Origin of the sequence: Acidaminococcus intestini DSM 21505, assembly GCF_000425045.1 — a bacterium.
GTDB lineage: Bacteria > Bacillota > Negativicutes > Acidaminococcales > Acidaminococcaceae > Acidaminococcus > Acidaminococcus intestini.
In genome coordinates, this window is sequence record NZ_AULA01000011.1 from 1 (window position 1) to 57,671 (window position 57,671).

45 protein-coding genes and 1 tRNA gene (1 of these 46 running past the window's edge) are annotated in these 57,671 nt (G+C 50.8%); 33 read left to right on the plus strand and 13 right to left on the minus strand.

Annotated features, from left to right (window positions below; all coding sequences use genetic code 11):
- The 9 genes from H503_RS0104800 to H503_RS0104845 form a co-directional block, all read left to right on the plus strand.
- The coding region (locus H503_RS0104800) for a transposase (protein WP_162141331.1) at window positions 1-314 on the plus strand (314 nt) is incomplete at its 5' end.
- Between the two features lie 48 nt (window positions 315-362).
- Complete coding sequence (locus H503_RS0104805; protein ID WP_026385496.1) at window positions 363-773, plus strand: GntT/GntP/DsdX family permease; 411 nt, start codon at window positions 363-365, stop codon at window positions 771-773.
- Between the two features lie 103 nt (window positions 774-876).
- A complete protein-coding gene (locus H503_RS0104810; protein ID WP_016459888.1) occupies window positions 877-2,661 on the plus strand; it encodes a sigma-54 interaction domain-containing protein in 1,785 nt (594 codons plus the stop codon).
- Between the two features lie 1,839 nt (window positions 2,662-4,500).
- Entirely contained in the window at window positions 4,501-5,694 is a 1,194-nt protein-coding gene (gene dpaL / locus H503_RS0104820; protein ID WP_016459890.1) for a diaminopropionate ammonia-lyase, read from the plus strand.
- Window positions 5,695-5,733: 39 nt separating this feature from the next.
- A complete protein-coding gene (locus H503_RS0104825) occupies window positions 5,734-6,918 on the plus strand; it encodes a YgeY family selenium metabolism-linked hydrolase (RefSeq protein ID WP_026385499.1) in 1,185 nt (394 codons plus the stop codon).
- Between the two features lie 128 nt (window positions 6,919-7,046).
- Entirely contained in the window at window positions 7,047-8,522 is a 1,476-nt protein-coding gene (locus H503_RS0104830) for a sodium:solute symporter family protein (RefSeq protein WP_016459892.1), read from the plus strand.
- A 28-nt stretch (window positions 8,523-8,550) separates the two neighbouring features.
- Window positions 8,551-10,155 carry an N-acyl-D-amino-acid deacylase family protein gene (locus H503_RS0104835; protein WP_016459893.1) on the plus strand — a complete coding sequence of 535 codons (1,605 nt, stop codon included), beginning with the start codon at window positions 8,551-8,553 and terminating at the stop codon, window positions 10,153-10,155.
- Entirely contained in the window at window positions 10,155-10,538 is a 384-nt protein-coding gene (locus H503_RS0104840; RefSeq protein WP_016459894.1) for a RidA family protein, read from the plus strand. Before H503_RS0104835 ends, H503_RS0104840 begins: the two co-directional genes overlap by 1 nt.
- 149 nt (window positions 10,539-10,687) lie before the next feature.
- The gene (locus H503_RS0104845) at window positions 10,688-12,034 is read left to right on the plus strand and encodes an MATE family efflux transporter (RefSeq protein WP_016459895.1); all 1,347 of its coding nucleotides are present in this window, start codon (window positions 10,688-10,690) and stop codon (window positions 12,032-12,034) included.
- A 116-nt stretch (window positions 12,035-12,150) separates the two neighbouring features.
- On the opposite strand, the gene H503_RS12825 is transcribed toward H503_RS0104845, so the two are convergent.
- From H503_RS12825 to H503_RS0104875, 4 genes are all read right to left on the minus strand, one after another.
- Window positions 12,151-12,279 carry a hypothetical protein gene (locus tag H503_RS12825; protein ID WP_255345174.1) on the minus strand — a complete coding sequence of 43 codons (129 nt, stop codon included), beginning with the start codon at window positions 12,277-12,279 and terminating at the stop codon, window positions 12,151-12,153.
- A 434-nt stretch (window positions 12,280-12,713) separates the two neighbouring features.
- Window positions 12,714-14,273: a citrate lyase subunit alpha gene (citF, locus tag H503_RS0104855; protein ID WP_016459897.1), complete on the minus strand. Its 1,560-nt coding sequence runs from the start codon at window positions 14,271-14,273 to the stop codon at window positions 12,714-12,716.
- A 201-nt stretch (window positions 14,274-14,474) separates the two neighbouring features.
- Window positions 14,475-15,779, minus strand: coding sequence for a 2-hydroxycarboxylate transporter family protein (locus H503_RS0104865; protein ID WP_016459898.1), 1,305 nt, complete (start codon window positions 15,777-15,779; stop codon window positions 14,475-14,477).
- Between the two features lie 517 nt (window positions 15,780-16,296).
- Complete coding sequence (locus H503_RS0104875; protein WP_016459899.1) at window positions 16,297-17,352, minus strand: AbrB family transcriptional regulator; 1,056 nt, start codon at window positions 17,350-17,352, stop codon at window positions 16,297-16,299.
- Window positions 17,353-17,619: 267 nt separating this feature from the next.
- Between H503_RS0104875 and H503_RS0104880 the strand changes: the two genes are divergently transcribed.
- Entirely contained in the window at window positions 17,620-18,264 is a 645-nt protein-coding gene (locus H503_RS0104880; protein ID WP_009016320.1) for a cupin domain-containing protein, read from the plus strand.
- Window positions 18,265-18,467: 203 nt separating this feature from the next.
- On the opposite strand, the gene H503_RS0104885 is transcribed toward H503_RS0104880, so the two are convergent.
- Window positions 18,468-19,376 carry a M48 family metalloprotease gene (locus H503_RS0104885; RefSeq protein WP_016459901.1) on the minus strand — a complete coding sequence of 303 codons (909 nt, stop codon included), beginning with the start codon at window positions 19,374-19,376 and terminating at the stop codon, window positions 18,468-18,470.
- Window positions 19,377-19,897: 521 nt separating this feature from the next.
- Between H503_RS0104885 and H503_RS0104895 the strand changes: the two genes are divergently transcribed.
- From H503_RS0104895 to H503_RS0104950, 10 genes are all read left to right on the plus strand, one after another.
- On the plus strand, window positions 19,898-20,923 hold the full coding sequence (locus tag H503_RS0104895; protein WP_016459902.1) for a TRAP transporter substrate-binding protein: 1,026 nt from the start codon (window positions 19,898-19,900) through the stop codon (window positions 20,921-20,923).
- 20 nt (window positions 20,924-20,943) lie between these two features.
- Window positions 20,944-21,465 (plus strand): TRAP transporter small permease, encoded by a 522-nt coding sequence (locus H503_RS0104900; protein WP_009016317.1) that lies wholly within the window; start codon window positions 20,944-20,946, stop codon window positions 21,463-21,465.
- On the plus strand, window positions 21,462-22,739 hold the full coding sequence (locus H503_RS0104905) for a TRAP transporter large permease (RefSeq protein ID WP_009016316.1): 1,278 nt from the start codon (window positions 21,462-21,464) through the stop codon (window positions 22,737-22,739). The genes H503_RS0104900 and H503_RS0104905 overlap by 4 nt, the downstream gene beginning before the upstream one ends.
- Window positions 22,740-22,810: 71 nt before the next feature.
- Window positions 22,811-23,452, plus strand: coding sequence for a lactate utilization protein (locus tag H503_RS0104910; protein WP_016459903.1), 642 nt, complete (start codon window positions 22,811-22,813; stop codon window positions 23,450-23,452).
- 1,071 nt (window positions 23,453-24,523) lie between these two features.
- A complete protein-coding gene (locus H503_RS11835; protein WP_016459905.1) occupies window positions 24,524-25,723 on the plus strand; it encodes a CapA family protein in 1,200 nt (399 codons plus the stop codon).
- Between the two features lie 23 nt (window positions 25,724-25,746).
- Complete coding sequence (locus tag H503_RS0104930; protein ID WP_016459906.1) at window positions 25,747-27,111, plus strand: MATE family efflux transporter; 1,365 nt, start codon at window positions 25,747-25,749, stop codon at window positions 27,109-27,111.
- The gene (locus H503_RS0104935; RefSeq protein ID WP_009016312.1) at window positions 27,108-27,560 is read left to right on the plus strand and encodes a 2-thiouracil desulfurase family protein; all 453 of its coding nucleotides are present in this window, start codon (window positions 27,108-27,110) and stop codon (window positions 27,558-27,560) included. The genes H503_RS0104930 and H503_RS0104935 overlap by 4 nt, the downstream gene beginning before the upstream one ends.
- An 11-nt stretch (window positions 27,561-27,571) precedes the next feature.
- Window positions 27,572-28,117, plus strand: coding sequence for a zinc-ribbon domain-containing protein (locus H503_RS0104940; protein WP_009016311.1), 546 nt, complete (start codon window positions 27,572-27,574; stop codon window positions 28,115-28,117).
- Window positions 28,114-28,779: an N-acetylmuramoyl-L-alanine amidase gene (locus H503_RS0104945; protein ID WP_009016310.1), complete on the plus strand. Its 666-nt coding sequence runs from the start codon at window positions 28,114-28,116 to the stop codon at window positions 28,777-28,779. The genes H503_RS0104940 and H503_RS0104945 overlap by 4 nt, the downstream gene beginning before the upstream one ends.
- Window positions 28,776-29,630, plus strand: a complete 855-nt coding sequence (locus tag H503_RS0104950; protein WP_009016309.1) for a serine hydrolase — start codon at window positions 28,776-28,778, stop codon at window positions 29,628-29,630. Before H503_RS0104945 ends, H503_RS0104950 begins: the two co-directional genes overlap by 4 nt.
- A gap of 791 nt (window positions 29,631-30,421) precedes the next feature.
- On the opposite strand, the gene H503_RS0104960 is transcribed toward H503_RS0104950, so the two are convergent.
- The 6 genes from H503_RS0104960 to ilvD all read right to left on the minus strand — a co-directional run bounded on the left by H503_RS0104960 (window position 30,422) and on the right by ilvD (window position 39,173).
- A complete protein-coding gene (locus tag H503_RS0104960) occupies window positions 30,422-31,399 on the minus strand; it encodes an MBL fold metallo-hydrolase (RefSeq protein WP_009015158.1) in 978 nt (325 codons plus the stop codon).
- 14 nt (window positions 31,400-31,413) lie between these two features.
- Window positions 31,414-31,950 (minus strand): DUF805 domain-containing protein, encoded by a 537-nt coding sequence (locus H503_RS0104965; protein WP_014129104.1) that lies wholly within the window; start codon window positions 31,948-31,950, stop codon window positions 31,414-31,416.
- A 791-nt stretch (window positions 31,951-32,741) separates the two neighbouring features.
- Entirely contained in the window at window positions 32,742-33,389 is a 648-nt protein-coding gene (pcp, locus tag H503_RS0104975) for a pyroglutamyl-peptidase I (protein WP_009015160.1), read from the minus strand.
- A gap of 302 nt (window positions 33,390-33,691) precedes the next feature.
- Complete coding sequence (locus H503_RS0104980; RefSeq protein WP_014129102.1) at window positions 33,692-35,434, minus strand: [FeFe] hydrogenase, group A; 1,743 nt, start codon at window positions 35,432-35,434, stop codon at window positions 33,692-33,694.
- A complete protein-coding gene (locus tag H503_RS0104985; RefSeq protein WP_009015162.1) occupies window positions 35,428-37,263 on the minus strand; it encodes an NAD(P)-binding protein in 1,836 nt (611 codons plus the stop codon). Before H503_RS0104985 ends, H503_RS0104980 begins: the two co-directional genes overlap by 7 nt.
- Before the next feature lie 266 nt (window positions 37,264-37,529).
- The gene (gene ilvD / locus H503_RS0104990; protein WP_026385503.1) at window positions 37,530-39,173 is read right to left on the minus strand and encodes a dihydroxy-acid dehydratase; all 1,644 of its coding nucleotides are present in this window, start codon (window positions 39,171-39,173) and stop codon (window positions 37,530-37,532) included.
- A 136-nt stretch (window positions 39,174-39,309) separates the two neighbouring features.
- Between ilvD and H503_RS0104995 the strand changes: the two genes are divergently transcribed.
- The 8 genes from H503_RS0104995 (at window position 39,310) to H503_RS0105035 (ending at window position 47,821) form a co-directional block, all read left to right on the plus strand.
- Entirely contained in the window at window positions 39,310-40,269 is a 960-nt protein-coding gene (locus tag H503_RS0104995; protein ID WP_014129100.1) for a LysR family transcriptional regulator, read from the plus strand.
- A gap of 106 nt (window positions 40,270-40,375) precedes the next feature.
- The gene (locus tag H503_RS0105000) at window positions 40,376-40,801 is read left to right on the plus strand and encodes an RrF2 family transcriptional regulator (protein ID WP_009015165.1); all 426 of its coding nucleotides are present in this window, start codon (window positions 40,376-40,378) and stop codon (window positions 40,799-40,801) included.
- Window positions 40,802-42,288: 1,487 nt separating this feature from the next.
- A tRNA-Ala gene (locus H503_RS0105010) sits at window positions 42,289-42,364 on the plus strand.
- A gap of 60 nt (window positions 42,365-42,424) precedes the next feature.
- Window positions 42,425-43,384: a phosphatase domain-containing putative toxin gene (locus tag H503_RS0105015; protein ID WP_016459913.1), complete on the plus strand. Its 960-nt coding sequence runs from the start codon at window positions 42,425-42,427 to the stop codon at window positions 43,382-43,384.
- Window positions 43,385-43,595: 211 nt separating this feature from the next.
- Window positions 43,596-44,945 carry a Sapep family Mn(2+)-dependent dipeptidase gene (locus H503_RS0105020; RefSeq protein WP_009015167.1) on the plus strand — a complete coding sequence of 450 codons (1,350 nt, stop codon included), beginning with the start codon at window positions 43,596-43,598 and terminating at the stop codon, window positions 44,943-44,945.
- 48 nt (window positions 44,946-44,993) lie between these two features.
- Window positions 44,994-46,553: a YfcC family protein gene (locus tag H503_RS0105025; protein ID WP_009015168.1), complete on the plus strand. Its 1,560-nt coding sequence runs from the start codon at window positions 44,994-44,996 to the stop codon at window positions 46,551-46,553.
- Window positions 46,554-46,776: 223 nt separating this feature from the next.
- Window positions 46,777-47,145, plus strand: coding sequence for a CidA/LrgA family protein (locus tag H503_RS0105030; protein WP_009015169.1), 369 nt, complete (start codon window positions 46,777-46,779; stop codon window positions 47,143-47,145).
- On the plus strand, window positions 47,138-47,821 hold the full coding sequence (locus H503_RS0105035; RefSeq protein ID WP_009015170.1) for an LrgB family protein: 684 nt from the start codon (window positions 47,138-47,140) through the stop codon (window positions 47,819-47,821). The genes H503_RS0105030 and H503_RS0105035 overlap by 8 nt, the downstream gene beginning before the upstream one ends.
- An 898-nt stretch (window positions 47,822-48,719) precedes the next feature.
- Here H503_RS0105035 and H503_RS0105050 read toward each other — a convergent pair.
- A complete protein-coding gene (locus H503_RS0105050; protein WP_009015171.1) occupies window positions 48,720-49,664 on the minus strand; it encodes a LysR family transcriptional regulator in 945 nt (314 codons plus the stop codon).
- A 6-nt stretch (window positions 49,665-49,670) separates the two neighbouring features.
- On the minus strand, window positions 49,671-51,221 hold the full coding sequence (locus H503_RS0105055; RefSeq protein WP_009015172.1) for a Ppx/GppA phosphatase family protein: 1,551 nt from the start codon (window positions 51,219-51,221) through the stop codon (window positions 49,671-49,673).
- Window positions 51,222-51,422: 201 nt separating this feature from the next.
- Between H503_RS0105055 and H503_RS0105060 the strand changes: the two genes are divergently transcribed.
- The 5 genes from H503_RS0105060 to pepT form a co-directional block, all read left to right on the plus strand.
- Window positions 51,423-52,976 carry a Ppx/GppA phosphatase family protein gene (locus H503_RS0105060; protein WP_026385505.1) on the plus strand — a complete coding sequence of 518 codons (1,554 nt, stop codon included), beginning with the start codon at window positions 51,423-51,425 and terminating at the stop codon, window positions 52,974-52,976.
- Window positions 52,977-52,987: 11 nt separating this feature from the next.
- Window positions 52,988-55,090 (plus strand): RNA degradosome polyphosphate kinase, encoded by a 2,103-nt coding sequence (locus tag H503_RS0105065; RefSeq protein WP_014129093.1) that lies wholly within the window; start codon window positions 52,988-52,990, stop codon window positions 55,088-55,090.
- 147 nt (window positions 55,091-55,237) lie between these two features.
- The gene (locus H503_RS0105070; RefSeq protein ID WP_009015175.1) at window positions 55,238-55,546 is read left to right on the plus strand and encodes a hypothetical protein; all 309 of its coding nucleotides are present in this window, start codon (window positions 55,238-55,240) and stop codon (window positions 55,544-55,546) included.
- Window positions 55,547-56,019: 473 nt separating this feature from the next.
- Window positions 56,020-56,574 (plus strand): phosphoribosyltransferase family protein, encoded by a 555-nt coding sequence (locus H503_RS0105075; protein ID WP_009015176.1) that lies wholly within the window; start codon window positions 56,020-56,022, stop codon window positions 56,572-56,574.
- 71 nt (window positions 56,575-56,645) lie between these two features.
- A protein-coding gene (pepT, locus tag H503_RS0105080) for a peptidase T (protein WP_009015177.1) crosses the window boundary here: on the plus strand, window positions 56,646-57,671 show its 5' portion. It continues 192 nt past the right edge of the window; 1,026 of the gene's 1,218 nt are visible here — the first part of the coding sequence; its start codon is at window positions 56,646-56,648; its stop codon lies off the right edge, out of view.

Consider the following 57,671-nt stretch of genomic DNA (forward strand, 5'->3'; position numbering starts at 1 on the left):
GATTCAAGGATCATACCAACATTTCTTGGGCACTTTCAGCATGGATAGACCTGGTAAAAAGCGCTGATTTACCGGAAATGAACTCTCTGGTTAAGTCCTTTACCTATTGGTACGAAGAAATTAGGAGCGCCCTTATATATCCTTACTCCAACGGCTTTACTGAAGGCTGCAACAATAAAATCAAGGTGTTAAAACGTGTCTCATTTGGTCTGCGCAATTTTGAGCGCTTTCGTAATAGGATCTTGTACATTAACACACGCAACGAAAAAGGACACGCACTGTATTCAGTGCATGTCCTCTCCAGGAGTGCATAGACACTTTAGCACCCCAAAATTTGACAAAGAACCGATGCTGGGTCCATTGTGTTTATTACGGCAGCTGGCGGTGCTTTGGGTGCGGTTTTGAAACAGTCTCATGCAGGGGCAAGTCTTGCAAACCTTGTCATTAATACGGGGCTTCCATTTATTTTGATCCCCTTCGTTATTTCTGGTCTTCTGAAAATCGTTCAAGGTTCTGGTACGGTCGCTGTTGTTACGGCTGCTACCTTGTGTGCGCCGATTGCTTCCAAACTGGGTCTTAATCCTATTCTGATTTTCCTTGCTTCCGGTGCGGGCGCCCGCAGCTGCTGTCATGTCAATGACAGTTTCTTCTGGGTTTACACGAACTGCATGGGCTTTGATATGAAAACAGGGCTTCGCACGTTGTCCATCAGCAATGTCGCGATGGCTCTCGGAGGACTTTTTGCGACCTATATTGCAAGTCTTGTCCTATAATAGGATACTCATCTCGAGGGATCAAGCTTTCGTTGGGTCCCTCTTTCTTTTTTTCTCAAAATGAGATAGCATGATGGGGAAGAATGCAGTGTGGGAGGTCGTCATGGAAAAAGGTGCGCAGATAGTGACGGATCTATACGAGATCCAAGATGTGGTACAGCGTTATACGGACATTATTTCCATCATTGCCGATGTCGATGTTGAAGTTGTAGATGAGCATTTGGTCAGAATTGCCGGGACGGGGCTTTTTGCGGATGTGGTCAACAAGGATATGTCCGGTGAGGGCTATGTCTATCGAAAGGTTCTTGCGACGGGAGAACGGTCGGTTATTTACCAACCGGGCGAAGAAATTATTTGTCGGGATTGCCCTCATTTTATGAACTGTAAGGAAGAAATCGAAATTGCCATGCCGATTTTTGGCGGGGAGCCGCGGCGGGCCATTGGTGTCATTGGGCTTGTTGGCAGCTCGCGGGAACAAAAGATGACCATTCTTTCGAAGGAGGCGTCCTTCCTTGCTTTTGTGGAGCAGATTGCTGATTTCATTTCCGTAAAGAGTCAGGAAAGAAAGGAAAGTGCACGCCGAGAAGCGCTTTTGGGAACGCTCCATACGACCCTTGAAAATATCCAGCAGGGCACGCTTGTCATTGGAACAGACCATAGCATCACCATGACCAATCGCTCGGCCCAGGAGCAGCTTGAAGATGACAATCTTGTGGGGAAAAAGGTTCTTATTGAGGCGACGGGAGACACGCTGAATCGCTATGCTGAATACCGTGTGACTGTAGGGGAACGGGCATACCATCTCATGGGATCCTATATGAAGATTCCCCAAAAGATCCGCGATTATGAAGGTGTCCTCATTTTTTATCGGAGCCGGGAAATCAAGAACCAATATTTTGAGACGGCTTTTGTACCACATGGCGATAAGGACAGCATCTTGGGGTCAAGCCCTGCAACGCTGCATCTCAAGGAAGAAATCGAACGAGTTGCGCCTTCTTCTTCGACCGTCCTCATTACGGGCGAAAGTGGAACGGGAAAGGAAATGGTAGCAACGTCCATTTGGCGGGAAGGCAGCCGGAAGGAAGGCCGTTTTATCGCTTTGAACTGCGCCGCCATTCCTGAAAATCTTATGGAATCCGAGCTTTTTGGCTATGTCAAAGGGGCCTTTACGGGAGCGGATCCGAATGGGCGCATGGGGAAATTTGAACTTGCAAATGGTGGGGTCATCTTCCTTGATGAAATTGGCGATATGCCCTTATATCTGCAGTCCAAACTGCTGCGCGTCCTGCAGGAACGGCAGATTGTGCGTATCGGGTCAAACCAACTTGTCGATATTGATGTAAGGGTCATTGCTGCGACCAATAAGGACTTGAAGAAGATGGTCGAGGAAAAGCAGTTCCGTGAAGATCTCTACTATCGGCTCAATGTCATTCCCATCCATATCGAGCCGTTGCGCAATCGCAAGGAAGATATTGAAGAACTATCCGTTCATTATATAAGAAGGTTTTCATCGCTGCTCGGCAAATCAGAACCGCGGATTACAGAAGATTTGATGGAGACACTCAAGCGATATCCTTGGCCAGGTAATGTGCGGGAACTCGAAAACGTCATGGAGTATATGGTAAATCTAGCAGTTCCGGGAGGAGATCTTGATGTAGATCTTTTACCAAAGGAAATGCGAAAGACCCCAAATCAGGACGCTCACGTGGCAGCATCCGATTTGGGGATAGAGGCCCCCATTGTGCCCCTTGTAGAACTTGAAGAAGCGGCTATCCGCAGGGCTTTACTCCGTTATGGGCGCAGCGGAGAAGGAAAGCTCAAGGCTGCCCAAGCCTTGGGACTGAGTAAGGCGACGTTGTATCGTAAAATCAAAGAATATGGGGTGTAGTCGGAGCAAAAATCGCTCCGAGCAACAGGCTGGCAAGCTGTCACGAGTCTTTGGCTTTGACTGTCTCGCGGCCAAAGCTGCAGCTTTCGAGCTAAAGGCTTGCTGTGATGCTATATAGCTGAGGATGCCTTCGGCAGCTGGCTGAGGCGGAATGCATAGAAAAAAGAGCCTTCCTTGGCTAAGGCGCTCCGCTTGGCTAAAGGAGTGCAAACACTCCTGGCAAAAAGACCGGACGGGAAAAGACAGCAGCGCCGGACCCAAACCGTCCCTTTTTCGAAGTGTGGGGCCCGAATTAAATTCGCCCTCAAACATGTTTCTCGGACTTTCGCTATTGCTCCAAAAGCGTCTTTCGAAACTCCGGGCGAATATGCCTTTCTATCGCTCGAGAGGAAACGTCGCTGCGCTCCTCATCCACCACCAAAAAGACCTGCCTGCTGCAGCGCAGCATCAAGTGGCTTTTGGGCCCCCGCCTTGGTAAGACGGATCGATGCTGCGCATCGAGTTCTAAGGGAAAAGATCGGACGAAGGACGTTCCAGCAACTGCCATCGTGCTTTCTACGTTTCAAAAGGACCCGCTTCTTACAAAACTCGAATATAAGATAAGAGCCCAAAACCGAACCTATCTCTACGTTTGGTTTTGGACCTTTCTTATGTTCTTTTGCCTTGCAATCTTTTTCCTTATATTCTTTTCTTCCAATTGCTTTTTATGAATTCGGTTCAGATGGGTTCAGATACGAGGAGTCCCCGCTTCCACCGACGACGACGGACCTGAGACGTCAGCAATCCGCTAGCGCAGCGACGCGGGAGCTGTTGCGCGAAGGTTCTCTGAAGCGGCGCCACCAAAAATAAATCGGCGACGCGTGAGTTTCTTTGCGGCCAGAGGCCAGTACGTCTAGGAGGTTGAGGTCGCGGGCGACAAAGTAGATGGGCCCATATGGACTGAAGATTGCAAAAAGCTTCCGCGTTGATAAGCTGGGCGCTGGAAGTGACGACACATGGTTAGGAAAGGAAGCACCCAGACGTAAAAAATCAGCAAACGTGGGACGGTCCATCGTACGATAGGCCATGAGGCTATTATTTTCACAAAGTCTTTTTTAAGCAATGGCCTCACGTTCTTCATCAAATCAGCCCGATTTTTGGGCTGAGTAAAAATATATGCCCGACGTCTCCTTACGAGCCATCCACGATAGCCGCTTATAGGTTGTACCTTAAGATCCGTGATACGAGATAGTGTGGCTCTCGGCGAAACCATTAGCCTGTTGGTAACCAATCCACGTATAACAGAATAGGCCAAAGCCGGAGACGGAGGCTGTGAACCCCTAGCTCTTGCCATATGCTGCCAGGTACTATCTTTGGGTCAAGTATGAGGGAAAAGATTTTTGGAAACCGTCTTGACAAAGGTCACTTCATAACAGCGGCTAGCGAGGAGCATTTTTCGATGGTTCAAGACCGATAATCGCAAGACACCGTCGAAGCGATTCGGTTGCAGGCCCGTGTTATCGAAAAATTTATTCGGCGCCCTCCGGTCGGAACGCTTTGGCGTCGTGCCGTACGAACTCTCAAAGAATTCTAAGGCGTTTTTAAGGGGAGATACCATAAAGTAAGTTTGCGCCTTCTGGCCCTTCTTTTTTAATCTCAAAATGAGAAAAATCTCAAAATGAGAAGCTATATATTCTCATTTTGAGATTTTTTGTTTTCGTTCCCAGGTCTTCCTATTTGGCCAATAATCCTGACCACATGCTCCCATGCGATTTTAGGCTCTTTTATTTCACTTTTTCATTTTTGGCACGATAGTTGCTATATATAAAGTGAAAAGAATTTTTGAGAGGAGTTAGCGTCATGACAAAAGACTTTCAAATGGTTCATAAGACTCACGCCGACAAGAAGTGCAGCCTGGACTTTTTAAGCCGTTCTGTTGAGGAAAATGTGCGTGCCTATCATCGCAGTTTCCCTGTCTACAAGGAGACACCCCTCGCCTGTCTCAAGGAAACGGCAAAGGCCCTTGGCGTTTCTTCCATCTATGTAAAAGACGAGTCCTATCGTTTCGGTCTCAATGCGTTCAAGGTCCTAGGCGGGAGCTATGCCATGGGTCACTATCTTGCCGATAAGCTTGGCATCGATATGAAGGAGGTCACCTATGAGAAACTGACAAGCGAAGAAACGCGCAAGGCGCTCGGGGATATTACCTTTGTCACGGCAACCGATGGCAATCATGGCCGCGGCGTTGCTTGGACGGCAAACCAGCTCCGTCAGCATTCCGTGGTCTACATGCCGGAAGGTTCAGCTGAAGAACGACTTATGAATATTCGGGCTGAAGGTGCTGAGGCATCCATTACGGATCTTAACTATGATGATGCTGTTCGTCTTGCTAATCGCAATGCAGAGGAAAAAGGTTGGGTCATGGTCCAGGATACGGCATGGGAAGGCTATGAGGATATTCCTCGTTGGATCATGCAGGGATATGGTACCATGGGTCTTGAGGCCTATGAACAGCTGCCGGAAAAACCAACTCATATCTTCTTGCAGGCTGGGGTCGGATCCCTTGCGGGTGCGATTACGGGGCTATTCTCCTCCTTATATGGAGATGAAAAGCCCATCATCGGCATTGTGGAACCGGATCAGGCCGACTGTCTTTTCCGAACGGCAAAAGCCGACGACGGTAAACTTCACCCTGTAACAGGTCATATGCGGACCATCATGGCTGGTCTTGCCTGCGGTGAACCCTGCAGCATTGGCTGGCAGGTCCTGTCGGATTATGCGGACTTCTTCATTTCCTGTCCGGATTACGCAGCCGCACAAGGCATGCGAATTTTAGGGAATCCAATGGGAAAGGATCAGAAGGTTGTTTCTGGAGAGAGCGGTGCTGCTGCCTTTGGGGCCGTTAGCGAAATCCTGCGCAATCCTGAGCTTAAGGAGCTGAAGGAAGCTCTGAAACTTAATGAAAACTCCAGAATCCTCTTCTTCAGTACGGAAGGGGATACGGACAAAGAAAATTATCGCCGCATCGTTTGGGATGGGCTGTATGCGAAATAAAAATCAACTAAACAGGTAAAAATGAGGAGGCAAATTCAAATGATTAACCAAGAAGTCAAAGATCAAGCTATTGCATTGTGTCAAAAACTTGTTCAACAGCAGAGCTATTCCGGTCATGAAGATGGCGTTGCCAAAGTACTCGAAGAAACGTATAAGGCCAATGGGTTCGATTCTGTTCACATCGATAAGTACGGCAACATTATTGGATGCATCAAAGGAAAACGGCCGGGTAAGAAGATCCTTTTTGATGGACATATGGATACGGTTCCTGTAACGAATGAAAAGGAATGGATCCATCCTCCTTTTGCGGCTGAAATTCATGATGGCAAGATTTATGGTCGTGGTACGACAGACATGAAGGGTGCCATTGCAGCTTACACGACGGCAGCTATTGCATTCGCAAAAGATACGAATAAAGACTTTGCCGGAGAAATCTATGTTGATGGCGTTGTTCATGAAGAATGCTTTGAAGGTGTTGGTTCCCGCTCTATCAGCGCTTATGTAAAACCTGATATTGTTGTTATCGGTGAAGCTTCTCAGTGCAACCTGAAAGTAGGCCAGCGCGGACGTGCCGAAATCGTTGTGGAAACCTTCGGCAAACCCTGCCACAGCGCCAACCCTGAAAAAGGAATCAACGCTGTATATAAAATGGCTCGTGTTATTGAAGCCATTCGTACGATTGTTCCGCCAGAACATCCCGTTCTCGGGAAGGGTATCTTGGAATTGGTTGACGTGAAATCGGCTCCTTATCCTGGCGCCTCTGTTGTTCCTGAATATTGCCGCGCAACCTATGACCGTCGTTTGCTTGTCGGCGAAACCAAAGAAAGTGTATTGGCTCCGATTGTTGCCCTTATGGATAAACTGATGGCAGATGATCCGGAACTTAAGGTAAAAGTCTCCTATGCTGTAGGTAAGGAAAAATGTTACACCGGAGAAACTGTCGAAGGTGAACGTTTCTTCCCTGGCTGGCTCTTTGACAAGGATGCTGAATTTGTTCAAGCAGTCAAAAAAGAACTGAATGAACGCGGTTATGATCCTGAAATCACTCAATACAATTTCTGCACTAACGGCAGCCATTATGCTGGAGAAGCTGGCATTCAGACCTTTGGCCTTGGCCCTTCCCGTGAAAATTTGGCCCATACAGTCAGTGAATATGTTGAAGTGGACAGCTTGGCCAAAGTAACGGATTGCTATTATGGCGTTCTAAAAGCTTTGATGAAATAAGCAAAATAAAGAACGGGTGCTGTCTAGGTTTTCCACTGGGCTTAGACAGCAAATTCCTTATTTTATCCGATAAATAATCTGATAAAAGGGAATAATCGTATAAAAGTGGTGATGAGGAGATGAATAATATGAGTCAAAAGCAAATTACAGCTTTAATTATTATTTTTCTGTATATGATTGCTACAATTGCAATCGGATTAATTGTATCCAAGATGAAATCTAAGAAAAAAGCTTCTCAGAGCAATGAAGATTTTTTGATGGCCGGAAAATCTCTTGGCCCATTAACTTTGGCAGGTACGCTTTTTGCTGCCAATACAGGCGGGGCCAGTACTACAGGTATCGCAACCAATGTTTTCCAATACGGTCTTTCTGCAAGCTGGTACGTTATTGCTGGAGGTATCGGTTTCATCTTAGTATCTTTTATTGCTCCTTATTTTAGACGGGCGGCTGCTTCCACGGTTCCTCAAATCATTGGGAAACGTTACGGAAAACCGTCTCATATGGTAACGGCATTTACATCGATTGCAGCACTTTTTATGGCAACTGGGGCCCAGATCATTGCAACAGCATCCATTATTAACGTCGTAACGGGGATTAGTTTTCAAACAGCCGCTGTCATTACAACCGCTGTTGTTATCCTTTATACAATGGTTGGCGGTTTTGCCTCTGTTGCAGCGGCAAATATGATGCATGTTCTATTCATCACTATTGGTATGGCAGTTGCTATGTTTATTATGGCAGAAAATCCTGCTGTGGGCGGTTTTTCGGCACTATTCGCTAAAGCAGCAGCTATGAAGACGGCAACGGGTGCTGACATGAACATGCTCAGTATGACGAAAATTGGTGTTCCAACGGTTATTGGCTACATTGTTATGTATTGTATGACTTTCCCTACGGGGCAAGAAATTGTCCAGACATTCTGCTCTGCTAAAGATGGTAAATCCGCAAAGATTGGTTCTGTTCTTACCGGCATTCTTTCCGCAGTTTATGCAATTGTTCCTGCCATGATCGGTCTTATGGCATACACTTGTATTGATGGATATGCTGTAAGTCAACAGAAAAATGCATTGGCTGATGCAACGATGCAGTTTGCACCGTCTATTATTGCTGGCATTATCCTCGCTGCTGTTGTCGCAGCTACAATGAGTTCTGCTTCCGGTAACATGATTGGTACGGCAACAATGTTCACAAATGACGTATATCGGCCCTATATCCGTGGCGGTGTTCATGATGATAAGAAGGAAATTTTGGTTTCCCGCGTTGTTATGACCATTGTTGGGCTTGTTGGTCTTGGTGTAGCTCTTACTGCCTCGAACATTATCTCTGTTATGATGAGTGCTTTTGCCCTGAGAAGTGCGGGTCCGTTTGCAGCCTTTATTGGGGGGTTATTCTGCAAGAATGTAACGAAAGATGCCGGGTTCCTGTCTATCTTAAGCGGTACGGCTGTTGCGGCCTATTGGACCTATGCTCTTAAATCTCCCTTTGGACTTAGTGCTATGGTTCCTGGCGGCATTGTGGCATTTGCAGTGCTCTTCATTGTTTCTAAGTATCAAATTAGCCGTGGTGTAGAAGCAGCGGCTCCAATCGAACTGGATAAAGAATAACTTAATTAGAATAGAAGGAGGAAATAAAATGAAGACTTTGTTGAAAAATGGTGTCGTTGTCGATGGCTCTGGCTCCAACCGTTATCAAGCGGATGTTCTGATTGATGGCGATAAAATTGTAAAAATCGGTAAGATTGATGCGGCAGACGGCGCTGAAGTCATTGACGTGACTGGTCTCGTTGTTGCCCCTGGATTCATTGATACGCACAGCCACAGTGATCTCCAGATTCTTGTTGATCCTGAAGTTCGTCCTAAGGTCATGCAGGGAATCACGACGGAAATCTTGGGGCAAGATGGAATCTCCATGGCTCCACTGCCGGAAAAATATATCAGTCCTTGGAGAAAGAACCTGGCTGGTCTTGATGGTGACTCCGATCAGGTAAATTATCATTATCGTGATACAGCAGGGTATCTTAAGATGATTGATGATGTAAAACCAGGTCCTAACGAATGCTACCTCGTTCCTCATGGCAATGTCCGTATGGAAGCAATGGGCCTTGATAACCGCCAACCTACGGATGAGGAACTACAGAAGATGAAGGACATTGTCCGTCGGGAAATGGAAAATGGTGCTATCGGGCTTTCCACGGGGCTTATCTATATGCCCTGTGCTTATGGTCAAACCAAGGAAGTTGTTGAAATGTGCAAAGTTGTCGCTGAATATGATGGCCGTTTTGTCATTCATCAGCGCAGCGAAGCAGACACCATTCTTGATTCGATGAAAGAGGTTATCCAAATTGGTAAGGAGTCTGGCGTTAAGATCCATTATTCGCACTTCAAAGTCTGCGGTCGTAAGAACTGGGACAAAATTGATGGAATGATTCAGCTTCTTGAAGAAGCTGAAAAAGAAGGTATCGACGTCTCCTTTGATCAATATCCGTATGTAGCAGGCAGCACGATGCTGGGGGTCATCCTGCCGCCTTGGGTTCATGATGGCGGGACCAATAAGGTCATTGAACGTCTCAACGATCCGGAACTTCGCAAAAAAATGGTCTATGATATCGAACACGGTATCCCTGGATGGGATAACTTTGTTGATTTTGCTGGCCTCGATCAAATCTATGTAACAAGTGTCAAGACGGATAAGAATAAGGATGCTGTTGGTTTGTCACTGATTGAATTAGGTAAGCTAAGAGGGAAAGATCCCTATGATGCAACTTTCGATCTTCTCCGTGACGAAGAAAATGCTGTAGGCATGGTTGACTTCTATGGTACAGAAGACCATGTGAAACTCTTCATGAAACGCCCGGAAATGAACGTCTGCACGGATGGACTTTTGGGCGGAAAACCGCATCCTCGTGTTTATGGTGCTTTCCCGCGTGTTCTTGGTAAATATGTTCGTGAAGATAAGGCCCTGACCCTTGAACAAGCTGTATATAAGATGACAGGTAAACCAGCAGCTACCTTCAATATCAAAAATCGTGGCCAAATTAAGGAAGGAGCCTACGCTGATATTACTGTCTTCAACCCTGATACGGTCATTGACAAAGGCACATTTACAGACCCGACTCAATACCCGGAAGGAATCGAATACGTCATGGTAAATGGTGTATTTGAAGTTGCTGGTGGAAAATATACAGGCAGGAGAAATGGTACTGTTCTCAGAAAAAAAGGAAAAGAGGTTGTAAAATAATGAAAAAGCAAATTATCTCTACGAAAAATGCCCCTTCTGCTGTAGGGCCTTACGTCCAAGGCATCAAGGCCGGCAATACGGTTTATGTATCGGGCCAGCTTGGCATTGATGTAGCGCTTGGAAAACTGCCGGATACGCTGGAAGCCCAAGCCCACGCGTCCATGAAGAATCTTGGCGCAATCCTAAAGGAAGCGGGTGCTTCCTACGGAGATATTGTAAAAACGACGATCTTTCTTCAGGATATGAATGATTTTGGGAAGGTCAATGAAATCTATAAATCCTATTTTACGGATGGATTCCCAGCCCGCTCCTGCGTGGAAATCGGGAAGCTACCGCTGGGTGGTCTCGTCGAAGTGGAATGTGTTGCCGTCATCGATGACTGAATAAGAACAACCGTCCTCTCCAGTTGGGAGAGGGCGGTTTTTTGATTCTTCCTTAAGCCAAGTATCATTAAAATCGTAGTTGCACCGATTTCCCTTAGGTATATAATAGATAGGCACACTAGGAATTTTTGAGAATGTGGGTGGTTTAGATGAGCCGAGCGCAAATCAATATGCTGGAAGGATCCCTTGTGGGACCTATTTTTCAATTTGCAATCCCTGTTGCAATGATTGGTATCCTGCAGCAGATGTTCAATACTGCAGATATTATGGTCTTGGGCCGTTTTGTTGGGACGGAGGCCCTTGCCGCGGTGGGCAACAATGCACCTGTCATTGGGGTTCTCGTTAATCTTTTCCTGGGGATTTCCCTCGGCGCCAATGTGCTGATTGCCCGGAAACTTGGCGGAGGACGGCTGAAGGAAGCTTCTGAAGCGATTCATACAACGGTCCTTATGGCCGGACTCACGGGGCTTTTTATCCTTGTCGTGGGCGAAATCTTTGCGGGACCCCTCATGGGCTGGATGGGGGTTCCTCTTGAGGTGCGGGAGGCTTCGGAATTATATCTGCGCGTCTATCTATTGGGAATGCCAGGGATGACGCTCTATGACTTTTTATCGGCCATTTACCGCAGTCATGGCAATGTCAGGACGCCGCTTCTTTCCCTTGTAACGGCAAGTATCGTCAATATTGCAGGCAATTTGCTGGCTGTCTTTTTAGGGTTTGGCCTTGCCGGCGTTGTAACCGTGACCGCTATCGCAAACTATATCAGTTCGGGTCTTCTCCTGCGTCTTTTGCGTTATGAACATGGGGTGCTCCATTTTTATCCCGGTGCCATCCGCGTCCGCATGGAGGACATCAAGGAAATCCTTCGCGTTGGTGTGCCGGCAGGTATCCAGGGGATGGTCTTTAATTTTTCGAACCTTGTTATCCAGTCGGCCATCAACAGCGAAGGGTCTCTTGCCATGGCTGCTTCGGCAGCGGCCTATGTCCTTGAAATCAATACCTATCCTTTTATCAATGCTTTTGGGCAGGCGGTGACGACTTTTACCAGTCAGAACTTTGGTGCGGGCAATATCAAGCGTTGTTTGAACGTAGTGAAAAAAGGCCTGACGCTGAACTTTGGCTTTACCTGCTTTTTGACGGTGCTTGTCTTTTTGGCTGCGCGGCCCTTTTTGGAGGTCTTTGGCCTAGAACCTGATGCCATGGAACTTGGCATGATGCGTGTCCATATCATCATCGGCTTTTATTTTCTCTCGTCTATCTATGAAAGCCTTGCCGCATCCATGCGTGGCTTCGGAAACTCCCTTGCACCGGCTCTTGGCATGCTGGTCAGCATCGTCGGCACACGGATGCTATGGCTTGCAACGGTCTATGAGGCGGATCCGACTTTTCGGAATATCATGTGGTGCTATCCGCTTAGCTGGTTTGCCGCCGATGTACTGATTGGGGGACTCTTTGTGAGGGAGATGGGGAAGCAGAAGCGGTTAGCAAAAATTTGATGTAGAACGTGAGCCCCTTGCTTTCAGGAAAGATTACCTGAAGCAAGGGGCTCATGGCGTATCAGAGGAGGACCCGCCTCACGGTGGGGGATCGTGTAAAAGGCTGTCAAGCTGTCTTATTCGGGCAAGGCCCGAATGGCTTTCTCGCGGCCAAGGACGCGGCTATCAAGCCAAAAGACTTGGAGGGTAAAGACCGTGAGACCGGCGCCAAGTTTGTTGTCAAAGACACGTTTTCTGTCGTTCAAAAGCGATTTCTATGGTAAGGATTCACATAGTTCCAACCAGATCCAGCCCTGCCATGCGGTCTTTTCCCTTAGAACTCGATATAGCGCATCGATCCGCCTTTGCCAAGGCGGGGGTCGAAACCGGGAATTTTCCATAAGCATTGATTAACAAAATTTACCGGTTTTGGTGGTGGATGAGAAGCGCAGCGACGTTTCCTTGCAAGCGGTTAGCGAGTCAGATTCGCCCGAGTTTCGAAGGACGCTTTTAAAGCGTTAGCGAAAGTCCGAGAAACAGGTTCCCGGGCGAATCATTTTGGACCCGTTCCCCCATGAGGGGGCAGTTTGGGGCCGGCGGCGTTACATGTGCCAATGAGTACCTTAAAAGACCATAGCGTACGGCGCCATACCGGATCCTTCGGTTGTGGCGCTTTTTTAGTCAGCCCGAGTTTGACTGATTAACTCTTAGATTCACCGATCTCTCGTACGACATCGATGATCGATCCGTCCCGTGCTTCGATGATCCCTACGATGCGGTCCTTGAAGGTGACGGCATCGGGGACGCCGGCAATGGCATAGGCCCTGTCGCGCAGTTCTTCTATGGTACAGAAGGGAAGGTCGACACCTTTCATGGCGTCGATGAGGTCCTGACGCTTGGGATTGATGGCGATGCCAAAGTCCGTGATGACAACGTCCACTGTCTCGCCCGGCGTGGTAATGGTGGTGCATTCGGTCCTCACGGCAGGAATGCGGCCTTGCAGCAGCGGTACGATGACGATGGTGCATTGGGCCCCTGCCGCTGTATCTGGATGCCCGCCCTGGGCGCCTGTAACCATGCCGCTTGAGTCAACGACAACGTTGCAGTTGAAGTGGGTATCCACTTCTAAGGATGCGAGGATGACAAAGTCGAGATGATTGACGTAGGAAGCTTTGTTGAAGGGGTCTGCGTATTCACTGGTTGAGATCTCAATATGTCGGCCTGGATGATTCTTGATGCTTTCAATGGCCCCTGTATCAAAGACTTGGGCATCAACGATACGGTCAATCAGGCCTTCGTCCATCATGTCGCACATGGTCTTTGTGATGCCGCCGAGGGCAAGGCCCATATGGATGCCGTCCTTTCTCATATGTTCGGCAAGAATACCCGTCGAGGCAAGGGAAGCGCCGCCCGCACCTGTTTGGTATGAGAAGCCTTCTTTGTAGTAGGGGGTGTGGATGAGAAATTCTGTCGTATAGCGGGCCATGAGGAGCTTACGCATATCCGTTGTCGGTTTGGCTGGCCCTGTGGCAATCTTAACCGGGTCGCCAATGGCATCGACCACAACGACAGCATCCACGTCTGTCATGGAGATGGATGCCGGAATATTGGGAAAGGGGACCAGGGTGTCCGTAATGGCGACGACATAGTCTGCATACTGGGCATCGACCATGGAATAGCTCAGGACGCCGCAGTCACTTTTTCCGCCGACGGCACGGCAGTTTCCCATAGGGTCACAGGTGGGGGCGCCGATGAAGGCCATATCAATGTGTGTTTCCCCTGATTCGATGGCCCGGACACGGCCGCCGTGGCTGCGCATGATGGCGAGTTTCTTCAGTTTGCCTGTGGAAATGGCTTCGCCAATCTTGCCGCGTACACCGGAAGACTCAATGCCCGTGATCGTTCCGTCTTCAATATAGGGGACGATGGGATCATGAGCTTTTCCTAGGGAGCTGGCACAGATGGTGATGTCCTTGATGCCTATCTCATGGACAGCTTCCATGACGAGGTTCACGATATAGTCCCCTTCGCGGAAATGATGGTGGAAGCCAAAGGTCATGCCGTCATGAACCCCGCCGGCAATGAGGGCGTCCTTGATGGAGGAAAGGACCTTGCTGCGGGTTGGCACTATATGGGCGCGGGATTGATTGGCCGCGCGCCGATACACTTTTTGGTCGTTATGGAAACTGCCTTTAAAGACTTCTTTGCCGGTTCGTGCAAGGATTTCATCTGGAATTTCACGGCCGACTGCATTTTTCATAGAAAAACCTCCTTCGAGCGATGAATGGTCTTTATCTACAGCCTATTGGTTCAAGGATTGATGTGTCAAGGGGCCTTGACCTCCCCTAAAAAGGGGGACTGCTTTTTTTTATGGATTTTTGTAATCCGCGGTGTTATGGATCTGCTTTCCTTGAGAAAAAAACTTCCCGCCTCAAGGAAGCAGGAAGTTTTTGACAGGTTCTTATTTAATGAGGGCACCAAAGAGGATGGATCCGATGATCAGGACGATACCGCCGCCCAGACGGCTGGACAGCTGGGCATAGGCGATGAGGCCCATACGATGGGAAGCACCCAGTACAGCAAGGTCGCCGGAACCGCCGCGGTTTGCCATGCAAAGACCAGCGGTGATGGCAGAGTCGATGGGATAGAAGCCAACGAGCTGACCGACGATTGCGGAACCGATGATGGCGCCGACAACAATCAGGAAGGCGATGACGACGTTGCTGAGGTTGATGGCATCAATCAGCTGGTTCAGGTCCGTATCGGCACCAACGCCGACCATGATGATGAGAACGAGGCAGGAGCTCATGAAGGACTGCAGACGTTTAGCTGCTGCTTTTGTTGCGTTCGGGACAATCCCCGTCATGGCTGCAATGGTAACGATGATGATCATCCAAGCAAAGGGATGAATGGCAACACCGAAGACTTTCGGCAGGATGGCTTTACCCATGAGACGGCCGGCTGCATAGAAGCCAACGCCCATGAAGAAGGCACCGCCCATTTCCTTGATGGAAGGAATGGCATCGTTCTTTTCCGCTTCGATATCAAGGCCGGTACGGATCAGGGTGTTGCCGTCGCCGGTGAGCTGCGGATGTTTATGACCGATCTGGTTCAGGATAGCCGCCGTCAGGATGGCGAAGATGTTCGCAATGGTCAGGATCGTAATGGCGAAGGTGTAGTAGTTGGCTGCCTTGTCGCCCGTTACGGTCTCATAGATCTGGGAAAGCGGTACAGCACCGGCACCGTTGCCGCCGCCCATGATGGGAAGGACATAGTTCAGAAGGATCATATCCGGGGCAATGCCAAAGACGAGGCCGCCGGCAACTCCGAGCACGGCCGCGCCGATGAGGCCGCCAAAGATGGCAGGCAGATACCCAGCGAAGGATTTCAGCAGGAGTTTCTTTTCCAGACCAAGAATGGAACCACAGATCAGGAAGACAATGAAGAAGCTCAGGAAGTCAGCTTGATCCATGACCATGCCAACGGCTTTGGCATATTTGGCGGGAACCATCTTATTTGTAAACAGATAAGCCGAAACGAGGAAGGTCAGAACGAGACCGCCGCCGATATAGGAATTCCAGAAGGGGATGCGTTCACCGATTTCGTTGCAGATAATACCGAGGGCCAGCATGAAGGCAAAACCACCAGCAAGATCAGTGCTTAGGGAACCGGTCATAACACCTGCGGCCACAATGATGATGAAGCCGAGGCAGAGGGGCCAACTAAGGCCGAAGGGGGTGAAACTTTTCTTTTTTTCGTCGCTCATGATTGGACTCCTTTCGAAACTTGAATGGCTTTTGGGATGTGAAGGGGCAGGGGACAGCTGTCCATTTGTCACGCGCTTTCGTCAGGACCCGTAAAAAATAAAATGGCGGTCCGATGACAGTGGGCCCAAGGGAAAGGCGTGGCGCCGTTTCACATTCGCAAAAAGGGGCGCGGGCGACCCCGCAGCCAAGTGAAGGTGATACTGTTCTCAAATCCTTCACAATTGAATCCTATCATAGATTAGGTGGACTTTCAAATAACAAGTTTTAAATATAAATAATAAGAAAAACCCTATGAAATGGCTGAAATCCTTGTAATCATGCGGTATATGGACGACGACGGTAAAATTCAAATTTTACTGAAATTAAAATAGTTGTTTTAAATTATGGATACTTGATTTGATTTTTGAAAAGAAACGTTACGGTAATCAAGAAAAAAGAGCGGGAAAGGCGTTATTTTGTCTTTCACCGGTTCCCATATGCTTTTGTCCATTGGCAGCTTTTCACCAATCCTTCCGCTTACAGGCTTTCTTTGGGGAAAAAGCGTTTAATGGCAAAGGGCACGGCAAAGTTCAGCATGAGAACACGGATCAGCTGGTAGGTGAGGATCATGGCAACATCCTGGCTCATTTCCATGCCGGCTAGACACATTTCAGCAATACCACCGGGAGCTACGGCAAGGAAAGCGCCAATCGGAGAATAGCCGTAAGCTTTTCCGATGATGACGGCTACGACCGCGCTGGTTCCGACCATGAGCAGGGAGCCAACAAGGACATTGGGAACAAGGCGCTTGGTTCGCAGCAGTTTATCCCGGTCAAGCATGGTTCCAATATAGATGCCAATGCTCATTTGGGCAAAAGCCATGACGGCGGGGGGAACAGAAGGAATCGGACCCCAGAGTGTGGCATAAAAAGCGGTAAAGAGGATGGGCCCTAAAAGGTTCCCCGTGGGTAGCTGGACCTTGCGGGCAAAAAGCTGCCCCATTACGGCAAGGGGAAAAACGATGAGCCAGCCCGGGTGAAAGAGCTTCATCCCGTCTGTGACAAGGCCTGCCAAAAGGTCCGGCGCGGCGGTCTTGGTCAGGATCCCGCCAAATAGGTTGATGGCAAGGAAAGGAACGCTCACTTCAACGACGAAAAGGCGCAGGCATTGGGAAACGACGACGACGTTTTCGTCGGCATCATGGTATTCTTCCATAAGGAGCGTCATCTGCGTCAAGCCGCCAGGCAGGCAGCCCATGACACTGCTCAGCAGATTGGCAAAGGTGTGGCGGGCCATGTAGATGGCAACACAGACGGAAACAAAAAGCGTGCTGAGAGAGGCCCCCAGGACGCCGGGCAGTTCTGCGCCCATGCGCATGATGGTGCCTGATGTGCAGTGGGCCCCAATGCCGTACCCCGCTATGCCCAGCATGGCGTTGCGAAGGGAGAGGGACCCAGAAAATGTTGGTCTATAAAAGGTTTTACAGCAAAAGGCAGCAAGAATCCCGCCCAGCATGTAGGGAATTGGGATCTCAAGCTGGCGGAGCAGGAACCCGATGAGTGCAGCAGCAATAAAAACAAGATAGTTAAGCATAAGGCATCTCCTTTTCTGCGGCATCCTGCCCCTCAGGCTGCCGAATCATTCCTTTCCCTTATTGTACCGGAAAGTCAGGGGATGGGCAAATGGGGATTGGGAGCGATGCTGACCGTGTTGGGAGCGGTGAGGGACAAAGAACGGGGAATCTTGCCTGATGCCTCAAAGAGGGGACGAAAGGAGAACTTTCTTTATTTTTGTTGTTTTACCAACAGAATCACATGACCGTTTCCCCTATACTACAAGTAACGAAAGGAGGAACCGACTATGAAAGCCGTTCATACGCCTTTTTCCATTGTAAAAGAAAATGCTTATGTCCCAGGCTGCACGGTTTCGCAGCAGCTTCTTATGGGACCTTCAGCTGCCTTTCACGCGTTTTCCCTTGCGCCCCGTACGGATATCAGTCCAGAGACCTATGCCTATCCTAAGCTCCTGACGGTACTTGATGGGGCCATGACGGTCCAAGCGGGCCGCACCGCGTTTTTCCTTTCCCAAGGGAATAGTCTCATTGTTCCTCTTGGTGTTGCTTTTGGCGTCCACACAGAAAGCGGTGCGATTTATACCGAACTATCGACAAAGGAGGATCTCATCATGAATCTTGAGGCTGGTCAATTATTTGTATTCAAGGACCTTGTCCCGACAGAAGCGGGAAAGATTGTCAATCGTGACGTTGTTTCGTCGCCCCATATGAAACTGGCTCTCATGGGCTTTGGTGAAGGGACGGGCCTTACGGAACACGCGGCTCCCGGAAAGGCCCTTGTCATGGCCCTTGAAGGGAAAGCTGTCATCACCTATGAAGGAACGGACCATCTCATTTCTGCTGGTGAAAGCTTCGTTTTTGATAAAGGCGGCCGTCATGCGGTTACGGCACAGGGCCCTTTCAAGATGGCGCTGTTATTGGTGCTTGATTGAGAAAGCCTTTCGCCTTGCAGTGAGGAGGCGGTGCCGCTGTCATGAGCATGACCGGCATAGGCGGCCCGCTCATGACGGGAAACTCGTCCTGTGTGGGTTTCTTCAAAATGCAAAACACGGCCCAAGGAGTGCATGAATCGCGCTCCTTGGGCCGTGTTTTGCATTTTTTTATGGATTCGGTCTGGCGTGGCCGAGGGGCAGCCTTATTCCGCTTGCTCTGCGTCCCTGCCTTCTACCTGGGTCACAAGTTCCCTTAGTTTTTCGAGCCGCTTTCGTGTCACAGGGTGATCGGACCATAGGCGGCCAAAAAATCCGGAGTCGTCAGCACCGCCGCCCGATATGTCAAAGAGGGCGTTATGGAGCTCGACGCCGTAGCCGATTTCAAAGGCGTACCTGTCGGCGGCATATTCGTCCTGCCTTGCTTTGACAAGCCGGAGCAGGTGGAGCGGGAAATTCATGGTAAAGCTCAAGGCCTGGATCCACAAGTTGCAGAAAAAGACCATGAGGGAAATGAGTAGGCCCAAGATGGGGATGATGAGAAAGATGCGGAGCATAAAGACGATGGCCCGGTAGATGCCACTGACGAAGGTAATGGGAAGATTCATGCCGTAGCTTAAGAGCAGCCACTGCGTATGGTGATAATGGAGGTGACCCAATTCATGGGCGAGGACACCGCTCACCTCGTCCATGGGAAGCTGGTCAAGGAGCCCCTTAAAGACGACGATATGATGGTCGCCAAAAGCATAGGCGTTGAGCTCTGCCGTGTCTTGGATATAGAGCGTAAAGTCACTGCGCCGAAGGCCCGCTTTTTGGAGCACTGGGTCAAGGCAGGCTTCGATGTAGGCAAGATCATCGCCTTTGGCTCTGCGCGCGCCGTTTACATGGAGAAGGATGGACTGGAAAAAGGAAAAACGGCTCAAAAGGGCAGGAATGATGAGGCAGAGGGCAAGAAGCAAGGTCACATCCTGACTGGTGAGGCCACCTGTGTGCAGGGGGCGGAACCATGTGGAGGGCGTAAAAATGACAAGAGCCTGGATAATGAAATATAGATGCACGACGAGCATGACGTAGTCGATGGCAAACTGGATCAGGAAGAGGAGAAAACTGATCATGAAGGAACCCACTCCTATCGTGATGGATTTTTCCCATTATAGCATAGAAAGAGGGACCTTTTATCCTCTCGGAACCATTTTGCTTTTCTTTCGGGAATGTTCGTTTTAAAAAGACAAAATTAAGCTATGTTGTTAGTAAGTTTACAAAATGCTATCGGATAGAGAAAATATAAAATATTTTGTTGACACATTCCAATTCTGTGGTATACTTGCGTCAATACAATTTTTACAAGCAAAAGGTAATGATCAGGAATAGCATGAACGATGAAGCTAAGAGAGCTGCCGGGTGATGCGAGGCAGTGCGGATAGGGCATGCTTCTCACCTGTAAACCCCTTATCTGAAGGGCCGCGTCCCCTAGGGTAAGGCGCTATGGATGCGTTATAAGGCCAAGAGTACAATGGTAGGGTGGTACCGCGAACCAACGCCCCTGCTGGAGAAGATCCAGCAGGGGTTATTTTTATGTTGCAACTATGGATACAGTATACAGCGGCCTTGCCAGTGTGGAACAAGGAGGAAAACGATGAAAACGAGGAAGATGATGAAAGTGATGACGGCAGCCTGTCTGGCGGTCCTGATGACAGCCTTTGCGGGGTGCGGCAAAAAGGAAGCAGCCACAAGCGGTCAAGGCGGCAAGATCGAGTACAAGCTTGCCTATCATCTGCCAGCGGACCATCCCCTGGCAAAGGGTGTCGAATCCTTTATCCAGAAGGTGAAGGAAAAGACCCATGGCGAGGTGACGATTACGGCCTATCCGGCAGGGCAGCTCTATAACGACAAGAGCATGAACGATGCCATCATGACAGGCGGTGTCGATATGGGCCTTAATACGGTGGGTCGCTGGGCGACGGTGGTGCCTGCTATGGAAGTCTTTGATGTGCCCTTTGTATTTCCTAGCTACGAAAAAATCGATCAGGCCATCGATGGAGGCATGGGCAGGACCCTTGCTGATGAACTGGCGAAAAAGCATGTCAAGGTCGTCTATTGGGCGGACTACGGTTTCGTCCAGTTTGCCAATAACAAGAAGCCTATCCAAAAGCCGCAAGATTTTGAGGGCCTGAAGATCCGTGGTTACAGCGAAATTGCGTCGGAAACCATCAAGGCCCTCGGCGCATCGCCCGTGACCATGGGTTCTGCAGAAGTCTATATGGCTATGCAGCGTGGCACCATTGATGGACAAAGTTCCGGCACGAGCGCCATGCGGGACCGCAAAATCCACGAAGTGGCCAAGTATCTCACCGTGACGAACCATGCATCGCCGGAATTCATTCTCGCCATGAACGACCGCTCCTTTGCCAAGATGAGTAAGGAGCAGCAGGATGCCTTTATGGAAGCGGCGAAGGAAGTGCAGGAAGAGACCCGAAAAAATGCGAAGGCCATGGATGAAAAGGGACTGGCGGACCTCAAGGCCAAAGGCATGGAAATCTACGTAGTCCCTGAAGATGAACTGATTGCTTGGCGCAAGGCGACAAAGTCCGTTTGGGATACGTTCCTGAAGCATACGGGTTCGATTGGCAAAACGGTCCTTGATATGGCCGTAAAAGTCTAAGGAAGGGAGGGGCGAAGTCCATGCAATCTATCTTTGCTGTCTATAACAGGATCCTTGAAAAAGTGACAAATTTTACAGCCGTCCTTGCGGGCATCCTGCTCTTTGTCCCTGTTTTCTCGATTTTTTATGAAGTCGTATCTCGCGGGCTTTTCAATGAACCGACGGAATGGGCCACGGAGCTATCTACCTACTGCGTCCTCATGGCGGGATTTTTAGGCATGGGGGAAGCCCTGGCCCGGGGTCGCCATATCCATGTTGATATGATGATTTCCCATTTGCCTCAAAAGACAAATGAAGTCCTGCGCATGGCCGTCTCTATCATTTGCATGATTTTTACAGTCATTTTCTGCTATACATCGGCCCAAATGGTCTATACATCCTATGACCTTGACATGGTGGCGGCAAGTACGCTGCGCATGCCCTTGTGGATTCCCCAGCTGTCCATGCCCATTGGGATCGGGGTCCTGTTCCTGCAGTTTGTCCGCCTCTTTGGCGAATCCGTTCTGGCCTACCGTAACGAGAAAGGAGGAAAGGCCGCATGATTGTCATCTTTACCTTTGCCTTACTGGTGCTTCTTGCCATTGGCGTTCCTGTGGCCTTTTCCTTGGGTGCGTCGGGTCTTTTGGGCATGGTGCTTTTTATGCCCGGTGACGGCGCCCTGGAGCAAATTCCCATCCTGGCCTATAAGGCTCTCGATGATTTTGTCCTCTGCGCCGTGCCGCTTTACATCCTCATGAGCGCCATTTTGCTCAAGGGAAAGGTCGGGGAAGACCTTTTTGACCTGGGCAATAAGTGGCTGCGGCATCTGCCCGGCGGCCTTGGCATTGCGACGATTGTCGCCTGCGGCATCTTTGCCGCGATTACAGGTTCCAGTGTGGCCTGCGCGGTCACAGTCGGAGCCATTGCCATTCCGGAAATGCTGAAACGGGGCTATGACCGGTCCGTTGTACTGGGCGCCGTGGCCGGCGGCGGAACGCTGGGTATCCTCATTCCGCCGTCCATTCCCATGATCCTTTATGGGTCCATTACGGGTGAATCCATTGGCCAGCTTTTTATGAGTGGTGTCCTTCCCGGCGTGCTCATGACGGTCTTTTTCATTTTTATCGTCGTCTACCGCTCCCGTCATTTGAAGCTTGAAAAAAAGGCGCCCCTTTCCGAACGCTTTGCTGCCCTGAAAGGGTCCATTTGGGGACTGCTCCTTCCTGTCATCGTTGTGGGCGGCATCTATACGGGGGCTTTTACGCCGACGGAAGCAGCTGCTGTCGGTACGGTCTATGCCCTTTTCATCACCTTTGTGATTTACCGGACCCTTTCCGTAAAGGACCTGCCGGGCATTCTCATGGAGACGGTGGGAACGTCGGCCATGATCTTTGCCATTATGATCGGTGCGTCCCTCTTTGGCTTTGTTCTCACCATTTTGCAGGTGCCCCAAGCCCTTACGATGATGGTTGCCGAAGTGGAAGTGAGCCGCTGGGTCTTTTTCATTCTGATCAATCTGCTCCTGCTCTTTTTGGGCTGCATCCTTGAAACCGTCTCTATTATCTTTATCACGGTGCCCATCTTATACCCCATCATCAAACAGTTGGGTTTTGATCCCATTTGGTTCAATGTCGTGATGCAGATCAACATGGAAATGGCCCTTATCACGCCGCCCGTAGGCATGAACCTTTTTGTCCTCAAAGGCGTCAGTCCCGAGAGCCGCATGGAAGACATCATCCGCGGCGTCATTCCCTATATCGGTGTCATGGCGGTAGAAATCCTCTTCCTCTGCTTTGTTCCAGAACTTGCTACGTGGCTTCCAAGTGTCGTTAAATAATAGGCGCTGCCTTTTCTTCCGTGATATAATAAGAGGGAAAGAACAAGCACTCACAGAGGGGAGAGATGGTCATGCTGTCATTTGAAAAGGAACGGAACCGCAAAGTAGCGGAAAAAGTGATCAAGGGACTCCAAAGCCGCAATATGGAAGGCTATTTTGTAGAAACAAAGGACGAAGCCCTAGGCCTTGCTTTGGACCTGATTCCCAAAGGTTCAAGCGTCAGCTGGGGCGGGACCTATTCCATTGAGGAAATCGGACTCAAGGAAGCCCTGATCCAGGGGCAGTACACGGTTTATAACCGGGATACGAAAAAGACGCCCGAAGAAAAGCGGGAGATGATGCTGAAAGCCCACAGCTGCGATACCTTTCTATCAAGTACGAATGCCATTACGGAAGATGGCGTCCTTGTGAACCTTGACGGGAATTCGAACCGCGTTTCCTGCATTGCCTACGGTCCGAAGCAGGTCCTTATGATTGTCGGTATGAACAAGGTGACAAAGGATGTGGAACATGCTGTCTATCGGGTCAGGAACGTTGCGGCCCCAATCAATGCCCAGCGCTTCCCAAATGGAAAGACTCCGTGCAAGGTGAATGGAGCCTGTGCCGACTGCAAGTCGCCTGATACCATTTGCTGCAATCTCCTTGTGACGCGCTTTTCCCAGGAAAAAGGCCGGATCAAGGTAATCTTGGTGAATGAGGCGCTTGGGTTTTAGGGCGGAGCATACATCGCTCCGATTCCCCATAAGGGTGTGCCCCCATTGTTTGCTTCCTGATCTTAACGAGGTAATGGAGGATGACGATACGTCATCTGAACCGAATTCGCAAAAAGCACTTGGAAGAAAAGACCGGAACGTCGGGCAAGAACCGCCCTCCTCATCCACCACCCACGTCCGCAAGCAAGCCTTTTTGGTGGATACCCCGTCTTGGTAAGGCGGAACGGCTTTCGCCGTTTCCAAGGCGAAAAAACGAAGGGAAAAACGCAGAGCCAAAAGACCATAACGCAAAAGATTGTAAGGCAAAAGAACACAAGGTAAGCCCAAAACCGAACGTAGAGATAGGTTCGGTTTTGGGCTCTTATCTTATATTCGGTTTTTGTAAGAAGCGGGTCTTTTTGAAACGTAGGAAGCACAATGGCAGTTGCTGGAACGTCCTTCGACCGGTCTTTTCCCTTAGAACTCGATGCGCAGCATCGATCCGCCTTTGCCAAGGCGGGGGACCGAAACGGCCAGCCTTACGTATTTAAAATTAAAGGCTGGCCGTTTTGGTGGTGGATGAGGAATGCCAGTGAGGTATCCTTGCGAGCGGTTAGCGAGGCAGATTCGCCCGGAGTTTCGAAGGACGCTTTTAAAGCGATAGCGGAAGTCTGAGAAACATGTCCCTGGGCGAATTAAGTTTGGACCCGTCCCCCGTTAGGGGGCGGTTTGGGTCCGGCGTCACATGTGCCAATGAGTGCCTTAAAAGACCATAGCGCACGGCGCCAAACCACCCTCCTCATCCACCACCCACGCCCGCAAGCAAGCCTTTTCGGTGGATACCTCGCCTTGGTAAGGCGGAACGGCTTTCGCCGTTTCCAAGGCGAAAAAACGAAGGGAAAAACGCAGAGCCAAAAGATCATAACGCAAAAGATTGTAAGGCAAAAACACGGAGGCAAAAGATTGTAAGAGAGCGGATCATCTTTTCAATATCTTGTTGTGTGGCAGCCGATCCCCTTCTTTTTCTTCGCAATTTCCCCTGAAATAATGTACAATGGTACTGACCATTGTCGTTTAAAGGAGCCAGTCATCATGACCATCCCGCCCTGTTTTTCTTTCTTGAAAAAAATTTCGCGTTTTCCCTGGCCCCTGCGCCAAGGAGCGCTCCTTTTTGCTTTTACGGCCTTTGTCATCCTACCCGGCACGGCAGAACCTAAAAAGGAGCTGCCGCCGCTCCTCAAGGTTCACGAGGCGGAAATCGCCATTGGCTTGTTGCAAAGGGAAGACCTTCCCCTGCACGATTCTTATGCACTGCAGCAGAAACTTCCTGCAAGGATTGCCGTCGTAACACAGGAAAGACCGGTACCGCCAAAGGAAGAGCCGCCGCAAAAGACGGTTACGGTCCTTACCATTTCCGCAGCAGGGGACTGCACCCTTGGAACGGATGAGTCCTTTGGCTATGAAGGGACGTTTCCCGCTTCCTATGACGCGGCCAATGGGGATGCATCGGTCTTTTTGAAGGGCGTAGCGTCAATCTTTGCCCATGATGATCTCACCCTTGTCAATATGGAGGGAGCTCTGACAGAAAGTACGGACCGGCAGGACAAGACCTTTGCTTTTAAAGGAAAGGCCGACTATGTGCGGGTTCTTACGGAAGGCAGCGTCGAAGCAGCGACCCTTGCCAATAATCACAGCTATGACTATGGGAATGAAGGCTATTGGGATACGTTCGGCACCTTAGGAAAGGCTGGCGTCATGCCCTTTGGCTACGAAGAAAGCCCCGTCATGCTCATCAAGGGCATTCCCGTTGGCCTTATTGGTATCAACGACCTTACGGGCGGCGCGGAGACACAGCTCATTGCGGAACTGGAAAAAGTGAAGCGAAAGGGCGCCCGTCTCATCATCTGCTATTTCCACTGGGGAACGGAGCTTGAGCCCTATGCCGACGAGAACCAGCGCGATCTTGCCCATCTTGCCATCGACCACGGCGCTCATTTGGTTCTGGGTGCCCATCCCCACATTGTGCAGGGAACGGAGACCTATAAAGGGCGGCGCATCATCTACAGTCTGGGAAATTTCTGCTTCGGCGGCAACAGCAATCCCCGTGACAAAGATGCCCTCATTTACCAGGAACGCTTTGCCTTTGAAGATGGGTACCTTCATGGTTCTGATGGCGGCACGCTCATTGCCTGCCGCATTTCCTCGACACCTTATTATAATGACTATCGGCCTGTTCTTTATGAGGGGGCCGAAAAGGAACGGGTCCTTCAAAAGATTGCGGACCGGTCCTAACGAAAAAGAAATGAAGTGATTGTATGGCACAAAGCCGCACTAAGGATATGACCCAAGGGCCCATCCTGCCTCTTATTGTAAAATTCAGTCTGCCTCTTCTCATGGGGAACCTCTTCCAACAGACCTATAATCTTGTCGATACGGCCATTGTGGGACAAACCTTGGGGGCTAAGGCCCTTGCCGCCGTAGGCTCGTCGACAAGCATCCAGTTCCTCGTCATGGGTTTTTGCATCGGCATGAGTCTGGGCTTTTCCATCCCTGTGGGACAGCGCTTTGGCGCCAAGGATTACAGCGGCATGCACCGCTATGAATATGCAGGTGGAATCCTTGCCGCCTTATTTGCCGCCCTTGTGACCCTCTTGACGACGGTTTTCTGCAATCACATCCTCCATCTCCTGCAGGTGCCGGAAGAAATCTTTCATGATGCATGGGTCTATCTCATCATCATCTTCTGTGAGATTCCCTTTACGGTCATGTATAATTACCTTGCTGGACTCATGCGGGCCATTGGCGACTCCAAGACGCCTTTTATCTATCTTGCCGTGGCGTCGGTCCTTAATATTGGGCTGGACTTTCTTTTTATCGTCAATGTTGGGATGGGGGTTGCCGGGGCGGCTTTGGCCACGGTCCTTTCTCAGGCCCTTTTGGCGCTCCTTTGCCTTTATGCGGTGGCGCGCCGTTACGATGTCCTTCATATCGAAGAAAAGGCCCGTCACTACGATTTCCTTGAAGGAAGAGACCTCATGGGCATCGGTATTCCCATGGGGCTGCAGTACTCCATTACGGCCATTGGCTCCATGGTTATGCAGAGCGCCAATAATTCCCTGGGAACGCAGTTTGTATCAGCCTTTACGGCAGGAACGAAGATCAAGCTCTTTCTTCTCGCACCTTTTGATGCTTTTGCCACGGCTGTTTCCACTTTTGTGGCCCAAAACTTCGGTGCCCGCCAGACGGACCGCATCCGCAAGGGCATTTACAAGGGCACCATCGTCAGCGTCCTTTACGGTGCGATTTTTGGCCTTTTTGCCATGATTTTGTGGGGCCGGGACCTGTGCCTGCTCTTTCTTGACGCGGCAAATACCGTCGAACTGGACCTTGCCGCCCTTTACCTGCGCCGCATGGGGTACTGTCTGTGGGTGCTGGGGATCTTGAATGTGTGCCGCATGAGCATCCAAGGCCTGGGCAATGCCCGCAAGGCCATGATGAGCGGGGTCCTTGAGATGATTGCCCGCACCGTCGTGTCCGTCCTTTTTGTTGGCTCCTTTGGCTATGATGCCATTACTTGGGCTGACCAGGCGGCGTGGTTTGCAGCGACTTTCTTTGTTGTGCCTATGGTCATCTATTCCATCCGCAATGTAGAGCAGCATTTTAAGGGGGCCCTGTCATGAGTGAAAAAACCATCCTTGTGAGTGCCTGTCTTTTGGGAACGCCCTGTCGCTATGACGGGAAAAGTAAGCCCCACCGGTTGGTCCAGGCCTTTTTGAAAGCCTCTCATGCCCGCGTCATTCCCATCTGTCCAGAAGTGATGGGCGGACTGTTGACGCCGCGCCCGCCGGCAGAAATCCAGCCTGATGGCCGCGTCAGGACCCAAAGCGGTCTTGATGTGACGGACGCTTATGATCAAGGGGCTGAAAAAGTCCTGCACCTTGCGCAAAAAGAGGGCGCCGATCTTGTTATCCTCCAGGCAAAAAGTCCCAGCTGCGGCGTTTCATCCCGCTACGATGGCTCCTTTACGAAAACCCTTGTAAAGGAGCCTGGCATTACGGCGCGCCTCTTAAAGGCCCATGGCCTCCAGCTTTTGGAGCCGCAGGATCTTGAAGGAAAGAATCTTTTTTGAAAGGAGAAAATATGATGACCAACTATTGTGCTCACTGTGGCCGCATTCTTCCCGAAAACGCCGCGTTCTGCCCAGCGTGCGGAACACCTGTGATAGAGGCCGCCTCCAATCATCAGGAACCAAAGGAGCCAGAAACGTTTTTTGAGCGTTTCAAAGCCGACTATTGGGGAACAAAGGGACGGCTCTGCCGCAAGGCCTATCTCCTGCGCAGCCTTTCTGTTTTTGCTTTATCATTTCTTTTCGTAGCCCTTTATATGGCCGGGCAGTTTTATTTTGCCAAGACGCTGCAGGAAGCGAGCGGGCCTCTTTTTATTGTCCTTTTCATGATGGTAAACAGCCTCGTGATGATGGCTCTTTTCATCATGCCCCAGATGATCCTTCTCATGCTTGCCATTCGCCGTGCCCATGATTTAGGAAAATCAGGGGAGATCGTGGCGTTTATATGGGTTCCCTTTTATGGCCTTTATGTTGCCTTTATGCTTTGCGCCGAAAAGGGAACGGAAGGGGAGAACCGCTATGGACCGGATCCCCTTGCCGAAGAGGGCGTGCATTCGTGAAAAAACGGCTCTTGATCCTTTTTAGCTGCGCCCTGTTGCTGCCGAGCGCCTGCGGTTTTTCCGCACCGGGAAAAAAGGCGGAACGGCCGGCCATCATCCAAAAGTACGTGGCTCAATCACCCAAACGCAACACACTCATGAAAGCTTACAGCAAGCTTCACTATGGCCGGGAAATGACGGACATCAAACCCCGCGCCGTTGTCGTCCACTGGACGGCCAATGATTCCCAAGAGGGAACATACCAATTTTTTTACGCCGAGGAAAATCCAAGGCTTTCCTATGGCACGCTCAATGTGGGCGCCCAGTTTCTTGTGGGCCGGGATGGGGCCATTTGGCAGCTCATGCCGGAAACGGCCCTTGCCCGCCATGCCATTGGGCTCAATTGGTGCGCCATCGGCATTGAAAACGTGGGCGGCGCCAGGGGTAAAGAAGACCTTACGGAGGCCCAACTTAGGGCCAATATTGCTCTCATTTCCTATTTGAAGGATAAGTACCCGACCCTTACGACGGTCCTTGGTCATTATGAGCAGGATAAGGCGAAACAGACGGACCTTTGGCGCGAAGACGTGCCGAACTATTACCATGGAAAGATTGATCCCGGGCCTACCTTTATGAAGGGCTTGCGGGAGGCGCTTACAAAGAAAGGACTGAAATTTTTATGATGGATATGATGAAAAAAGGCGCGGCCCTTATGGGGGCGGCGCTCCTTACAGTCACCCTGTGGAGCACGCCTGTTATGGCGGCGGTAAATGTGCCGGCAAACCTTGCAGCTGTGTCAAAGACCGTCAAAGGTGCCGCACCCTACGGCGTCTATTTCTCCGACCTTAAAACGGGAAAGGGATATTATCGCAACAGCGTACAGACACCGGCAGCCAGTATGATCAAGGTCTTCATCCTTGCTGCCGCCTATGAGGATATTAGGGACGGGAAACTGAGCCTTACAGAGACGTTTACCCTAACGGATAAAAACGTTGTTGCTGGATCCGGCGTCCTTCAAGGAATGCCCAAGGGTACGACGGTCACGGTAAAAAAAGCCCTGGATGAAATGATCATCCACAGTGACAATACGGCGACAAACCTCATGATTGACCGCTTGGGCATGGACCGCGTCAACCGCTACCTTAAGGAGCACGGCTATAAGGATACGACGCTCCGCCGCAAGATGATGGATTTTGATGCCGCGAAAAAAGGCGCCGAAAACATGACCACCGTAAGGGACGTGGGGCTTCTTTTTAAGCGTCTTTATCAGGGAAAATGCGTAAGTAAGGACCTTGATGCCCAAATGCTTGCCATCTATAAGGCCCAGGTCGATACGGATATGCTTCCCGATAAGCTCCCCAAAGGCACGGTCGTAGCCCACAAGACGGGCGAGGTGCGCGACCTGCGCCACGATGGGGGCATCGTCTATACGGCAAAAGGCGACTATGTCCTCGTTGTATTTACGCGGGATTATACGCCGTATGCGTCGGTGGCGGATTTGTCGCGCCGGGTTTATGATGGGTATGTGAAGTGAGTTTTTTGCTCAGCCCAAAAATCGGGCGGATTTAATGAAGTACGTGAGACCATTGCTTGAAAAAGATTTTGTGGAAACAATGGCCTCATGGCCTATCGTACGATGGACCGTCCCACGTTTGGGGATCGCCTACGCCTGGGCGTCCTTTTTATTTTTACTCGGCGCAGAAATCGCGCCGATTCAATGCAGTTACTTGCCATCCTTGCTTGAGAAATGATTCTTTTGAGAGCAAGGAAGGCATGGCGATTCGCAAGAGATTACGTACCACAATTTCATGTTAAAGTCGCCCGAAAAAATGGAGCCCTTGGGCGAGCCACTTCTTGGAATTTTTTCGGTTTTTTAGAGGAAACATGATTCGCCTGAAGCTCATATCGGCCCATCTGCGTTGTCAAAAAGACGCAGACTTCCTAGCAGCACAAAAATGCGTGTGCGGCTTCGTCAGCCTGCAGCTTTTTTCCTAGCATCTGAACCAATCTGAGCCCCATTTGAATCATGTAAATAGAAGAAAGACCAGAACGCCGGCACCAAACTGCTCCTCCTCATCCACCATCCACGCTCGCAAGCAAGCCTTTTCGGTGGATACCCCCGCTTTGGTAAGGCGGAACGGCATTCGCCGTTTCCAAGGCGAAAACACGAAGGGAAAAACACAGAGGCAAAAGATTGAAACGCAAAAGATTGTAAGGCAAAAATCGTAAGAAAAGCCCAAAACCAAATTCAGACGCAGGTTTGGTTTTGGGCTCTTGGTTTTTATTTAGCTTTTGTAAGAGGATAATCCTTGGGTTGGCTGATCGTTACACGGCTCGATATCGATTCTTCCCCTTCACCGTTTCACGAACCACCTTCCCCCGCAGGCGAAGGTAGTCCAGGTGGGCGACAGTTTCGCCGACGGCAAAGAATTTTTGGGCGAGGGGAAATTCTTCCCAGTTGCGGGATCGGATCTTCCACTGCATGCGGCCTGCAATTTCATAAGGCGTCAGCCCCGGCTTTTCGGTTACGATACGGAGCGCTTCGGCAATGCGGCGCTCATGGTGTTCCCGAAGGGCTTTTACGCGTTCTTTTATGGTGCCCATGACGCGGCGATGGCTTGGAAAGGGATGGGGCGCTTCAAGGTTCTCCACTTTTCCCAAACTCTCGAGATAGGCACCTAAGGAGTCCGCCACATTTTCCCAGTCGCAAATATTAGGGGAAATGGTAAAGAGGATGTGGTCTCCGGAAAAAAGCCAGCCTTCCGTCGGCGCGTAAAGGCAGAAATGTCCTGGTGTATGGCCTGGCGTCCAAATCGCCTCAAGGTCCACACCGCCATAATGCAGTTTGTCGCCGTCTTCAAGATATGTGTAGCCGTCAAAGGGTTCCGGTCCTTTCGTTTGGGCAGGATTGACGCGGCGCAGTCCATCTGTTTCTTCTTTCGTAAAGCCATTTTGGACGCATTTTTCGTAGCGCTTGTCCCAGAAGGCCGGATCCTTGAGATTGCGCATGATAGTGCCGTCCATGCGACTGATGTAAATCTTGCAGCCCTCACGGTGCAGGAACGTCGACTGACCCGTATGGTCATTGTGGACGTGGGTCAAAAAGATATCCGTCCGCGTAAGGTCCACGCCGATAGCGTCCAGTTCTTCCACCATGGCCTTTCGACATGTTTCTTCATTGAACCCCGTATCGATGAGAAGGTTGCGCTCTCCTGTAATGAGGTAGCTATTGAGAGCCTTAAGGGGGTTCCCCACGAGAGGGATTTCCAGGCGCCACAGGTTGTTAGCAAGTTGTTCTGCCATGAGAGGGTCCTCCCTTAGTTCATGAGGGGATCCGGGCCAAAGCGGTTGTCGCCAGCCGTTCCCTTTTTGCAAAAGAGCAGGAAAAGAAAGTACAGATTGATGAATGGAATCATGAGCAGGAAAAGGCTCCCCCACGACCGGTCAAGGTCATGGAAGCGCCGCAGGGCAAGGCCCAGCTGAAGGACTGACAAAAAGGCGTCGATGATCCGGGCTGCAAGTTCGCCCATGGTAAAGGAAAAACCTGCATCCATGACGGCCATGTGAAGCAGCTCTTCACTGCTTGGATTGTCTGGCTGGAATAGCCTAAAGAAAAAGGCCAAAAGGACCTGAAGGCCTGCCAGGATGAGGGTACGTTGAAAATAGCGTTTTCTGTTGAGGCGTCCCCGAAAACCTAGGAACTTATCCTGAAGCGCGGCATCATGCCACGGTTCGTATTGGGGGCCTGCCGCAAAAGGCGTCTTTGCTTCCTCGGTCGATGCACCGCAGGCGTCACAAAATTTAGCACCGTCGGGCAGGAGATGCCCGCAGTGTTTGCAGAATTGAGTCATCATTGCTCCTTTGGGCCTTATTGGCCTCACCCCCGTGTGCCTTTCAGCATCTTTTGGGGAATATCCTAGAAAAAGAATCATTTTGTAAATCATACCCGAAACGGGGACTTTATGCAAGCAAAGAAGGCGTCAAGGAAAACTCCTTGAACGCCCTCGTACAAAAGCTTACAAATTCGATTCCGTGAGGAAAAGCAAGGTCGCTGTCATTGGTAAAAGCGGGCTTTGTGCCATGAGCCTCGCCGATGCCGAAAGGCGACCAATGAAGCGATCCTCATCGTGACGTGTCACGGCATGTTGTACAACTGGTCCATGTTGCTGCGGAAAGGGCACTCCGTCAAGAGATAAGGCCTCACACGCAGCGGGACTTCCCAAAAGCAGGGCCCCTGCTGAAAATACTGTCAGTACCACCTGTTTCGTCTTATTTCCCATCATCATCAACTCCCGACCTATCCTTGCTACCGATGTGGTTCATCGTCTGCTTTTCTATGGGGACTTGACCCCGTGCTACAAGATTAATGTAACATTTTAAGATGATAAAAACAAGTGGAATAGCCTTTTTGTAATAATTTTTAATCAATGGGATAAAATCAAGAAATTTTAGTGATAGGCGGGAGGCTGTCAAGCAATCTATTGGGGAAGGCCCGAATGGCTGTTTCGAGCAAAAAATCAGAGCGGAAAAGACCGTAACGCTGGATCCAAACTGCCCTATGGGAGGGGCAAATGGTCACTGCTATTTGTAAGGAAACGGTGCTGCCTATTATTTAGTCAGCGCAATTTGTGCACCGAATAAATAATCAACACTCCACTCCATCTGTCATTCTCTCATCGACTCCTATTTCTACGCTTGCCTTAATGGCAAGGGTTAACCCTTCCACAATCATCTCTAGACTCATACTGGGTTCGTTTTTTAGGCGGGCGGCCTGCTTCGGAAGGTACGGCACATGGATAAAGCCGCCGCGGCGCCCTTTGCCTTCTTTTTTCATGAAATCCATGAGCCCATAAAAGACATGGTTACAGACAAAGGTTCCAGCCGAGTTTGATACCTGAGCAGGGATTCCCGCTGCCATAAGCCGCATTACGATGCGCTTGATGGGAAGAGTTGAAAAATAAGCTGCCGGGCCGTCCGGCACAATCATTTCGTCAATGGGCTGGTTGCCTTTATTGTCCGGAATGCGGAAGTCGTCGCAATTGATGGCAACTCGTTCAGGGGTAATGGCCATACGTCCCCCCGCCTGTCCAACGGCGATCATGAGCTGGGGATCAAACCGCTCGATGCCGCGCTTGATGGCCGAAAGCGCCTCATAACGGACTGTAGGGATCATAAGGGCATGCACGGGATGCTGTCTGTCAATCACTTTTCCATCAAGGCGTTTTACGGCTTCCCAAGCTGGGTTGATGGGTTCGCCGTCAAAAGGATCGAAGCCGGTCACTAAAATCTCCATAGTTTCTCCTTCCAATGCTAAGATGCGTAAAAAACTTATTTTATGGCTGATAACGTCTACTGTGCCAATCATATCTATAACGTGAACAAAATTTGCAAAAGCAAATCCGGTTCAGATGGGTCCAATTGCGAGGAGCTTCCGCCTCCACTGACGACGCAAGTCAGTTGTCTAGTGCAGTTATTTATAGTCTTCGTGGTTTCCCATTTACCTTTCGGCATGCCTCCATTGCATCCACAAAACACGGAAGTAAGCAATGGAAGCATGCTCTTGGGGAGATTGGCGTGATTCTTGCTTCGACCCGATTAATAACACTCCGTCACTTCCCACGCCCCCTGATCGGTATGGAGCAGTTCCTCTGCTTTTTCACTGAGGGGGCTGCCGAGAAATTCCGCATAGAGGGCTTCGATTTGAGGATTGCGATGACTGAGGCGCAGGGCCATTTTTTGGTCAAGGGCATAGAGACTTTGACCGCGCGCTTCGGCTCGCTCTTCATCATCGATGGAAATCGGCTGGCCACCACCGCCGCTGCAGCCGCCGGGGCAGGCCATCACTTCCACGAAGTCATAATGGACTTTTCCTGCTTTGATGGCTTCCAACAGGTGCCGCGCGTTGCCAAGACCGCTTACAACAGCGCAGTGCACGTCGGCACCGCCCAAGGTGTAGGTCCTTTCCCTGAGGGCCGGACCGGTGCGGATGTCGGCAAACAGGTCCGGATCGGGATCTTTTCCTGTGACTTCATAATAGGCTGTCCGCAGGGCTGCTTCCATGACGCCGCCTGTCACACCGAAGATGGTGCCAGCCCCTGTATGGGTTCCCATGGGATCATCGAGGGGTTCTTCCTTGAGCAGGTGGGGATAGATACGATCCGCGTTCAGCATACGGATAAATTCCCGTGTCGTAAGGACGCAGTCCACGTCCTTACCATGCTGGGTCTGCATCGTGGGAAGGTCGCATTCTGCTTTTTTGGCAAGGCAGGGCATGATGGAAACGAGAAAGAGTTTTTCCGGCTCCGTTCCCAGTTTTTTTGCAAGCCAGGTCTTTGCGATGGCGCCAAACATCTGCTGCGGGGACTTGGAGGTTGACAGGCGGTCTGTCAGTTCCGGGAACTTTCCTTTGAGAAAGCGCACCCAGCCGGGGCAGCAGCTTGTAAATAGGGGGAATTTCTTTGTCTTACCGTTCTTAAATTTCTCGAGAAATTCGTTGGCTTCTTCCATGATGGTAAGGTCGGCCCCAAAGCACGTATCATAAACATAGCGAAAGCCCATACGGCGCAGGGCAGCGGCCAGTTTTCCCATCGGTGCTTCCTGGGGGGAAACTCCGTAGGCTTCACATAGGGCTGTGCGGACCGCCGGCGCGATTTGGACAATGGGAATGAGCTCAGGATTGGCAAGGGCACTGTAGACTTTATCCGTGTCATCCCGTTCCCGAAGGCCTGCCGTAGGGCAGTGGGTGATGCACTGCCCGCAGAGGGTGCAGTCCGAGTCCTTGATGACGCGGTTATGGGATACATCGACCGTGGTCCTTGATCCGGTGCCATCAACGTCCCAAATATGGACGGTCTGCATCTTGTCACAGACCTGGATGCAGCGCATACATTTGATGCATTTTTGATAATCTCGGTAGAGAGGGTAGGTTGTGGTCCAGGCTCCTCGCGCGCCTTTAGGCAGTTCCCGTTCGTAGGGAAGGGAAATGATGCCAAGGGAGTTTGCCAGACGCTGGAGCTGGCAGCTGCCGCTTCTTACACAGGTGGCGCACAGACAGTCATGCTGGCTTAAGATGAGCTCCACATTGATGCGGCGTGTTTCCCGGGCCCGCGGCGAATTGGTATGGACGACCATGCCCTCGACAACAGAACTGTTGCAGGCCGTAACCATAGCCGTTTCCCCTTCTACTTCAACGGAACAGACGCGGCAGGCGGCAATTTCGTTGAGCTCCTTGAGGTAGCACAGATGGGGGATGATGATTCCTGCTGATTTGGCTGCTTCAAGGATGGTCGTTCCTTCCGCAACGCGGACGGTTTGATTGTCAATGGTGAGTGTTACCATTCGGTTTGTCTCCCTCCTTTGAAGCTGCCAAAGCCAAAGTGATCACAGCGCAGGCAGCGGCTTGCTTCCTGACGGGCTTCTTCGGCCGTCATACCTTCTACAGGCAGGCTGAAGTCACCGGAACAGTCAGGTCTTCCGTGATACTTGAGATTGATGCGTCCGCAGGGCGGCGTGTTTGTAAAGTGGGCCGGCGGAATCTCGATATCGACCGAAATCTTGTGGTCAAAGCCGAGAAATGCGTCGATATTGGCTGCCGCGACTTTTCCCGCGGCAATGGCTCGGATGACCGTAGCCGGTCCAGAAACAGCGTCGCCGCCGGCAAAGATATTATTGAGGCCTGGTACGGCGCTTGACCGTTCGGCCTTGATGGCACCGTGATCTGTTGCCACGCCAATTTGTTCAAAGGGTTTTGTGACGATGGACTGACCAATGGCAACGATGACGTAGTCGCAGGGAATGCGCGTGAGGTCCGTCGCCGCGTTTCCCGGACGGGGCCGGCCATCGTGACCGTATTTCCCGATGATCTGGGGACGGGTCCATAGGGCTGCCACTTTGCCATCCCCATCCTTTTCGATGTGGTCAGGCGCTTCAAGGGGACGGATTTCACAGCCTTCTGCCATGGCAGCACTGATTTCTTCGGGTAAGGCCGTCATATCTTCGACACGGCGCCGGTAGAGGCAAATGACGCTTGCCGCACCAAGGCGTTTGGCCGTTCTTGTCGCATCCATGGAGACATTGCCGCCGCCGATGACGCAGATGCGTTTATCCGTAAAGTCAGGAATGATGTTTTCTCCAATGCCGCGCAGCATGGAGACGGCACTGATCACATTTTTGGCATCTTCTCCTTCGATGCGCAGCTTTTTGTCGCTGTGGGCACCGATGGCAATGTAAACAGCATCATAATCTTTCTGGATATTTTCGATCCCGACATCCTTTCCAATGGAGATGCCTGTATGGACATCGATACCCGTCCAAAGGATATGACTGATGTCACGGTCAAGGATTTCCGGCGGCAGGCGGTAATCAGGAATGCCATAGCGGAGCATCCCGCCTAGCTGGGGCCGCTGCTCAAAAATGGTACAGGAATGTCCCATGAGGGATAGGTAGTAGGCTGCCGTAAGGCCGCCAGGACCGCCGCCGATGATGGCAACTGTACGTCCCGTCGGTTTGGCACTTTTGGGCGGTGCCGCGGGTTTTGAATGGTCAATGGCAAAGCGCTTCAACCCGCAGATATTGACGGCATCGTCAACCATGCGGCGCCGGCAGTGGATTTCACAGGGGTGTTCGCAGACATAGCCGCAGACACCGGGAAAGGGATTGTCCTTACGAATGAGGGCGACAGCCTCGTCATAGCGCTTTTCCCGGATAAGGGCAATATAGCCCGGGACATCCACATGGGCTGGGCAGACCGAGACGCAGGGAACCGGATGGGTGAGTCCCGTAATGCAGCGGCCGCGGAGAATGTGCTCCTCGTAGTCGTCACGGAAGCCTTTGACTCCTTTAAGGACCATGACGGCAGCCTCGTAGCCAATGGCACAGTCCGCCGAGTCTGCAATGACTTTTGCCGTCCGCTCGATGCGGTCAATGGTTTCAAGTGTGGCCGTGCGGTTCATGACGGATTCAATCAGCGTTGCCAGCTGGCCCAGTCCAATGCGGCAAGGTACGCATTTCCCGCAGGTCTGGGCATGGCAGAGCCGCAGGAAACTGAGCGACATATCAATGGGACACAGACCGGGCGAACTGGCGCTGATGCGCCGCTCTATATCCCGGTAGAGCCCGCGCAGGACCACTTCGGCACTGGACGGGGTCTCAATGGACAGTCTTGTCATAGGATAAACCTCCCTTTTGAGGGGCACGGGGCACCTCCTCATGGATGCATGCAGGGCCTTTTTCCCTCTCTTTGAAAAAAGACAATAAATAATCCGATAATTCGCAAAATAGTACAGCCCCATTATACACCAAAAACGAGAAACCGTTGTATATAAAATCTGGATAGACGATAGAAGCTGTCGAATCTTGTATAGAAAAATGCACAAGGCACTTCAGAAAAAGTACCTTGTGCAGGAAGTGTGGACAAACTCCCCAAGTCTGTCCGTCAGTAAAGCCACAGGGCTCCATTTTCCGCTCCGCTGACAATGCCGCGGTAGCGCTTCATAACGCCAAAAGCAGGGTGATTGGGCTTTTGGATTTCCTTTTTGCGCCGCTGGAGTTCTTCATCTGAGATTTCCACTTCGAGAAGATGCTGGTTGAGGTCGATGTGGATCATATCCCCGTTTTTGACGCAGGCAATGGGCCCGTCATCCCAGGCTTCAGGTGAAATGTGCCCGACGCAGGGACCGCGGGAGGCACCGGAAAAACGGCCGTCCGTGATCATGGCGACAGATTTTTGAAGGCCCATGCCGATGAGCATAGCCGCGGGAATGCTCATTTCCCGCATGCCTGGTCCGCCTTTGGGCCCTTCATAACGGATGACGAGTACGGACCCCGGTTTGATGTCCTTATGGAGAAAGGTTTCCATCACTTCTTCTTCGGAATCAAAAACGACGGCAGGACCGCGGTGAACGAACATGGCGGGGTCGACGCCGCTTTTCTTGACTACGGCACCCTTTGGGGCCAGGTTCCCGTAAAGCACGCTGTAGCAGCCCTTTTCAAATAGGGGATCTGTCAGATCGTGAATCACGTTCCGGTCAATGGGTCCTGTAAAGGCATCAAGGGCCTCGCCTAAGGTGCCGCCCATGGCAAGAGGCACATCCTTGTGAAGGAAGGGTGCGATGGTCTTGAGCGTTCCTAGGGATCCACCGGCTTTGCCGTAGTCAACCATATTGTATTGGGAGGCCGGTTTAAATTTCGCGATGACCGGGACCTGTTCCTGGATCTTATCGAATTCTTCCAAGGTAAGGGGAACCTCGGAGACGGAGGCAATGGCCATGATGTGGAGGGCAAAGTTGCTGGAACCGCCCGTTGCCGACGTGTGGAGGATACCGTTTTCAAGGGTTTTTTTGGTAAGGAAAGCGCGGGCTGTGATTTTTTCCCGCGTGAGAGTGACAATCCGTTCTCCCACATCACGGGCCTGTTTTACCTTCTGGGAGACGCAAAAGGGCATTGTCGCCGACCCAAAGGGGGCAAGACCAATAGCTTCCGTAAAGACGGCCATGGTATTTGCCGTGCCGTACATGGAGCAGGTACCGCAGGATGCACAGATATTCTGGCGGAAACGGGAGAAAGTCGTTTCATCGATTTTCCCGGCCCTGTAGGCTCCAATTGACTCCTTGAGGTCCGGTGTAGCATAGGTGATGCCATTTTCCTCATAAGGGAGCATGGATCCTGGAGTCAAAAAGAGGCTCGGCAGGTCAAGGGAAGCGGCTGCCATGAGCATTGCAGGGACAATCTTATCACAGGCACACAAAAAGACGAGACCATCAAAATTGTGGGCCCGTACCATGGTTTCGATGGAGCCCGCAATGAGGTCGCGCGAAGCCAGTACATACTGCATACCCCTTAGCTGGGCCATGCCGTCGCAGGGAGCGGGGACCGTAAATTCAGCCGGCGCACCGCCAGCGGCCCAAACGCCTTCTTTAACATATTGGGCCAGCTCCTTTAAGGGTTTGTGCCCGGGATTGACATCGTTCCAGGAATTGACAATGCCGATGATGGGCTTTTTAAGGTCCTTGTCGCGATAGCCCGCGGCGTTCATGAGACCGATATAATAGGCTTCCGCATTGGGATCGATGAGAGTCATAACTGGTTCCTCCTTGTGGTACGGGATTGATTATCTTTAGTGTAGCCGAAAACGGAGCTTACGTAAAACAGAAGGTTCCTACATAGACCACAGGGTAAAACCTGTGATAAAATAAAAAAGGAAAGGGGGGAGGTCCATGCAAACTTCCTATGAAATGTTCCTCCTTGCTGCAAAGACGCTCAATTTTACCAAGGCGGCCAGCCTTGCCCACATTACGCAGCAAAGTTTCAGTGAACATATCAAAAAGCTTGAAAAAGAAGTTGGAACCGTGCTTTTTACGCGGTCTCCCCGCGTTGCACTCACCGAATCGGGCCGCATTTTTTACGAAACCGTACGGCAAATGGATCTTATCGAACGCCGCTGCCTGGTGCACTTAAAGGAGCGGGAAGCCGGAACGCGGGGACATGTGCGTCTTGGCACCAATGCGGCACGGGCCAAATGTTTTCTCCCCGATCTTTTGGAGCGATATCATAAGGCCTATCCCGCCGTTACGGTGGAGACCGTGCTCGGGGATACCAGGGAGCTGGAACCCCTTCTTGAGGAGGGACGCCTTGACGTGCTGCTTGGTGTGGACTGTACGGAGTCGGCGCTGTTTCACCGCATCCCCGTCGGGACGGAGGCACTTTACCTTGTCGGAAATCGAGAGTATGTAAAAGGACATCTCAAAAAAGGACGGGCAGTCACGCTTCAACCGGGGAGTGTGGTGAGTCTTCACGATTTTGAGAATCTCACGATCCTTGGAAAAGAAAAGCGAAGCACTGTTTATTCCCGGGTTACGGAGGTCCTTAAACGGGAAGGCCTCTTTACGGCCCCACTTTTTTCCATCAGTGATGATGAGACCCAATTTGAATTGGCACGGCGTAAATTAGGGGTGACCTTTTGTTCACAGCTGCATTTGACTTCCCTTTTTGACGCAAAGGAAGCCCCCCTTACGCCGCTTTCCGTAAAGGAAATCACGGATACGCTCCGGACGGACCTTGTAACGGCTAAGGCTCCTTACGAGGCTCCTTATCTGACGGCCTTTTTGGAGGAAAGCCGCCGTGTCCTACAGGAAAAATATGCGGAAATCCGGAAATTCATGGCAAAAAAGGGCTGAATTTCTGACAGTTTTAATTCCTATCAAACAGTATGGATTTTTTTTGAAATTTATAGTAAAATGGTATGGCAAGAGTCAGAAAGAATGCTTTTGGAGGAACCACGTCATGAAGATCTCAACAAAAGGTCGGTATGCCCTGCGTCTCATGCTGGATCTTGCCATGAATGGCAAGGAAAACTTTGTTCCCATCCGCAGTGTATCCGAACGACAGGAAATCTCCGAGAAATATTTGGAGCAAATCATTACTGCCCTCTCCAGAGCCAAACTGGTCAAGAGCGCTCGCGGCGCCCAAGGCGGCTATAAGCTTGTCAAGGCACCGGAAGAATATACGACGGGAGAGATCCTGCGCGCTGTCGAAGGATCCCTTGCCCCTGTGGCCTGTCTGGAACCGGGCCATACAGTCTGTGCCCGCGCCAAAAAATGTATTACCCTGAATTTGTATAAGGAAATCCAGGAAGCCGTGGATTCTGTCGTAGATCGTACGACGCTGGCGGACCTGGTGGCCCAGCAGGAGGCGCAGGATAAAGCGTAACTGTTTTTGGCCAGCCCAAAAATCAGGCTGATTTGATGAAGTTACATGGCCCCATTGCTTTCGTTGAAATATATGGAAGCAATGGGGCCATGTCGATTCGTAGGAGGGTCCGTCTCACGTTTGGGGATCCCTTACGCCTGGGCGCTCCCCCTCCTAACCACGTGTCGTCACCTTCCGCGCCCAGCTCATCAAAGCGGAAGCTTTTTGCAATCTTCGGCCCATATGGGCTCAGCTGCTTTGTCGCCCACACTCCCAACCTCCTAGACGTACCGGCCTCTGGCCGCAAGAAAACTCACGCGTCGTCGATTCGGAGAACTTTCGCGCAACAGCTCCCGCGTCGCTGCGCTAGCTGGTTGCTGGCGTCTCAGGTCCGTCGTCGTCGGTGGAAGCGGGGCTCCTCGCAATTGGACCCGTCTGAGCCAAATTCGCAAAAAGCAAATGAAAGAAAAGCCCGTAAGGCAAAAGAGAGTAACGCGCGGCCACAAAGCGTCCCGACCGGAGGGGGCCGAATCAATTTTTCGATAACACGGTCCTGCAACCGGCTATGGAGCAAGAGCTCCATACGCAGCGGTTTTGGCCCATCGAAAAATGCTCCTCGCTAGCCGTTCGTAAGGAAACGTCGGCCACAAACCGGCCTCCTCATCCTCCACCTAACAAGCCTGCTTGTTACAATCCTGCTAAGAAAGATTGTTTGCAACATCGTCATACACGAAAACGTATCCGTTACTTTTGCATCCGCCGGATTCTAATTAGGCGGATGTAAGGGATAAAAGGGCTCTGCGCTCCCTGGATAAGCGCCTGTCACGATCTCTCGCTTCGCTTTTTCAAAGGCGCCAAGGAAGCTTGCGAATCGATCGGCGATGCGCTTACCGCCCTGGCGGGGCGGAACGGCTTTCGCCGTCTCCAAGGCAAAAAGACCGTGACGTGAGCCCTAAATAGAACGTAGATACGAGTTCGGTTCTGGGCTTTTTGTAGGTTGAATCCGTTAGCGTAGTTAGTCTGATATGGGGGAATATTTATCCGATGGGATCTTTATCCATTCTATCCATATGATTATGATTACAATGAAATTAAGAAACGATTTCCTTCGTTTAAGCACTGCCCGCCTTTGTGTTTTGCCTCTGAGCTCGACTCGTAGAGTCGAGCCGCCCCACCAGGGCGGGGAACCAAAAGCCGCATGTTGCCTCATTAAAATGAGGCAAGCGTGCCCTTTTGGTGGTGGATGAGGAGCGTAGCGACGTTTCCTTACGAGCGAAAGTCCGAAAAACATGTTTAAGGACGGATTTAATTCGTCGCCCAGTCCGAAGGACACGGTTTGGCGCCGACGTTATGGCCTTTTCTCCATTTTCCTTTTTCGAATAGGGCTCCAGATTGGCCCCGATGCTGGGAAAAACGCGAAGCAGGCTGACGACGTCGTATAATATTGTCATCCAACCCTCTATTTTCTCTTGCGTGAATTTAGGGAAAGGGCTATAATACTAACTATTGGGGCATTAGCTCAGCTGGGAGAGCGCAAGGTTCGCAATCTTGAGGTCAGGGGTTCGATCCCCCTATGCTCCACCAATTTGGAAGATTCCCCAACTCGTGTTACGGGTTGGGGGTTTGTTTTTTATAGGAGGAAAGATGCTGAAAAAGGTTCCCTTTTTACTGATGCTAAGCGCTTCCTTGATTGCTTTTTCAGCGCCTCTTCCTTGCGTCAGAGCAAAGGAGGCCCCTAAAAGCGTGCCCCTTGAGGCGCCTTTTTCCTACGAAGGCGCGCTGTGGCGTCTTGACGCAGAAAATGCACCTGGACTTCCGCGCAATTATAGGACCTGTGATGATGCTTATCGGGCAATCCCTCCTCGCTACGCAAAGGAAGCTTCTTCCCGTATTCCCAGCTGCAAAGGACTGTCTGAGCTTCATATCTCAGGATCCAGCCAGTACTCTGAAAAAGGACTCGATGCAATCCTTGCAGATCTTCGAAATAGAACCCAAGGACCTATTGTCCTTGTTGACCTGCGACAGGAGAGCCATGGCTTTGTGAATGGAATGCCCGTAAGCTGGTATGGGAAACGGAATTGGGCCAACAGGGAAAAGGGACACTTTGCTGTACTTGCTGATGAAGCGCAGCGTATCCACGCCCTTCAGGGACAGGACGTGACCCTTGTGCGTCTCAAAACGGATAAAAGGTCTGCTTCAACCATGACCGTGGAGGCGGGTCAGGTGCTTACGGAAGCAGAACTTGCTGCTCAAAAAGGGGTGATGTATGTCCGCTTTACAGCAACAGACCATCTGTGGCCTGATGCAGGGGAAATTGAGCGGTTCCGCCGTTTCGTAAAGACTTTGCCTAAGGACGCCTGGCTTCATTTTCACTGTGTTGCCGGTGAGGGACGAACAACGGCCTTCATGACCATGTATGATATGCTGAAAAATCCCGATGTCCCCTATGAGGATATTGTCCTGCGCCAGCTGCGGATTGGCGGCGTCTATACGCCTTTTCTCGGAAAGGGCCTTTCAACGTGGAAAAAGCCCTATTACAGGGCAAAGAAGAGGGGGCTTGAAGCGTTTTATCGAAAGCTTCATAAGACGCAGGTAACCGATTGAGATATTTCATAATCCAGAGGGGAGGGACGCTGGACTGCATGAACCGCGTACTCCCCTAGGAAGGGTTTCCTTTTACGCAGGAAACCCTTTTTTGTCGCTCTATGGACGCCCTTACCCTATGATATAATCGTGGTGAAAGATTATTTTATCAATTGTTTGCTGAATTTTTCGACGAAACAGGACTTTCCTGAAAAAAGGAGGAACCAGAATCATGACACCGGACGAAAAAGCGCACTATTATGGGCGCATGGAAAAAAACTTTCCCCAGTTTCTAAAGGCTATGGAGCGGCTTGTGGCGGTCCCGAGCTATCTTAAGGAAGACGATGACTATCCCCATGTGCCGGCCATCAAGAAGGTTCTTGATGAAACCATGGCCCTTATGAAGGACCTGGGGTATCGTACGTATGCCGATCCAGACGGTTACTATGGATGGGCGGAAATTGGTGAAGGCGATACCCTGATCGGTGTTTTAGGGCATCTTGACGTGGTCCCGCCAGGGCTCATCGATGATTGGAAGAGTGATCCCTTTACAGTGAACTACCGCGACGGTAAGGCCTATGGCCGCGGCGTTCAGGATGATAAAGGCCCAACCTTGACTGCTGTCTATGCCGTTAAAGCTCTTCTTGACGAAGGATTTACCCCCAATTACCGTCTGCGCTTTATTTTTGGCACCGATGAAGAAAACCTCTGGCGCGGCATCAAGGTCTATATGGAAAAAGAGGAAAAACCGGATTTTGGTTTTACGCCTGATTCCATTTTCCCCCTTATCCATGCTGAAAAAGGGGTCCTTGAATATACGCTCCATGCGTCGAACGAAAGTGGTCTCACCTTTAAGGCCGGTGATGCCTATAACGTCGTTCCCAGCTATGTCAAGGCTCCTAAATCGCAGGCCCTCATAGAGGCTCTGAAGAATCTTCATTATGAATACCGCGATGAAGGGGAGACCGTGGGCATTCTTGGTAAAGGGATGCATGCCCAGTTTGCTGAAAAGGGTGTCAATGCCATCCATCGCTATCTGCTTGCCCTTGAGGCCATGGGATACCCGACGAAGGCGGCCCGTTTTGTGAAGGATAATCTGGAGGGGCATCTTTTTGCAGAACCTATTTTTGGTGATGTCAAGGATGACGCATCCGGTGAGCTCAAATTCAACCTCGGTAAGATTGAACTTACGGAAAAAGAAGAAATCCTGTCCATCGATATGCGCCTTCCCGTGACCTATCCAAAGGAAAAGGCGGTTGAAGCCATTACGCAAAAAGCGGCTGAATACGGCTTTACCTATCATGAATTTGACTGGTTGAAACCGGTCTATCTGCCCCTTGATTCGCCTATCATCAAAAAGCTCATGGATAGCTATGTTGAAGCGACGGGTGATACGGAGCATAAACCCCTTTCCAGCGGCGGCGCCACCTATGCCCGTGCCATGGATAACTGTGTGGCCTACGGCATCATCCTTCCCGGCGTTGAAAAAAGTGAACACATGCCAAATGAAAATATGGTTGTTGATGATTATAAAACGGCGATGAAAATCTACATCCACACTTTTGTGAATTTCAACCGCTGATGCCTCCTCTTGCTTCCTGTTTCCGTACAAATAGAAAGAAGGGTCCTTATGTCAGACGTACAAGCAAAGAAAAAGAAACAAATGCTGAGCTCTTATTCCATTGTATTTTTAGTCCTGATCGTTGTCGCTATCCTGACTTGGTTTGTCCCTCAATCCGTTGTCATTAAAAATAACGGGACAAAGGAAATCATTTACAACGCCATTATGGTCGAAGGCAAAGTCGTGACCGGACAGGGCCTGCAGCCCATGGGCCTGTGGGACATCCTCATGGCGCCGATCCGGGGCTTTGTCAAGGCCGCTCCTGTTGGCTTTGCCATCCTTATGGCTGGAAGCTTCCTGCACCTCATGAACCATGTCGGAGCCATGAATTCGGCCATTGGCTGGCTCCTCAAACGGTTTACGGGAAAGGCCCTGATCATCGTTCTCATGTTTGTTTCTGCCTTATTTGGCGCGGTCTATGGACTGTGGGAAGAAATCCCGGCTTATTCCATGGTCGTCGTTCCCCTTTTTGTACTTGCCGGGTATGACGTCATTACTGGGATCGGTGTCCTTTTTGTCGGGGCTACGGCGGGCAATATGGCAAGTATTGTCAACCCCTTTTCCTTGGGGGCTGCCGTAGGGGCCATTGGAACCGATGGACTGTCCATGGGCAGCGGCATGCTGCTGCGTATTGTCATTTTCTTCGTCCTTTATGTTGTGGGGCTCGTCTATATGCTCCACTATGCCGACACGGTCAAAAGGGATCCAACAAGATCCATCGTCCACGGTCTTGATATCAAGACCCTTGTTGATGAAGATCACAAAATGGAAGAATTTACGAGCCGCAAAGCTTGGTCCATCACCCTGCTGGTGGTCATTATCCTGGCCCTTGTCTGCGGGTACATGCCTTGGGACGCCATCAAGTTTGCTGACGGCAGCACCATGAAGGACGTGGTGAATCTGCCTTTCCGCAGCTTGGCCAAGGTCCCTATCCTGGGTGAACTGTTTGGCGCGGGTCATTATACGGAATTTGGCGATTGGTACTTTGATGAATTTGCCTTTGTCTTCCTTGTTGGTGCCTTGCTCTTGGGGCCCATCAACAAGATTCCTGAACCGGAATTTGTTCGCGAATTTGTTGCCGGTGCCCGTGAAATGCTGGGCGTTGTTCTCGTCCTCACCGTGGCAAACGGGATTTCTGTCATCATGGGCAGCAAAACGGCCGGTATGAGCGTAACGTTCGTGTACTGGATCCAGAATGCCCTTCAAGGTGTTCCCGGCTGGGCTTTTGCCATTGCAGCCGCCCTTGCTTATGTGGGCATTGGGTTCTTTATGCAGTCGACAAGCGGTGTTGCCGGCATTACTATGCCGATTCTTGGGGCCGTAGCCTATGCACTTTTCCAAAGTGCTCCCATTGGTTCCATTGGTGGCCAGGTCATGCTGATTGCTGCTTTTACGATTGGTCTTAACTTTACGAGTGCAATCTATCCCAGTGCGACCAATATGGGGACCCTTGAAATCTATCAGATTCCCTATGATCGGTATCTGTCCTTTATGCTGAAAATTGATATGGTTATGCTTATTGTCGGTATCGCGATTGTGTCCGTGGCACCGATGCTGGGCATCTTGTAAGTCATTTTTTGGCGCTGCGGAAGCTGCGCCGCAATTAGGTGAAGGTGAGCCCCTTGCTCTTTGGGAAAAGTGGGGCTCATTTTTTTATGAAACGAAAGAGGGAAATTTTTGCGATTTTCCCATCAATTATGGCCCATCACTTTTATTCTTGTGACAGATAGGGTATACTTTTATCTATCGCATATTTTTTTAGAGAGAAAAGAAAATCGAGGGGGACTTTCTCATGAACATCGTTATGGAACTTGCGCTGATTTTCGGCGTTTGTCTCGTTGGGGTCATAGTGGCATCCATCATGCCCTTTGCCGTCCCATACAGCGTCATCAGTCTGCTCATCCTGATGACCTTGCTGTATCAAAAGGCCATCAAGCCCTATCAGATTGAAAAAGCAAGCCGCTTTTTCATCGAAAATATGGGCATCTTTTTTGTACCGGCCGTCGTGGGCACGATGGAATACGTGGAGACGCTGAAAAACTATCTGCTGCCCTTTTTGGTCATTACGCTTGTGACAACGCCGCTGATTTATTTTGTGACGGGGTGGACTGTTCAGCTGATGCTGCGCCATAGGGAAAAGAAGGGAGTTCGTCATGCTTGAAAACGTGACAGCCACGCCTTTTCTTGGCCTTTTCCTCATCCTTGTCTGTTGGATCATTGGTGTCAAACTGCAGAAAAAGACAGGGTGGCTCGTCTGCAATCCTGTGCTGACGTCTTCCTGTATGATTGTCCTTATTCTCATGGCAACCGGCATCCCTTTGGATCATTTCCGTACCGGTGGCTCGCTTATTTCCATGCTCCTAGGTCCTGCCACGGCTGTGCTTGCTCTTACGATCTATCGGCAGAAAGCTATTTTGCATGAACATTTCCTGCCCATCCTCATCGGCTGCGCCTTTGGCAGTCTTGTCAGCATTGCCGCGGCCGTTGCCCTTTGCCATCTTTTTGGGACCAACTCCATTTTTTCGGCGTCCATGCTCCCTAAGAGCGTTACGACAGCCATTGCGCTGGGTATTTCCGAAAGCGGGGGCGGGATTCCCGGCATTACGGCAGCTGCTGTTGTCATTACGGGGATAGAAGGGGCCGTTCTGGCTCCCTTTCTGGCCAAACATTTCAAGATTACAGATCCCGTTGCTGAAGGCGTTGCCATCGGGGCCTGCAGCCATGCCATTGGCACGATGAAGGCCTTGGAAATTGGTAAGATCCAAGGGGCTATGAGCTCCATCTCACTTTGTGTCTGCGGGATTGTTACGACGGCGCTGGCGGTTGTGTTTATGTAAATATGGAATCGGCCCCAAAATTGGGCCGATTCTTCAAAATGACGTGCCTCCATTGCTCAACCTCTTATTTTAAGGTAGCAATGGAGGCATGTCGATTCGTACGACGTTTCGTTACTGATTGGGGAATCGCTTACGCCTGGGGGCTTCCTTTCCTACCCATGTGTCGTCACTTCCAGCGCCCAGCTTATCAAAGCGGAAGCTTTTTGCAATTTTCAGTCCATATGGGCCCATCTACTTTGTCGCTCGCGCACCCAACCTCCTAGACGTACCGGCCTCTGGCCGCAAAGAAACTCACGCGTCGCCGATTTATTTTTGGTGGCGCCGCTTCGGAGAACCTTCGCGCAACAGCTCCCGCGTCGCTGCGCTAGCGGATTGCTGGCGTTTCAGGTCTGTCGTCGTCGGTGGAAGCGGGGACTCCTCGTATCTGAACCCATCTGAACCGAATTTGCAAAAAGCAAATGGAAGAAAATACCGGAAGGGAAAAGATTATAAGGCAAATAACACGGAGGCAAAGATTGTAAGGAAAAAACATAAAAGAAGCCCAAAACCGGACGTAGAGGCAGGTTCGGTTTTGGGCTCTAACTTTTATTTGATTGTTGTGAGAGGCTGGTTTCTTTGAAATCGGGGGGCCGAAACCAGAAATTTTCCATAAGCATTGATCAACATAATTTCCCGGCTTTGGTGATGGATGAGAAGCTATGCGCCATATCCTTGCAAGCGGCAGTGAGGACCATTTGCCCGGGTCCCAAGCCCGCTTTGAAGCGAAAGCGGAAGGGCGCAGGGACATGTTTCCAGGCGAATCATTTCGGCCCCGTTCCCCCATGAGGGGCCGGTTTGGGTCCGTGCCTTTGAGGCTGTTCCCTCCCATTTTTGCCTGACAGCTCCCGTCCTCATCCAATCAGCTCAATCCTTGGGCTGACTTATTTTTTCCCCCAATCTCCAAACTTGCAATATAACGCTCTAAAGCATTGATGTAGCTTGTGCCAAGGCGGCTCAGATGAATCTTTTTGTGGGTAATATAGCCAATATGGATGGTATCTTCCTCATCTAGGGGAACGGCAATGATGGATTCACCATTGAGGCGTTTATCAATGACGCCGCTGCAGACGGTATAGCCATCAAGACCAATCAGCAGGTTAAAGAGCGTAGCCCGGTCAGTGACGCGGATATTCTTTTTTCGTACGACGGTACTGAAAATCTCTTCCGAAAAATAAAAGGAGTTATGGTCCCCTTGAACGTAGGAAAGGTAGGGATATGGTTCCAGTTCTTCCATGGAGACCTTATCTCGATCATGGAGGGGATGGGTATTGGAAATGAAGATGTGGGGGGATGTCGAAAAGAGCTCATGGAAGACGAGGTCGTGGGTCTTGAAGAGCTTTTCCAGGACGGAACGGTTGAAGTCGTTCATATAGAGGATGCCGATTTCACTTTTCATATCCGCCACATCACGGATGATTTCATAGGTCTGTGTTTCCTGAAGACTAAAATCGTAGGTGTCGCGGCCGTATTCCTTGATGAGGTCGACAAAGGCATTGACCGCAAAGGAGTAGTGCTGGGTCGAAACACGAAATTCCTGCTTGCCGCCGGCTTGGGTCTTATAGTGGGATTCAAGGAGTGCGGCTTGTTCCAGGACCTGACGGGCATAGCCTAAAAAGATTTCTCCATCATGGGAGAGAAGGACCCCTTTGTTGGTCCGTTCAAAGATCTTGATGCCCATTTCATTTTCCAGTTCCTGTACGGTTTTCGTAAGGCTTGGCTGGGAGATGAAGAGGGCCTTGGCAGCGCCGCTCAAGGTACCTGCTTCGGCAATGGCGACGATATAGCGCAGCTGCTGGAGGGTCATGACATCTTACTCCTTTCTGGTGCTGCCATTGGGAAGGAGTTTGACAACGACAGTGACTGGAGTCCCTAAGGTCTTGCGGATCCATTTCATCAGGGCGTTTAGCTGCTTCATTTCAATGAGGGGATCCTTGCGGGCAATGAGAGTGAGCTGGGCCGCTTCATCTAGGTCGCGGGCCTCCACATCGAGGATATCTCCCATGTGGGGATGATCCAGGCTTTCGGCGATGGCCACAATAACTGCTGCCCGCGTCAGGTCTTCAATATCCTTATCCGTGATCAGTTTCCGGTAAGGTTTGTTGCGCAGGTAGGAGCGGTTTACCCCGTGGTGCCATGCGGCAATGATGGAGGCAAAGACGATGTCCATATGGCTCATGCCAAAAAGTCGGGCATTTTCAATGATGTAGCCGCTGTGCCGTGTGTGGTTGTAGTAATTGATGGTAATCCCTGTATCGTGAAGCAGGGCCGCTGTTTCCACAAGGTCCCGCCAGCGTTTTTCCGGCAGCTTGTGAAAGCGCTTCCAGCCATCAAAGATTCGCAGGGCAAAGCGGGCCACAAGACGGGCATGTTCCTCATCTGGCACATATTGATGAATCATGTCGTTGCGGCTCGTTTCAAGGATGTTAGGCGTAATGAGGGGCATGTTTTCGTGCTGGTGCCGGTATTCGCAAAAGAGGCCTTCCCGGAGCCCACAGCCGGAGATGATGAGTTTTTTAGAATTGCATTTGTCTGCCAGGGCCTTGATGATGGAGCTGCCAGCGACGATGACGTCTGCCCGGTCGCTTGAAAGGCCGGGAATGCGCCGGCGCATCCCCGGCGGTGTCGAGAGGAGCCCTTTGTACCAAATCGCAAAATCGGCTATATCAAATTGGAAGTTATGCAGCTTGGCCGTAAAGTACTTGATCCGCTTTTCTTCCACTTTCCCAATGGAACGGGCCGTACCACCTACGCCGACAAGGGGCAGTCCGCAGCCAGTTAGCCAAGGCGTTTTTTTCATCTGTTCGGCAATGAGCTTCTGCATGGTCTTCATGTCTTCGCGGCCGCGCATAGAGCCCTGCCGGCTTTGCTTTGTCAGGTTGACGCAGCCAATGGGCAGACTGACGGAATCAATGAGCTTCCGTTTTCGGACGAGGATGACTTCTGTCGAACCGCCTCCTAGGTCAAAAATCACAGCATCTTCTACATTGATGGTATTGACGACGCCAACGTAACTCATAAAGGCTTCCGTCTTGCCCGAAATGATATCCAGATCGACACCGGTTTTTTCCTTGACGGCCCGTGTCAGTTTCATGCCGTTTTTTGCGTTCCTGATGGCGGCTGTGGCTACCGCAACCATATCTGTTACGTGGAAGAAACGGCACATGGAAGCAAAGCCCCGGATGCAGTCGATGGTGCTCGTGAAGGCCTCTTCCGTCAGATATCCCTGGGGATCGGTCTTAAGCGCCAGACGCAAGGGATCTTTCTGGTTATAGACGAGGTGGCTCCCTTTTTGGCTTGAGATTTCCATGATGACAAGCCGTGCCGAGTTGGAACCCACGTCTATGATTCCGATTCGTTTCATATTGTTTCTCCTATGGAAGTTTGTTTTTCTTTTCCTCTATACTAGCAGTACCCTGTAAAGAATCGGTAAATTATTCGATGAAGGGAAGAAAACGTGCTACAATGAAAAGAAAATGATAGATTACTGTTAGTATAACACGATTTCCAGGCGGTGTGACAGGTTTTCCGCCGATACCCATAAGATTGAGACGGGAGGCATACTATGGCAAAGAAAAAACAGCTGGCTGCCATCATCCATTTAGGCTCGGAGCGGGTCACGATGCAGCTTATTGAGTACACTGACCTTTATGCTGTGACCATCCTTGATGAAGCCAGTCAGACTGTTCGTCTGGGCGAAGAGACCTTCAAGACGGGGCGTATCTCAACCGAGACGATGCGGGCTCTTATTGATATTTTGAAGGGCTTCCGCCGTCTCATGAAGGATTACGGGATCAAGGACTATGTCCTTGAAGCAACGACCGCTGTGCGGGAAGCCCGGAATCGAACGTTCTTTTTGGATCAGGTCCTTGTGAAAACGGGCTTTGTCATGGACGTGATCAACCTGCCCCAGGAAATCTTTCGAAAGATTGCGTCCCTCAGCTACCATTTGGAATCCCATAAGAAAAAGGTGGAACATAAAGGCGGACACCTTCTTGTGGATCTATCGAGCGGAGCCATGGGCTTTACCTATGTGCGCAGGGGAGAGATGGAATATCAGCAGAACCTGCATGTGGGGCTGATCCGTATGAAGGAATACTTCACGCGCAATGAACAGTCCAGCATCCATTTTGGGGAGGCCCTGCGGGAGTATATTCGGGCCAATCTTTTTCCTGTCATGCAGGAACTGGAAAATAAGCCCGTCGAGAGCATGATCATCAGCGGCGTTGAATCAAGCTATTTGCCGCGGATCTTGAAAAAAAAGCCGGACAAAAAGGGCCTTATCAAGGTTGGGGCAGGGGACCTTGAGGAAATCCTCCTGCGCCTTAGAAGTCTTTCCCCCCGCCAGCTGACAAAGGTCTATGCCCTATCTGAGGAAGAAGCAGATTTGGTCCTTCCGGCGGCAACCCTTTATGAGGAACTGATCCGGGCGGCTGGATCGCCTTTTGTCTATATCGTGACCAATCGTTTCATTGACGGGATCCGGGCCCTTTATATTGCCCGCCAGAAAGATCCAGCCTTTATGGCGTATATGCAGAGCATCCAGATGAGCCAAATCCGAGGTGTGGCCCGCCGTTTTGGAACCAATCTTGTCCATGTGGGCCTTGTAGCAGATCTTTGTGAAGCTATCTTCAAAACGGTCGCCAAAAGCGAGGGCCTCGACGGGGCTGACCTCCATCTGCTCCGCGCTGCCGCCCTGCTCCATGGTGTGGGTAAGTTCTTTTCCCTGCGTGCGGGGAAGCTATACAATTATGAGCTGATCCAAGCAACGGACTTTTTGGGATTTGGGCCCGACGCGCAGCAGACCATTGCGTCCGTATCCTATCTCTTTTCCCTGCCGTCGCCTGACGCCCTGTCGCCAGAAGCCTACGACCGGGAGATTTCTGCAACTCCCGCGGTGGCTAAACTGGCAGCCATCCTGCGTCTTGCCGATGCCCTTGATGTCAGCCGCAAGCAAAAGATCACAGGCTGCCGGACCGTAATGAAGGAAAATCAATTCCGCGTCATTGTCACAAGTCGCGAGGATCTTTCCCTCGAGCGCTGGACCTTTGAAAAACAGAGCGGATTTTTTGAAGAAGTTTTTGGCCTTACGCCAATCCTGGAACAAGTGGAAAGGTGAGTGGAACCCTTATGGATCTCAAGAAGCCAGAATATTATATCAATCGGGAACTGAGCTGGCTGAAATTTAACCTCCGCGTCCTGCGTGAAGCTGGCGTCAGGACCCTGCCTCTTTTGGAACGCCTTCGTTTTGTGGCCATTTCTGCTTCAAACCTTGATGAGTTTTTCATGGTCCGTGTAGCCGGTCTTGTGGGCCGCGAGGAATCAGGAATCGAACGCCCCGACATTGCCGGACTTTCCACGCGGGAGCAGCTTACGGCTATTGCGGCAGCTGCCCATAGTGAAATGAAACTCAAGTACCGCTATTTCTTTGCCCTTGTAAAGGAACTGGAAAAGTATGCCATTTCCTTTTCCCGGGTGGAGGATCTTTCGGGAAAGGCGCGGGAAAGCCTTGAACGGTACTACAAGGAAATGGTCTTTCCGGTTCTCACGCCCATGGCCATTGATGCGTCACGGCCCTTTCCTTTTCTTGCCAATAAGTCCCTTAATATCGCCCTTGAACTGCGGGATGCCAAGGACATCCGTAAGATCGCCTTTATTCAGGTGCCGAGCGTCTTGCCCCGTGTCATCCCTGTGAAGGGGGCGGGGGATGAAAAATCCTTCGTTTTCTTGGAAGACCTCATCATGGCACACTGCGGGGAGCTCTTCAAAGGATTGAGCGTCCTTGATGCGGTACCTTTCCGCATTACTCGTGACTCGGATCTTGAGGTTGATGAAGATGAAACCCACGACCTCATGAAGGAAATCGAACGGTCTTTAAAGAAACGCAAAAGAGGGAGTGCCGTTCGGCTTGAAATCAATCCGGAAAAGGGTTCCTTCCTACAGGACTTCCTTAAGCAAGAACTTGACCTTGTGGACGAAGAGATCTACGAAGTGCGGGGCCCGCTGGACCTTACCTTCCTTTTTGGCTTCATCAGCCAAAAGGGGATGGAGTCCCTATGCTTCAAGCCCTATACGCCCCAAGTACCAGCTGAACTGACGCCCGACCTTTCCCTTTTTGACCAGATCCGGGACCATGATATTTTGCTCCATCACCCTTATGAAAGTTTTGATCCTGTCGTCAATCTCATCCGGGATGCAGCCGAAGATCCCAAGGTCCTTGCCATCAAGCAGACTTTGTACCGTGTCAGCGGGAATTCACCCATTGTCGCGGCCCTTGCCAAAGCAGCGGAAAACGGCAAGCAGGTGACGGCCCTGGTGGAACTGAAAGCCCGCTTTGATGAAGAAAACAATATTGTCTGGGCGCGCCGTCTGGAACGCGCCGGCTGTCACGTCATCTATGGCCTTGTAGGGCTGAAGACCCATTCCAAGATCACTCTCATTGTGCGTAAGGAAGAAACCGGCATCAAACGGTATGTCCATTTGGGGACGGGAAACTACAACGATAAGACGGCCAAGCTCTATACGGACTTTGGCCTTCTCACGGCAAACGATGAATTTGGGCAGGATGCCTCTGCCTTTTTCAATGTCCTTTCCGGTTATTCCGAGCCGCCCACCTTCCACAAGCTCATCATGGCTCCCTTGGGCCTGAGGGAACGGATGACCGAACTGATCGATCGGGAAATTGCTCATGCCAAGGCGGGAAAGGAAGCCTATCTCATTGCCAAGATGAATTCCCTGATCGATCAGCCCATGATCGAAAAATACTATGAGGCCTCCCAAGCTGGCGTCAAAGTCGATCTGATTGTCCGCGGGATCTGTGGCCTGCGTCCGGGAATCAAGGGGCTGTCGGAAAATATTACGGTCCGTTCTATCATTGGCCGTTTTCTTGAGCATCACCGGGCCTATTATTTTTGGAATGACGGTCAGGAAGAACTCTATCTTTCCAGTGCAGACATGATGCACCGCAATCTCAGCGAGCGTGTGGAACTCATGTTCCCTGTTGAGCGTCATGCCCACATTGAACGGATCAAGGCCTTTCTTGATCTGTGTCTCAAGGATAATGTCGGGGCCCATATGGAGCTTTCAAACGGCAATTACCGCCGCGTCTACGCTCATGGCCGGGAAAAGGTCAGTGTCCAGGAACGCATGATGGCCTGGTCCATGGCCCATGCACCCAAAAAGAAATTGCCCCTTTCCCAGCGCCTGAAACCGGTTTATCATAAGGAATCCTGACGATTTCTGCCGTCCTGTCCCGCGTCTTTTTTCTTGAGACATCGGGACAGGATTATTTTTGTACGTCTCCCAGAAACTTCCCGTGCATCGAGTCCATCCTTTATGATATAATGGGGCTATCACTTGAAAAGAGGATGGTTTAACAGTATGGCAATAAAAAGTGTCACTTTGAATTATAACGGCCATTATGGCGCGCTTGACTATAACGAAGAAACCAAGGAACTTACGGTCACCATCAAAGGCGAGACCCAGATCGAGCAGAAAGTCATGGACTTTCTTGCGGCACCGCATAAGATGGAAGTCCCTATTGACGCCTGTACTTATCATTTCGAAGAGCGGACCTTCCTTGCCAGAGACAGTTGGAAGGACTGCCAGCAGGTATTGACCCGTCTTTGGGTCAATACGGGCGTTTTGGTGGAGTGGAGCATGCCGCCCCACATGGTGGAAGACCTGTAAGGGATTCCGAACGGAGGGCCCGTCCTGGATAAAGACGCGGCCTTTTTTCCATTTCTTTCCCCCAGAATAGCGGTGGAAAAGGCAGCTAGGCCATTCCGTCTTTCCAATCATAGGTTATACACAAGGTTATCCACAGGGACTGTGGATAACCTTCGATTTGGTGAATAACTTTCTTCACTGGGCTGGAAAAGCCCATGAATGGGGACCTTTTATTGTGGATAACTTGACTGTCTCCGCGTGCGAAAGTGCCGCCTGCCTTTGGCACGAACGCTGAATAAAAAGCGAAAGAAGGCGGCTTGCGTGCGGGTTTTTAAAGCATTCAATCTTTGGAGACTCATCTTTCCAGCAGGCAAAGAAGCTGCTGCCTGCGACCAACCCAAATGCAGGTGGCGTGATCAATCGATGAAGGAACACTTCCCGCCGTAAGGAAGGGAAAAGGAACCACTTTTGGTATGAAAGGGGCATACATACAAATGGCTGACCGATTTTATGAACTGCACGTCGCAGGTGTAACAAGAAAACTTCCGATTCTCAATGTCAATGACAAACTGGCCATTGCGGGCTTTGTCATCCTAGGCGATGTGGAGCTTGTGGAAAAGGCCGCTGCAGCACTTGTCAAACGCGTGCCGCCGGAAACGGAAATCATGGTGACCGCTGAAACCAAGGGCATTCCTTTGGTTCACGAAATGGCGCGCCTCATGGGGATGCCGCGTTATGCCATTGCCCGAAAGTCCGTCAAGGCTTACATGGAAAATCCAATTATTGTTGAAGACCGCTCCATTACAACCAAGGGAAAACAGATCCTCGTTCTTCAAGATGAGGATATTGCCCTTGTTCGCGGCAGGAAGGTCCTCCTTGTGGATGATGTCATCAGCACAGGCGGCTCCATCAAGGCCTTGGAAGAACTTATCGAAAAGGCGGGCGGCACAGTGATTGGGCGCATGGCCATCCTCGCCGAAGGGGACGCCATGAACCGCAAGGACATCGTGACTCTCGAGAACCTGCCGCTTTTTGACGCTCAAGTCTAACTTCCATTGTTGACTAGGGCCAATTTGAGGGGAATTGATTTCACATCACAGCAGAAAAGGAGACAAAAAACATGACCACTGCAACAGAACGCTTCCTGAAGTACATCGCTGTCAACACAACCTCCGTAGATGATGCCAAGGTGTATCCATCCAGTCCGAACCAAAAAGTCCTAGGAGCCCAGATCGCGGAAGAAATGAAAGCCATGGGTCTTACGGATGTAATCCAAGATGAATATGGCTATGTCATGGGGACCATCCCCGCGACCCGTGATAAGGGTCCGACCATTGGCCTCATCAGCCATCTTGATACGAGCAATGCTGTAAGTGGCGGTCCAATCCATCCTGCCTTTGTAGATTATCAGGGGGGCGATATCGTCCTTAACAAGGAACAGGATATTGTCATGACGCCAAGCGCTTTTCCCTGTCTCAATGAAGTCAAGGGAAAACGGCTCATTGTGACAGATGGAACGACACTTTTGGGGGCTGATGATAAAGCCGGTGTGGCTGAAATCATGACCCTTGCGGAGCGTCTGCTTCGTCCGGATGCTCCTAAACACGGAAAGATCCGCATTGGTTTTACGCCGGATGAGGAAGTCGGGGAAGGTACGAAGTTCTTCGATCTTGAAAAATTTGGTGCCCAGATTGCTTATACTGTTGACGGCGGAGCCTTGGGTGAACTGGAATATGAAAACTTCAACGCGGCTACGGCAACTATCACCATCAAGGGCGTGAGCGTCCATACGGGAAGTGCCAAGAATCAAATGATCAATGCGGCCGCTGTGGGTTGTGAGTTCCAGTCCTTGCTGCCGGAAAAAGAGCAGCCTGTTTATACTGAAGGGTATGAAGGGTTTTACCATCTGTCTTCCATCGAAGGCAGCTGCGAGCACTGCGAAATGAAGTACCTTCTGCGCGAGCATGACGCTGAAAAATTTGCTGCCCAGAAAAGGAAAGTGGAAGAAATTGGCAGGAAGCTGAACGAAAAATGGGGAAGCGGTGTCGTGACGGTCTCCATCCGTGACTCCTATGCCAATATGCGTCCCATCATCGAAAATCATATGGAACTTGTCGATGAAGCTCGTCATGCTTTTGAAGCCTGC

Coding starts and splice junctions, on each gene's coding strand:
- H503_RS0104960 (WP_009015158.1), bottom strand. CDS start 31,399: ATGGCAGAACAACTTGCTAACAACCTGTGGCGCCTGGAAATCCCTCTC.
- H503_RS0104840 (WP_016459894.1), top strand. CDS start 10,155: ATGAAAAAGCAAATTATCTCTACGAAAAATGCCCCTTCTGCTGTAGGG.
- H503_RS0105025 (WP_009015168.1), top strand. CDS start 44,994: ATGTCAGACGTACAAGCAAAGAAAAAGAAACAAATGCTGAGCTCTTAT.
- H503_RS0104865 (WP_016459898.1), bottom strand. CDS start 15,779: ATGAGCGACGAAAAAAAGAAAAGTTTCACCCCCTTCGGCCTTAGTTGG.
- H503_RS0104830 (WP_016459892.1), top strand. CDS start 7,047: ATGAGTCAAAAGCAAATTACAGCTTTAATTATTATTTTTCTGTATATG.
- H503_RS0104980 (WP_014129102.1), bottom strand. CDS start 35,434: ATGGTAACACTCACCATTGACAATCAAACCGTCCGCGTTGCGGAAGGA.
- H503_RS0104940 (WP_009016311.1), top strand. CDS start 27,572: ATGATGACCAACTATTGTGCTCACTGTGGCCGCATTCTTCCCGAAAAC.
- H503_RS0104845 (WP_016459895.1), top strand. CDS start 10,688: ATGAGCCGAGCGCAAATCAATATGCTGGAAGGATCCCTTGTGGGACCT.
- H503_RS0104905 (WP_009016316.1), top strand. CDS start 21,462: ATGATTGTCATCTTTACCTTTGCCTTACTGGTGCTTCTTGCCATTGGC.
- H503_RS0105020 (WP_009015167.1), top strand. CDS start 43,596: ATGACACCGGACGAAAAAGCGCACTATTATGGGCGCATGGAAAAAAAC.
- dpaL (WP_016459890.1), top strand. CDS start 4,501: ATGACAAAAGACTTTCAAATGGTTCATAAGACTCACGCCGACAAGAAG.
- ilvD (WP_026385503.1), bottom strand. CDS start 39,173: ATGACTCTCATCGATCCCAATGCGGAAGCCTATTATATCGGTCTCATG.
- H503_RS0104880 (WP_009016320.1), top strand. CDS start 17,620: ATGAAAGCCGTTCATACGCCTTTTTCCATTGTAAAAGAAAATGCTTAT.
- H503_RS0104995 (WP_014129100.1), top strand. CDS start 39,310: ATGCAAACTTCCTATGAAATGTTCCTCCTTGCTGCAAAGACGCTCAAT.
- H503_RS0105070 (WP_009015175.1), top strand. CDS start 55,238: ATGGCAATAAAAAGTGTCACTTTGAATTATAACGGCCATTATGGCGCG.
- H503_RS0104900 (WP_009016317.1), top strand. CDS start 20,944: ATGCAATCTATCTTTGCTGTCTATAACAGGATCCTTGAAAAAGTGACA.
- H503_RS0105065 (WP_014129093.1), top strand. CDS start 52,988: ATGGATCTCAAGAAGCCAGAATATTATATCAATCGGGAACTGAGCTGG.
- H503_RS11835 (WP_016459905.1), top strand. CDS start 24,524: ATGACCATCCCGCCCTGTTTTTCTTTCTTGAAAAAAATTTCGCGTTTT.
- H503_RS0104825 (WP_026385499.1), top strand. CDS start 5,734: ATGATTAACCAAGAAGTCAAAGATCAAGCTATTGCATTGTGTCAAAAA.
- H503_RS0104965 (WP_014129104.1), bottom strand. CDS start 31,950: ATGATGACTCAATTCTGCAAACACTGCGGGCATCTCCTGCCCGACGGT.
- H503_RS0105000 (WP_009015165.1), top strand. CDS start 40,376: ATGAAGATCTCAACAAAAGGTCGGTATGCCCTGCGTCTCATGCTGGAT.
- H503_RS0104950 (WP_009016309.1), top strand. CDS start 28,776: ATGATGGATATGATGAAAAAAGGCGCGGCCCTTATGGGGGCGGCGCTC.
- H503_RS0104835 (WP_016459893.1), top strand. CDS start 8,551: ATGAAGACTTTGTTGAAAAATGGTGTCGTTGTCGATGGCTCTGGCTCC.
- H503_RS0104985 (WP_009015162.1), bottom strand. CDS start 37,263: ATGACAAGACTGTCCATTGAGACCCCGTCCAGTGCCGAAGTGGTCCTG.
- H503_RS0104895 (WP_016459902.1), top strand. CDS start 19,898: ATGAAAACGAGGAAGATGATGAAAGTGATGACGGCAGCCTGTCTGGCG.
- H503_RS0105035 (WP_009015170.1), top strand. CDS start 47,138: ATGCTTGAAAACGTGACAGCCACGCCTTTTCTTGGCCTTTTCCTCATC.
- H503_RS0104910 (WP_016459903.1), top strand. CDS start 22,811: ATGCTGTCATTTGAAAAGGAACGGAACCGCAAAGTAGCGGAAAAAGTG.
- H503_RS0104810 (WP_016459888.1), top strand. CDS start 877: ATGGAAAAAGGTGCGCAGATAGTGACGGATCTATACGAGATCCAAGAT.
- H503_RS0105055 (WP_009015172.1), bottom strand. CDS start 51,221: ATGAAACGAATCGGAATCATAGACGTGGGTTCCAACTCGGCACGGCTT.
- H503_RS0104935 (WP_009016312.1), top strand. CDS start 27,108: ATGAGTGAAAAAACCATCCTTGTGAGTGCCTGTCTTTTGGGAACGCCC.
- H503_RS0104930 (WP_016459906.1), top strand. CDS start 25,747: ATGGCACAAAGCCGCACTAAGGATATGACCCAAGGGCCCATCCTGCCT.
- H503_RS0104875 (WP_016459899.1), bottom strand. CDS start 17,352: ATGCTTAACTATCTTGTTTTTATTGCTGCTGCACTCATCGGGTTCCTG.
- pcp (WP_009015160.1), bottom strand. CDS start 33,389: ATGGAGATTTTAGTGACCGGCTTCGATCCTTTTGACGGCGAACCCATC.
- H503_RS0105060 (WP_026385505.1), top strand. CDS start 51,423: ATGGCAAAGAAAAAACAGCTGGCTGCCATCATCCATTTAGGCTCGGAG.
- citF (WP_016459897.1), bottom strand. CDS start 14,273: ATGAAAAATGCAGTCGGCCGTGAAATTCCAGATGAAATCCTTGCACGA.
- H503_RS0105050 (WP_009015171.1), bottom strand. CDS start 49,664: ATGACCCTCCAGCAGCTGCGCTATATCGTCGCCATTGCCGAAGCAGGT.
- H503_RS0105075 (WP_009015176.1), top strand. CDS start 56,020: ATGGCTGACCGATTTTATGAACTGCACGTCGCAGGTGTAACAAGAAAA.
- H503_RS0105015 (WP_016459913.1), top strand. CDS start 42,425: ATGCTGAAAAAGGTTCCCTTTTTACTGATGCTAAGCGCTTCCTTGATT.
- H503_RS0104885 (WP_016459901.1), bottom strand. CDS start 19,376: ATGATCAGTTTTCTCCTCTTCCTGATCCAGTTTGCCATCGACTACGTC.
- H503_RS0105030 (WP_009015169.1), top strand. CDS start 46,777: ATGAACATCGTTATGGAACTTGCGCTGATTTTCGGCGTTTGTCTCGTT.